We start from the raw sequence: 56,129 nt of genomic DNA on the forward strand, positions 1-56,129 counted from the left end.
TGCACGACCCGGATGCCGGCCTTCTTCGCGCCATCGACCAGGGCCTGCTGGCGGTCGACATAGGCGGCCACGTCCTGGTTTCGCCAGTACGGGCGGTGGCGGAAGGATTCCTGCGCATCGATGACGATCAGGGCGGTATCGACGTGGGACATGGCGGCGCGCTCCTCGGTGGGGACGGGCACAGTTTCCGCCCTTCAGGGAAGGTGCGACAGCCCCTGCCGGGACACGGACCGGACAATTCACGCCACCGTTGTAGGAGCCGCCATGACGGCGAGAGGCCTACGCGGCGATGAAGCGGCGAGGGTGATTCCCTCGCCGCTGTAGCGGCTCCTATAAGGCAGCCTCTTTACATCGCTAGTTGGTCCAGGTCGCCTTCAAGGTCACGCCCGAGAACGCCGCATACGCATTGAGCATCACGTAATACGTACCCGGCGTCGGAGCGCTGGCCGTGCAGCTTTCCGTGTTGCCCGTGACATACGGACGGCAATCGAACGTCGAAAGCGTGGGGGCGGCGCCGAGCCTCACGTAGAGGTCCGCGTCGCCACTGCCGCCCGAGATCGCGATCTTCAGGTTGTGCGCACCCGAAGGCACCACCACGGTGTAGTTGAGCTGCCCGTTATGCGGCGCCGAAAGTCCCGTCACGGCCACACCGTTCTGCAACACGTTGCCGCCACCGCCGCCGGAGCTCACCGTCACCGTCGAGGTCTTGGTGTTGGTGGCGCCACCGTTGTCGGTCACCGTCTCGCTCACGGCATAGCTACCCGAAGACGCATACGTGTGACTCGGATTCGTGGACGTCGACGTGCCGCCGTCGCCGAAACTCCAGGAATGCGAGACGATGCTGCCGTCGCCGTCCGTCGAGCTATCCGTGAAGCTGGCGGTGAGGCCGCTGGTGGTGGAACTGAAATTCGCCACCGGCGGTGTGTTGGTACCGCCACCGCCGCTCACCCAGTTCGCCTGCGCGAAGGTGTTCAGCGCGCCGATGTCGAAGCTGCCGAAACCGGTGGCTTCATCGAAACCGCTCGCCGCGGTATAGCCATGGTTCTGATAACCGTTATTGCCCGAAGTCACGTCATGCAGCAGCGACGCGTGGGTCGGGAAGTCCTGGAAGAACTTCGAGGCCGGGAAGCCGATGGCGTTGCCGGCCGCCGACTCGATGCGCGCGAAGGCGCCGACGAACAAGGGCGAGGCGAGGCTGGTGCCACCTACCTGGTAGTTCGAACCGTTCGCCCTGATGATCGCGCCCGAGGCCGATGCGGCATCGAACGAAATATCCGGACCCACGCGCTTGGTCGAACTGCTGACCGACGATTGCCACGACGGTGCGGTCTCGTACAGGCTGGTGCCGCCACCCGTCGCCCAGAGACGCTGGTTGTTGTAGGTGGGCGGCGAGACGGCCGCGAGGCCTTCGTTCCACACCGTCTCGCCGGTCCAGCTGCTGCCGCTGGTGGACAACGTGGTGCCGCCCACCTGGATCACATAGGGCGAACTGGCCGGTTCGCTGACCGAGTAGTGATTGAGGTCGATCTTCACGGTGCCCGCGGAGTTGGCGACATAACCCGGCGAACCGGTCTGCGGATCGGTCGACCACTGGTAGACGCCTGCATCGCCGGACGCCACCGAGAAGGTCTGGCCCTGCGCGACCGCCTGCTGGAAGATCGCATCGTCGGCCGCTTGCGTACCCGACTGCTCCGCCGCAGTCTCGTCTTCGCCGAGCGACACGTTGATCAGCTTCGCCTGGTTGTCGGTCACCGCGCGGTTGAACGTGGCGGTGATGCCCGCGTTGGTGATGCCGCCGGAGCTCGAATTGCCGTTGGCCGACGTGTAGAAGATCAGGTGCTGCACGCCGCCGGCGATACCCACGATGCTCTGGCTGTCCAGCGACCACTCGACGTTCGAATCGGGATCGTTGGCGAAGGTGCCGCTGCCGACCTTGGTGATCGTGCTGTTGACCGTGGGCAACCCGGCCCCGGCCGTCCAGCTGTTGAGGTCGGTCACGGTCTGCGTGATCGAGCCCCAGGTGATGACGGCGACGGTCGTGCCGGTCGCCGCCGTCACGCCGCTGCCGCCATAGATCGCGGCAAAGTCCTGCGGATTGTGCGAGGTGGTGGCGGCGGCCGCCTGCGTGGTCATGGACGAACCCGGTACCGTGACGTTCTCGGGCTTGTAGATGTGGTTCAGCGGACGCTTCACCGAAACGTTCTGCAGGCCGAGCACCGACTGCACGGCATCGCCAAGCTCAGCAGGCACGAGGGCTGGCGTGTCGTTGGCGAAGTACTCGCGGCCGTTCGCGTTGAAGCGCTTGATGGAGGTATGGAAGCCGTTGGTCGCGGCGCCGACGTTACCGTCCGCCGAGATCAGCAGGTTGTTGGGCGCCACTTCGATATTCGTGAAGCCCGCCTTCTGCAAGTGCGCCACCACCTTGTCGACCTGCGCCTGCGTCGGCGCGAAGCGTGCCTTGAACTGGTCCGGTGTGAGGAACTTCCCATGCAAGGGGTTTCCCGGCGTGGTGACGGCGGCAAGGAACGACTGCAGCTGGTCGGGATTGCGCAGCTTGAGGCTGACCGAAATGTGCAACGGCTGGTCGGCCGCCATCGCGGTGACGGCCGCGCCGTCGATATGCGGGGAGCCGGTCATGTTCAGCGCGTAACCCGACGCCACCGGCGTGCCGGTGGTGGACGCCGCGGCGAGTGTTTGCGTACCGGCGACGGGTAGCATCGCGGCCTGCGTGCGCGTGGACACCCAGGCGTCGTCCGCGTGCGCGGAAAGGGTGGACATCGCCAGCGCGATCGCCGCCGTCAGTACCGTCTTGCGAGAGATCCCAGAAGCAAAAGCATCGATCTTCATGATTGATCCTTCCATTAGCCCGTAGATGCTTCCGCCAAGGCGGAAGCCCTGACACCGCAGGCGTTCCGGATCGAACATCGCCTTCCCCACCGGCCGGTGGATGCACCGGCCGCTTCCTTGTCCGCAGAAAATTGCGCTGCCCCACCCTTCCCGCCACTTGCTCCCCCTGCCCTGCGAGCAATGGCGCCGCCGTCTTTCGCGGGGCTTTCAGGAAACCCGAACGGTCGAGGAAGACAGGGAAGTCCGTGATGCGTCGCGCAAAATAAGACGATGCAAAATCGGCAGCCCCGTTCCGAGATGCGCCACAGCCATCCGTCAGGATCGACGGGTTCGCAATTTACTGCGCCAGCGGGAGGTGGATGTCGGTAACCGTCTCGTGCTCCGGCACGTCCGGGAAGAAGGCGACCCGGCGCAGGAACAGGGGCGCATCGCCCGGCTCCTCGCCGCTTCCCGTCAACCATTCGCCGTAGAGGAAGCGGATGGCATCGCCCAGGAGGGCCTCCGAACCGGTATGGCGCAGCACCGCGCAACGGCCTCCCCACAGACGCGCGGCAACGACGCCCTCGTCGTTTGGCGGTACATCGGCGCAAGAGGCGCAGAGGTCGAGACGATAACGCTCGGGTGGCGTCGTTTCGGGATCGTCGTAGAGGATGTTCCAGGTGGCGCTCTTCGAAGGCGGCAGGCCGTTGGCACGCCGCCAGGCGATAAAGCGGCGAATGGTCTCGCCGATACGCTCGGGCGGCCCCACGTGCGAAAGGCATGCAACGGCCGTCTCGGGAAAGTCGACGATGCGCACATCGTCGACATGGTGTCCTGCGGGCATATGGAACCTCCTTACTTCGTCGAGCTCGCGCCATGCCGTGGCCCATACCCGCCAGTCCGGGGCGTCGCGGAACGCCGCCGGCGATTGGCCGAGCCGTTGCCGGAACGCGCGCGAGAAGGCTTCCGGGCTTTCATAGCCGGCGTCCAGGGCGACATCGGTCAACGAGACCATGGGCCGGAACGCCGCCTGCCACGCGGCCCGCTTGAACCGGGACAGCTGCACGTAGCGGTGCACCGGCAAGCCGGCGAGGGCCGAGAACCGGCGGTGAAAGTGGTATGGCGAGCAGGCCGCGACCTCCGCCAGGACATCGAGCGACAGATCGCCGTCCAGATGGCCGTCGATGTATGCGAGTACGCGGCGGAAGCGCAGGTGTGATGGGTCGGTCATGCGTGAAGCGTAACGGGCTCGCGATCGATCGCGCATGACGGATCTTGCGCGAATGCGCCCGCGATCGCTTGCGGTGGGACCGAAGCCCTCTGTACCTTCGGAAGCTTCCCAACGTGGAGGCTATCGTGACGCGCCTGAGCCTGCTCCTCTCGACCTGCATCGCCGCCTCGGCGGTTCTTTCCACTTCCGCCCTGGCCGCCACGCCCCCGCATTTCGCGGTGGAGAACGGGCACTTCCTCCTCGACGGCAAGCCTTATGTCATTCGCTCGGGCGAGATGCACTACCCTCGCATCCCCCGCGCCGACTGGCGCGACCGCATGCGCAAGGCCAAGGCGATGGGGCTCAACACCATCACCACCTACGCATTCTGGAATGCCAACGAGCCCGAGCCCGGCATCTTCGATTTCAGCGGAAACAACGATATCGCCGCCTTCGTGCGCACTGCGCAGGAAGAAGGCCTGAACGTCATCGTGCGTCCCGGCCCCTTCGTGTGCGCCGAGTGGGAGTTCGGTGGCATCCCGGCATGGTTGCTGCGTACGCCCGGTCTCCGCGTCCGCTCCTACGACCCGCGCTTCCTCGAGGCCACCGCCAGATGGTTCAAGCGTCTGGGCCAGGAGCTCGCTCCACTGATGAGTACGCGCGGCGGCCCCATCCTGATGGCGCAGGTGGAGAACGAATACGGTTACGTCGGTAACGATCGCGACTACATGGAAGCCATCCGCAAGCAGATGATAGACGGCGGCTTCGACCTGCCGCTCTTCATGTCGAACGGGCCCGGTCCGACCTGGATGAGCCGCGGCACCCTGCCCGGCCTGGTCTCGGTCATCAATTTCACGGGCGATGCCGCGAAGACCGAACGTGCCTTCCGGCGCTCCGCACCGATGATGGAAGGCATGCCGCGCATGGCCGGGGAATACTGGACCGGCTGGTACGACCGCTGGAGCGAGCCGCACAAGACCCGCTCGACCGACGAAGTGACAGGCGCCGTCGGCTGGATGCTCGACCACGACATTTCGTTCAACCTCTACATGTTCGACGGCGGTACGAACTTCGGTTGGATGAATGGCGCGAACAACGAGGCGGACCATTACCTGCCGGTGACGACGAGCTACGACTACGATTCGCCGGTCGACGAGGCGGGACGCATCACCCCGAAGTACATCGCCTTCCGCAAGGTCATCGGGGCCCATCTCCCGAAGGGCGAGAAGCTGCCGCCGGTGCCGGCCTCCTCGCCCACGGTCGCCCTTCCCCGCTTCCAGCTCGACGAGTCGGTCGGCCTGCTCGACGCACTGCCGGGCCTGTCCAAGCCGCAGACGACGCTGACACCGCATGGAATGGAAGCCTTCGGCCAGAACTACGGCCTCATCCTTTACCGGAAGACACTGGCAGAGGACGCCAAGGGCAAGCTCGACGTCGAAGACGTGCACGACTACGCCACCGTCCTCGCGGACGGCAAGCCGCTCGGCACGCTGGAACGCGGCAAGCACGAGCACGAGTTGCCGGTGGACCTGAAAGCCGGGACCACGCTGGACCTGCTGGTCGAGAACATGGGTCGCATCAACATCGATCCCGCCATGGCGGAAGAGAACAAGGGGATCACGAACTCGGTGCTCGTCGACGGCCTGGACCTCACCCACTGGTCCGTGTACCCCCTGCCGCTGGACGATCTCTCCGGTCTCGCCTTCCGGAAGGGCGGCCATCCGCAAGGCCCGGCGTTCTGGCACGGCTCGTTCGATCTGTCGAAGGTCGCCGGCGGTACCTTCCTCGACATGCGCGGCTGGAACAAGGGCAACGCCTGGATCAACGGACACCATCTTGGCCGCTTCTGGAGCGTCGGGCCGCAGCGAACGCTGTACGTGCCCGCCTCATGGCTGCGCAAGGGGCATAACGATGTGATCGTGCTGGAGATGCAGGGCGGTGGATCGCATGCGATCGCGGGCCTGAAGGACCCGGTGTTCTCGACCGGCGGGTGACCGGGTTCTCACTATCGACAGGGTTCCTCTGCGACACTCCATGGATTGTGTGAGCTGTTTTTTCCATTTAGACGTCTAATTAAACGTCTAAATAGTTCACGCAAGCAGTTTCCGTGCCGGATCACCGCCCACGGTCCGGTCGCACTGCCCCGGGGGAGCGCCCCCGTTCGTGGGTGTCCCAGAGGAGCACTTCAGATCGTGAAACCGAAGACGAAGTTTGCCGGACTACGCACACGCCTCCAGACCTTGCTGGCCGTGACCGCCCTGACCCTCGTCGCCGCGGCCTTTCCCGCGGCGGCGGCCGATCGAACCGACCCGCCCAGCCCGCACACGGACGGTCCCACGGCGGTCGCGCGCGCGCGCGTGGCGGCGGACGTGCTCATGGGATCCTACGACCCCGGGAAAGCCTGGTTCCCGTCCAGCTGGTGGAACTCGGCCGTGGCGCTGCAGACCATCGGCGATTACATGCAGCGCACCGGCGACCGCCGCTACCTCGGCCAGCTGGACAACACCTTCGAGAAAGACAAGGGCGTGTTTCCGGCCGGCGTATTGTCCGGCGACCCGTTGCTGGGCAACTTCACCAGCCGCGCCATCGACGATTCCGAATGGTGGGGCCTGACCTGGATCCAGGCCTATGACCTCACCCGCGATCCCAAGTACCTCGACATGGCGGTCACCATCGCCAACTACGTCTACGGCTATTGGGACAGCAGCACCTGTGGCGGTGGCGTCTGGTGGAATGCGGAGCGCACCTACAAGAACGCGATCACCAATGGTTTGTGGATCCGGCTCACCGCGGAACTGCACAACCGCATCCACGGCGACACGCTCTGGTTGAACCGTTCCCGCACCGCCTGGGCGTGGTTCCGCGATAGCGGCATGATCAATGCCGACGGCCTGGTCAACGACGGCCTCACCGATGCCTGCACCAACAACGGTCAGAACGTGTGGACCTACAACCAGGGCCTCGCGATCGGCGGCGGCCTCGAACTGTGGCGCGCCACGAAAGACCCGGCCATCCTCGCGACCGTGAAGCGCCTGGCCGATGCCGCCATCGGTCCGAACGGCCTGGTGGACGACGGCACGCTGACCGAAGCCTGCGACGCCACCGACCAGACCTGCGACGACAACGGCAAGCAGTTCAAGGGCATCTTCATGCGGTACTGGACCGACCTCGTCGACACCACCCATGACCGCCGATACGCCGACTTCCTGGGAACGCAGGCGGACATCGTCTGGAACAAGGATCGCGATGCCGCCGGTCGGTTAGGCACACGCTGGTCCGGCGCCACCAGCGACGATCATCCGAATGTCTTCGACTGGCGCACGCAGGCCAGCGCACTCAGCGCACTGGTAGGTGCCGTACCGACACCGGCGCCGTTGCTGTCGCTCGCCGCCACCCTGTCCCCGGCACAGCCCGTCGTCATGCCGTCCGCATCGGGCAGCACGACGATTCCCGTCGATCTGGGCACCTCCGCCACGGGGTTCTTCCCGCTGCTGGCGCTCGCCTCCGTCGACACGCCCAGCGGCTGGAGCGCTTCGCCGCGAGCCACTCTCGTGCGCCTTCATCCACATGGCAACGCGATGCCGGCCAGTCGCAGCGTGCCGCTGACGATCAGCGTGCCGAGTTCGGCGACGGACGGCCACCACCTGGTCACCGCCAACCTGATGGCCGCCGGCCTGCGCTTCGCCACCCAGGCCGACGTGCTGGTCGCGCACTCGATCGACTTCGACACCGGAACCGTCGCCGAAAACCCCTGGCTTTTCGATCCCGACCACTCGCAGAGCAACGGCGTGCAGAACCGCTTCGCCGATGGGAATGCGCACTTCACCTATCGCTTCCCGTTCCCGGCGGACACGACATCCGCCCGGGTCACCCTGACCATCGACGCCGAGTTCGTGGTGCAGGTCAGCGCCGACAACGAGAACTGGACCACGGTGCTCCAGGAAGACCGGCCGATCACCGACGGCTCGAACAAGGCCGACCGCAGCATCGATCTCACGCCGTACCTCGGTAACGGTGCCGACGGTTCCAAGCCGGTGTACGTGAAAGTCTCGGACAGCTTCCCCAACGATGGCTGGGGCGGGCGCGTGTACCACGTGACGGCGAATATCGTGCAGTAACCCCAAGCCTGCCTCCGTCTTCGCCCAAGCGAGGACGGAGGCAGCCAGCGAGCCGCCGGAAGCTTCCGGTGCCGGCCCCTCAGGCGGCGCCACGCATCCTTTGCACCGTGGCCTCGGCGTCGAACCGGCGGGACGCGGCGGCCACGTCGCAGCTGACGACGGTCTTGCCGATGGGCGCAAGCGCGATCCCGGCCAGCTTGAGGTGCTGGATGCCGAAGGGAATGCCGATGATCGTCACGCAGCAGGCGATGGCCGAGCACACGTGACCGATCGCGAGCCAGATGCCCGCAAAGACAAACCAGATGATGTTGCCCAGCGTACCGAACGCGCTGGTGCCGATATCGCCCCGGCCGGAAAGCTGCTCGCGGTCCACCGCCTCCTTGCCGAACGGGAAAAAGGCGAATGTGCCGATGACGAAGCAGGAGCGCGCCCAGGGAATGCCGACGATGGTGATCATCGCGACCAAACCCGCGAGCCACCAGCCGAGACCCATCACCAAGCCGCCAAAGACGAACCAGAGCAGGTTCATGATCGTTCGCATACCGCTACTCCCTGTGGACTCGAGGCGACCGTAATGCCATCCGCTCCCGGAGGTACAGTGCCGGTAGACCTACTTCAGTGGCCGCCGGCAGGCGCCTCGGCACCATCCCGGTGGTGCGTCCCCAAGCGGTCCACCAGGGTGGCGCTCGCGCCGTTGAGCCCAAGCACGTCCACGCGCTTTCCCGCCTTACGGAACTTGAAGACGACCTTCTCCAGCGCACCCACGGCCGTCAGGTCCCAGAAATGCGCGTCGCTCACGTCGATATGCACCGAGTCGATGCCTTCCTCATCGAAGTCGAAGAGCTCCGTGAACGCCTCGGACGAGGCGAAAAACACCTGACCGGCGACGGCATACGTCCTTATCGCTCCGTCCGGGCCGACCGAGCTGTCCACGTCCAGCGACTTGCCCACCTTTCTGGCAAAGAATACGGCGGAGAGAAGCACGCCCGTGATCACGCCCTTCGCCAGGTCGTGGGTCGCCACCGTGACCGTCACCGTGCCCAGCATCACCACGCTCGATACCGTCGGATGCGTGCGGAGGTTGCGAATGGAGCGCCAGTTAAAGGTACTCAGCGACACCATGATCATCACCGCGACCAGCGCCGCCATGGGAATCCGGCCGACCCACGGCGCACCGAAAACCACGAGAATCAGCAACACCGCACCGGCGATGAAGGTCGACAACCTTCCGCGGCCACCGGACTTAACGTTGATCACCGACTGGCCGATCATCGCGCACCCCGCCATGCCACCGATCAAGCCCGTGGCGATATTTGCCATGCCCTGCCCCATGCACTCGCGGTTCTTGTCCGCCCGGGTATCGGTCATGTCGTTGACGATCTGCAAGGTCATCATCGATTCCAGCAACCCCACCACGGACAGCGTGGCGGCCGTGGGAAGAACGATCTTCGCCGTTTCCCACGTCCAGGGCACGTCCGGAATCAGGAAATGCGGCAGCGAATCCGGCAAGGCACCCATGTCGCCGACACGATGGATGTCCAAATGGAAAACCATGGCCACGATGGTCAGGACGACGATCGCCACCAGCGGTGCCGGCACGGCACGCGTCACATAGGGAAACAGGTAGATGATCGCGAGCCCGGCGGCGGTCATCGGGTAGACCAGCCAGGAAACGCCGATCAGCTCCGGCAACTGCGCCATGAAGATAAGGATCGCCAGCGCGTTCACGAAGCCCGTCACCACCGAACGCGAGACGAAACGCATCAACGAGCCGAGCTTCAAGGCACCGATGACCAACTGAAATACACCCGTGACGATCGTCGTCAGGAACAGGTATTGCAGCCCGTGCTCCTTCACCAGGCCCACCATCAGCAAGGCCATGGCACCCGTCGCAGCCGAAATCATGGCCGGCCTGCCGCCGAAGAAAGCGATGGTGACCGCCATGGAGAACGAGGCGTATAGACCGACTTTCGGATCCACGCCGGCGATGATCGAAAACGCGATCGCCTCGGGAATCAAAGCAAGTGCGACGACGAGCCCGGAAAGGACGTCGCCACGGATGTTGCCGAACCATTCACGGCCCAGGCGTGTCGAAATGTTCAAGATGTTCTCCCCGGAGAGACGCGCGTCGTCTCCGTCATGCGGATACACGTTCACCCGCTCCCGCGAGGGAGCGCTTGCCATTGCGGCAGGCGAATTCAGGGTGGCGTGGTGTTTTGCATGGGCCTTCGGAAAGCGGGCAATCAGGACAAAGAAAAGGCGCAAACCAAGGTTTGCGCCTTTAAAAAACTGGTAGCGGGGGTAGGATTCGAACCTACGACCTTCGGGTTATGAGCCCGACGAGCTGCCAGACTGCTCCACCCCGCATCAGAGTCAGCAAGTATATGGAGGTGGCCGGATTCTTGCAACCACTTTTCTTACGGGCGTGTGAAAAAAAACTTCCGGTATCGCTCCACACAGCACACATCATCGCCCCTCCCACCGTCGCACCCGCGAAGGCGGTGCCCAGCGACTCGTTCCCCAAAAGAACGACAACGCAACATCGACCCCGCTCCTGCTCGCCCAACAACACACCGCACCGTCCCGAAGCCAGCAGCCGTCCCCCTCGCCGCGATGTCTGGAGTCGAGGGCGGGTGGGCGGAAAAGACCCGGCAGGGGCGCCGGCCAGGATGGCCGGCGGTCTTCGTCCAGGCACGGAGGCCTGGTCGAAGACTCCCGCCCGCACGCCCGGGTCCGCCGCGGCGCCAGCCATCGGACACCGAGCCGCGTTAGCGGCTCCTCCTTTCGCAAGGAACGACGCAAGCCTTCGCGGCGAGGGGGACGGCTGCTGGCTGTCCCAGCCACGGCGGAATCAGCCAGCGAACGCCCTCTGGCACCAGGCCAGCAGCGGTGCCCAGGTGAAACCCAGGACCAGCAGCGCGAGCGCGTTGATCGAGAGTACCCAGCGGGCCGGGGCATCGGCGCGAGCATGCACGTCCTTGCCCTCCACCGGCGTGTCGAAGTACATCACCTTCACCACGCGCAGGTAGTAGTACAGGCCGATGATGGCGAACACGGCGCCGACGATGGCCAGCCACAGCATGCCCGCGTCGATGGCGGCCTTCAGCACCAGCAGCTTGCCGAAGAAACCGAACAGCGGCGGCACGCCGGCCAGCGAGAACATCACCAGCAGCATCATGAAGGCGAACCACGGCGAACGCTGGTTCAGGCCGCGCAGGTCATCGATCTCCTCGCACTCGAAGCCCGAACGCGACAGCACCAGGATCATGCCGAAGGCCGCCGCGCTGGTGAGCGCGTAGCTCACCGCGTAGAACATCGAGGCCGAATACCCTTCCGGACCGGCGTTAACCAGGCCCACGAGCAGGTAGCCCATGTGCGAGATGGTCGAATAGGCCAGCAGGCGCTTCAGGTTCGACTGCACGATGGCCACGAGGTTGCCGATGGCGAGCGAGAGGACGGCCAGCACCGCCAGCATCATCTGCCACTGCGGGGCCAGGCCCGTTGCGCCGCCGGCGATGTCGCCCATGCCCGTGGACAGCAGGCGGTAGGCCATGCCGAAGGCAGCCAGCTTCTGCGCCGAACCGATGAACACGGTGACGGCGGTCGGCGAGCCCTGGTAGACGTCCGGAATCCACATGTGGAACGGCGCGGCGCCCAGCTTGAAGCCGATGCCGACGATCATGAAGACCAGGCCGAACAGCAGCAGCGTCTTCCATTCCGTGCCGACGATGGCGGCGTGGATGGTGTGCAGGTCGAGGCTGTGCGTGGCGCCGTAGATCATCGACATGCCGTACAGCAGCATGCCCGAGGCCAGCGCGCCGAGCACGAAGTACTTGATCGCCGCTTCCGAGGACAGCTGCGAATCGCGGTTCAGCGCGACCAGCGCGTACGAGGACAGCGTGAGCAGTTCGAGGCCCAGGTACACCGTGACCAGGTTGCCGGCGGCAACGAGGAACATGATGCCCACGGTGGCGAAGATCGACAGCGTGTAGAACTCGCCGAACGGAATCGCCCGTTCCTTAAGGTACGGACGCGCGTAGACGAAGATCACCGCCATGATCAGCAGCGAGAACAGCTTCAGCACCTCGGACACGCCATCGCGGACGAACATGCCGCTGAAGGCCGTGACCGGCGTGTCCGGCTGGCCGCTGACGACGAGGTAGGCGCCGACCAGCAGAACCACGATGGAAAGCCAGTGGACCGTGCCCTTCTGGGTCGGCTTCAGGTACGCATCCAGAAGGAGCAGCACACAAGCCGCCAGCACGAGGTAGACCTCGGGGAGCAGGATCAGGATGTCGTTGATACTCGGCATGGATAGTTCCCGCTCAGACTTTGGTGATGGCCAGCTGCTCGACGATACGAGCGACCGACGCATCCATCAGGTGGACCAGCGGCTCCGGCCAGATGCCGAGGACCAGCACGCCGGCCGCGAAGGCGCCCAGCACGAAGATCTCGCGGCCGTTGACGTCCTTCAGCTCCGCCACGTGCTTGTTCTTGATGTCGCCCCAGAGCACGCGCTTCACCATCCACAGCGTGTACGCGGCGCCGATGATCAGGGTGAAGGCGCCGAACAGCGCGATCCACGGGTTGGCACTGAACGAGGCCAGGATGACCATGAACTCGCCGACGAAGCCGCTGGTGCCCGGCAGGCCGCTGTTGGCCATGGCGAACAGCACATAGAACGGCGCGAAGATCGGCATGACGTTGATGACGCCGCCGTAATCCTTGATCTGGCGCGTGTGCATGCGGTCGTAGAGCACGCCGATGCAGGTAAACATCGCACCGGAAATGAAGCCGTGCGAGATCATCTGCACCATGGCGCCCTGCATGCCGAGACGCGCGGCATCCGGGTTGTTCGTTTCGCGGACCAGCAGGAAGCCGATGAAGATACCCATCGTCACGAAGCCCATGTGGGCGATCGACGAATAGGCCACCAGCTTCTTCATGTCCTGCTGCACCAGCGCGATGTAGCCGATGTAGCAGACCGCGATCAGGCTGAGCACGATGACCAGCCAGGCGAACTCGTGCGAGGCGTCCGGCGTGATCGGCAGGCTGAAGCGCAGGAAGCCGTAGCCGCCGATCTTCAGCATCACCGCCGCCAGCACCACCGAACCGCCGGTGGGCGCTTCCACGTGGGCATCCGGCAGCCAGGTGTGCACCGGCACCATCGGCACCTTGATCGCGAAACCCAGCAGGAAGGCGAAGAACAGCCACGCCTGCTCGGTCATCGTCAGGTGGACGCTGGCCATGTCGGCGATGGCGAAGCTGCCGCCGGTCTTGTGGTACAGGTAAATCAGGCCGATCAGCATGAAGATCGAGCCGAAGAACGTGTAGATGAAGAACTTCAGCGTGGCATAGACGCGGCGCGGACCGCCCCAGATACCGATGAGGATGAACATCGGGATCAGCATGGCCTCGAAGAACACGTAGAACAGCAACGCGTCCGTGGCGCAGAACACACCGATCATCATGCCTTCCAGCGCCAGCATCGCGGCCATGTACTGGTGCGGCTTGTTCTGGATGATCTCCCACGCGCCCACGATCACCAGGATCTGGACGAAGGTCGTGAGGATGATCAGGGCGATCGAGATGCCGTCGACGGCCAGCGAGTAGTTGATGCCTAGCGACGGGATCCAGCTCATCGATTCGGCGAGCTGGAGGGTACCCGTGCTGGCGTCGTACGCAGGCAGGAGGGCGAGGCTGGCGGCGAAGGTGGCGACCGCGACCAGCAGCGAGATCCATCGGGCGAGGCCGGGCCGGCCGGCGCCGGCGAGCAGCACCGGGACGGCGCCGACGACCGGGAGCCAGATCAGCAGGCTGAGCAAGTGATTCGACATAGAGCTCGTTTCCCTTATTGCCCGATCAGCCAGTACCCGCCGAGGAGCAGGATCAGACCGAGGATCATGGCGAACGCGTAGTGGAAGAGGAATCCGGATTGCAGGCGGCGGGTGCCGCTGGCGATGCGCTGCACGAGGTTGGCGGAACCGTTCACGACGGCGCCGTCGATGATGGCGGCGTCGCCCACCTTCGACAGGCCCTCGCCCAGCTTCACGCCACCCTTGGCGAACACAGCGAAGTAGAGTTCATCGATCCAGTACTTGTGGTCGAGCAGCGAGTACACCGGCTTCAGCGCGTTCTTCGCCTTGTCGGCGACGGACGGGTTGAACAGGTACACGTAGGTGGCCACGGCGAAGCCCGCGAAGGCCAGCCAGAACGGCGCGGCGGTGAAGCCGTGCAGGCCCATGGCCAGCGCACCGTGGAACTCGTGCGCCAGCTCGCCGAGGACGTTGTTGGCCTCCTCGACATGGATCGCCTTGCCGAACCAGTCGCCGAACAGCATCGGGCCGACGGTGAAGAAGCCGATGAGCACCGACGGGATCGCAAGGAGGACCAGCGGCACCGTCACCACCCAGGGCGACTCGTGCGGCGCGTGCTCGAGCACGCCCGGCTCGTGGTGGGGGTCTTCCTTATGGGTATCGCCGTGCGCGTCGTCGTGCGCCGCGTGCGCGTCGTGGTGACCATGGCCGTGGGTCACCGTGAAACGCTCCTTCCCGTGGAAGGTCATGTAGAGCAGGCGGAAGCTGTACAGCGAGGTGACGAACACGCCCGCCAGCACGCAGAAGTACGCATAACCGGCGCCCCAGCGATGCGACTCGCCGACAGCCTCGATGATGGCGTCCTTCGAATAGAAGCCCGCGAAGAACGGCGTACCGGCAAGGGCCAGCGAACCGATCCACATCGTGATCCAGGTGACCGGCATGTACTTGCGCAGGCCGCCCATGTAGCGCATGTCCTGCTCGTGGTGCATGCCGATGATGACCGAGCCCGCGCCGAGGAACAGGAGCGCCTTGAAGAAGGCGTGGGTCATCAGGTGGAACACGGCGCCGCTATAAGCGGACACGCCGAGCGCGACGGTCATGTAGCCGAGCTGCGACAGCGTCGAGTACGCGATGACGCGCTTGATGTCGTTCTGCACGATGCCGATCAGGCCGGTGAACAGCGCCGTGGTGGAGCCGATCACGAGGATGAACGACAGCGCGGCGTCGGTCAGTTCGAACAGCGGCGACATGCGGGCGACCATGAAGATGCCCGCGGTCACCATCGTGGCCGCGTGGATCAGCGCCGAGATGGGGGTCGGGCCTTCCATCGAGTCGGGCAGCCACACGTGCAGCGGCACCTGGGCCGACTTGCCCATGGCACCGATGAACAGCAGCACGCCGATCACCGTGGCGGCATCCCACGCATGGTTCTGGGTGATCTGCAGGGTCTTGCCGATCAGCTCCGGGGCGTGGTCGAAGGCGGTTTGGTAGTCCAGCGTGCCCAGGAAGTACAGGATCGCCGAGATGCCGAGCAGGAAGCCGAAGTCGCCGACGCGGTTGACCAGGAAGGCCTTGAGGTTGGCGAAGATCGCCGTCGGGCGCTTGTACCAGAAGCCGATCAGCAGGTACGACACCAGGCCCACCGCTTCCCAGCCGAAGAACAGCTGCATGAAGTTGTTGCTCATGACGAGCATCAACATCGAGAAGGTGAACAGCGAGATGTAGCTGAAGAAGCGCTGGTAGCCCGGATCGTCCGCCATGTAGCCGATGGTGTACAGGTGCACCAGCAGCGACACGAAGGTGACCACCACCATCATCATGGCGGTGAGGCGGTCGACCATGAAGCCGACCGAGGCATGGAAGCGGCCGATCTCGAACCAGGTGTAGACGTCCTGGTTGAAGTTCTGCGCCCCGCCCCAGACCAGCTGGTAGAGCACGTAGAACGACAGGCCGCAGGAGATCGCCACGCCGAGGATGGTCGCGGTGTGCGCCCCTGCCCGGCCGATCGCCTTGCCGAACAGGCCGGCCAGGATCGAACCCACCAGCGGCGCGAGGGCGATCGTCAGCAGGATTGAAAGCGAGAGACTCATCGGATCAACCCTTCATGCTGTCGATTTCGGCGACGTTGATCGTGCTGCGGTTACGGAACAGCAGGACCAGGATCGCCAGGCCGATGGCGGATTCCGCCGCGGCCACGGTGAGGATGAAGAACACGAACACCTGGCCGCCCACGTCGCCGAAGAAGCGCGAGAAGGCCACGAAGTTGGTGTTCACCGCCAGGAGCATCAGCTCGATCGCCATGAGCAGCACGATCACGTTCTTGCGGTTGATGAACAGGCCGGCGACGGCGATGCAGAACAGGATCGCGCCGAGGACGATGTAGTGGGAAAGCGTGATCACGGGGCGTTCTCCTGCGGGGGCACGACGACCGGGGCCGGCTTCACCGATGCCGGCTGCTCGACGGCGACCTTCACGACGCGGACGCGGTCGGTGGCCTTCACGGCAACCTGTTCCGCCGCGGACTGGTGACGCACGCCCAGGCGCTGGCGCAGGGTCAGGGCCACGGCGGCCACGATGCCCACGGTGAGGATCAGCGCGGCGATCTCGAACGGCAGCAGGAACTCGGTGTAGAGCGCCTGGCCCAGCCACGCGACGTTGGAGTCGCCGGCGGGATTGGGACCGAGCGTGTGCGCGTGCATGGCCTTCACGCCGATCATCGCCAGCATTTCGGCCAGCATGACCAGGGCGACGATGATGCCCACCGGCAGGTAGCGGATGAAGCCCTCGCGGACCGCCTCCTGCTTGATGTCGAGCATCATCACCACGAAGAGGAAGAGCACCATCACCGCGCCCACGTAGACGACCACGAGGGCGATGGCGAGGAACTCGGCTTCGGCCAGCAGCCAGACGCAGGCCATGCTGAAGAAGGTCAGCACCAGCGAGAGCACGGCGTGGACCGAGTTCTTCACGGAGATGACCATCAGGCCGCCGAGGACGGCCACGGCGCCGAAGAAGTAGAAACAGATGAGTTGGAGCAGGTCGGTATTCATCGCATGGGTCTCTTAGGCGCTCAGCGGTACGCCGCGTCCTGAGCGCGGGCGGCAGCGATGTCCTGCTCGAAGCGGTCGCCGATGGCCAGCAACTGGGCCTTCGTCACCACGTTCTCGCCACGATGTTCGAAGTGGTACTCGTGCACGTGCGTCTCCACGATCGAATCGACCGGGCAGCTTTCTTCGCAGAAACCGCAGAAGATGCACTTGAACAGGTCGATGTCGTAGCGCGTGGTGCGGCGCTGGCCGTCCTCGGCGCGCGGGGCCGAGTCGATCGTGATCGCCAGCGCCGGGCACACCGCCTCGCACAGCTTGCACGCGATGCAGCGCTCCTCGCCGTTGGCGTAACGACGCAGGGCGTGCAGGCCGCGGAAGCGGTTGGACTTGGGGATGTGCTCCATCGGGTAGCGCATCGTGTACTTCGGCTTGAACATGTAGCGCATGGTCAGCGCCATGCCCTGGAACAGCTCGATGAGCAGCAGGCTCTTGAAGTAATGGGTAACGCGGGTCATGGCTTTCAGGCTCCCGTGCCGAGGTGGACCCAGCCGAAATACTTCATGCAGCCGGCGACGAGGACCCAGACGATGGTGATGGGGATGAAGACCTTCCAGCCGAGGCGCATGATCTGGTCGTAGCGATAGCGCGGGAAGCTGGCGCGGAACCACAGGAACAGGAAGGCGAAGAGGAAGGCCTTGATGAACAGCCAGTGGAAGCCGCCGTGGCCGATGAGGCCCCAGGATTCCGGGAACGGCGACAGCCAGCCGCCCATGAACAGGATCGAGGCGAGGAAGCTCACCAGGATCATGTTGGCGTACTCGGCCAGGAAGAAGATGGCGAACGCGGAACCGGAGTACTCCACGTGGAAGCCGGCAACGATTTCCGACTCGCCTTCCGCCACGTCGAACGGCGCGCGGTTGGTTTCGGCCACGCCCGAGACGAAGTAGATGACGAACACCGGCAGCAGCGGCAGCCAGAACCAGTCGAAGAAGTTGCCGCTCTGCGCGTTGACGATGGCCGTGAGGTTGAGGCTGCCGGTCAGCACCAGCACGCACACGATCGACATGCCCATCGCCAGCTCGTACGAGATGACCTGGGCCGCCGCGCGCATGGCGCCGAGCATCGCGTAGCGCGAGTTCGACGACCAGCCGGCGAGGATGATGCCGTACACGCCCATCGAGGTCATCGCGAGCAGGTAGAGCACGCCGGCGTTGACGTCGGCGAGCACGGTCTCCGGACCGAAGGGCACCACCGCCCAGGCCGCCATGGCGGGCACGAGGGCCAGCATCGGCGCGAGGTAGTAGAGGAACTTGTTCGCGTTGGTCGGAAGGATCACTTCCTTCAGCAGCAGCTTCACCACGTCGGCGAAGGCCTGGAGCATGCCGAGGGGACCGATCTTGTTCGGCCCCATGCGCACGTGCATCCAGCCGATGACCTTGCGTTCCCAGTACACGAACATGGCCACCGAGATGATCAACGGCAGCATGATCGCCACGATGAACAGCACGGGGATCAACAGGTGATGGATGAGTTGATCGGCCATGGTCATGCCTTGCTCAGGGTGATGGCCGCGCCGTAAGGGGGCAGCATGGCGGTTTCGGGATGCGCGGCTTCGATCCACACGGCGCCGGCGGGCACCGTGGCGTCGATCGCCACCGGCAGGACGGCATCGCCGATGCGGGCGTTGCCGCCTTCGGCGAGGCCGAGCGCACCGGCGACGTCCGCGTTGATGCGGACGGCGGCCGGCCGGTTCAGCGGGTGCGCGTTCAGCGCGCCGGCACGGCGGAGCACCGCGTCGCCGCGATAGATCGGCGTCGTGGCGAGACGCGAGAGCGTCGCACCCGTGCCGCGCTGTGCGAGCTGCTGCCGGGTCTCCGGGTTGCGGACGGTCAGCCCGTCGCGCAGGCCGGCAAGGTCGTCGAACTCGAAGCCGGGCAGGCCCAGTTCGCCGCCGAGGGCACGCAGTACCTTCCAGCCCGGACGCGCGTCGCCCGGCGCCTTGGCACCGGCGAGGACGGTCTGGGCGTTGCCTTCGACGTTGACGAGCGTGGCGTCGATCTCCGGTGTGAGACCGATCGGCAGGATCACGTCCGCCGAGTCCTTCAGCGCCTCGCCCGCGAAGGCCGCGAAAGCCACGACGGTCTGCGCCGAGTGCATAGCCTGCAGCGCGAGCGCGCCATCGGCGAAATCGTGCGGCGGTTCCACGTTGTAAAGCACGTAGCCCTTGCGCGGCTGCGCCAGCATGGCGCGCGCGTCGAGGCCGCCCGCACCCGGCAGCACACCGATCGAGGACAGGCCCAGCGCGTTCGCGCCGACCGGGATCTCGTTGAAGGCGGCACCCGAGGCCTGGGCGATGAAGCGGGCGATGGCGCGCAACCACGACGCTTCCGGATGCGTGGCGGCGGCGTGACCGAGGATCACCACCGCGCCTTCGGTCGACAGCGCCTTGAAGGCGTCGCGATGGGCGTCGGTGGTTTCCACGCCCTGCAGCGCGGTGGCGAGCGACTCCGGCACGGCCGTGCCGTTCTCGCCGGCGGCCTTGGCCAGCACCAGGAGTTCGTTCACCAGCGCATGCGGAGCGGCGACCGACTCGCCGGCCAGCGGATAGTTGAAGTTGAAGTGCGCCGGGTTGACGGCATAGACCTTCGCGCCCTTCTTCACCGCCTGGCGCACGCGATGGTTGAGGAGCGGCACTTCCTGACGCAGGTCGGAACCGACCAGCAGCGCCGCCTTGACCTTGTCGAGCGACGCGACGGTCGAGGCGAACGGCTTCGCGAACGCGTTGTCGGCGAAATCGAGCTGGCGCAGGCGGTGGTCGATATGGGCGCTGCCCAGGCCACGGGCGAGGCGGACGAGCAGCTCGCCCTCCTCGTTCGAGGTGGCACCGTGCACCAGCATGCCGATGTCGGAACCGGCGACGCTCTTCAGCGCCTCGCGGGCGACCGACAGCGCGTCGTCCCAGGTGGTGGCCGACCACTGGCCGTTACGCTTCACCATCGGCGACTTCACGCGGTCCGCGGCGTACAGGCCCTGGTGGCTGTAGCGGTCGCGGTCCGAGAGCCAGCATTCGTTGATGGTTTCGTTGTCGCGCGGCACGTTGCGTAGCACTTCGCCGCGGCGCGTGTGCATCCACAGGTTCGAGCCCAGCGCGTCGTGGTAGCCGATGGACGGGCGCGCGATCAGTTCCCAGGCGCGGGCCTGGAACTGGAACGGCTTGTTGGTCAGCGCGCCGACCGGGCAGACGTCGATGATGTTGCCCGACAGTTCGCTCTCGATCGTCTTGCCGATATAGGTGCCGATCTCCAGGTTCTCGCCACGGCTCATGCCGCCGAGCTCGTACGTGCCGGCGATCTCGCTGGTGAAGCGGACGCAGCGCGTGCACTGGATGCAGCGGGTCATCTCGGTGGCGATCAGCGGGCCGAGGTTCTCGTCGGCGACGGTGCGCTTGCGCTCGTTGAAGCGCGACACCGAACGGCCGTAGCCGAGCGAAACGTCCTGCAGTTCGCACTCGCCGCCCTGGTCGCAGATCGGGCAGTCGAGCGGATGGTTGATGAGGAGGAACTCCATCACGTTGCGCTGCGACTTGAGCGCCTTGTCCGAACGCGTGAAGACCTTCATGCCCTCGCCCACCGGCGTGGCGCAGGCCGGCGCGGGTTTCGGCATCTTCTCGATTTCCACCAGGCACATGCGGCAGTTGGCGGCGATCGGGAGCTTGCGGTGGTAGCAGAAGCGCGGGATGGGAATACCGACGGCATCGGCCGCCTGGATGATCATCGACCCCTTGGCTACCTGCACCGGCACGCCGTCGATCTCGATGTTGACGAGGTCCGGCGCGGCATTGGCTACGGGCTGCGCACTCATGCAGCGACTCCAGTGGTGACCGTGTCAGCCGGGCCGTCCACCATCGAACGGCCGTGCTTCACGAAGTATTCGAATTCGTGCCAGAAGTGGTACAGGAAACCCTGCACCGGCCACGCGGCCGCTTCGCCGAAGGCGCAGATGGTGTGGCCCTCGATCTGGCCCGCGACCGCCTTCAGGCGATGCAGGTCGTCCTCGGTGCCCTTGCCTTCGACGATGCGCGACAGCACGCGATACATCCAGCCGGTGCCTTCGCGGCACGGGGTGCACTGGCCGCACGACTCCGCCATGTAGAAGCGGGCGATGCGATGGCAGGCGCTGACCATGCAGGTGGTCTCGTCCATCACGATCACGGCGCCCGAACCCAGACCCGACCCCGCCTTCTGAAGCGAGTCGTAGTCCATCGTGCATTCCATGATCTTTTCCGCCGGCAGCACCTTCATCGAGGAGCCGCCCGGGATGACCGCCTTCAGCTTGTTGCCCTTGCGCACGCCGCCGGCCATCTGGAGCAGGTCGGCGAACGAGGTGCCCAGCTTGATCTCGAAGTTGCCCGGGTTGTTGACGTGACCCGACACCGAGAAGATCTTCGGGCCGCCGTTGTTCGGCTTGCCGATGTTGAGGAACCACTCCGCGCCGTTACGCAGGATCGCGGGCACCGAGGCATACGTCTCGGTGTTGTTGATCGTGGTCGGGCGGCCATAGAGACCGAAGCCGGCCGGGAACGGCGGCTTGAAGCGCGGCTGGCCCTTCTTGCCTTCCAGCGATTCCATCAGCGCGGTTTCCTCGCCGCAGATGTACGCGCCGGCGCCGAGGGCGTTGTAGATGTCCACGTCGATGCCCGAACCGCCGATGTCCTTGCCGAGCAGGCCGGCCGCATAGGCTTCCTTCAGGGCTTCCTCGATGTGCTCGAACGGCTCGTGGTGGAACTCGCCGCGCAGGTAGTTGTAGGCGACGGTCGAGCCGGTGCAGTAGCAGGCGATCGCCAGGCCTTCGATGACCGAGTGCGGGTTGAAGCGCAGGATGTCGCGGTCCTTGCAGGTGCCCGGCTCGGATTCGTCCGAGTTGCACAGGATGTACTTCTGGCCCGGCGCGGTGCGCGGCATGAACGACCACTTCAGGCCCGTGGGGAAGCCGGCGCCGCCGCGGCCGCGCAGCGCGCTCTTCTTGATCTCTTCGATCAGCGCGGCGGGATCGGGCTTTTCGGCGAGGATCTTGCGCCAGGCCTTGTAGCCGTCGACCTTCTCGTAGCTCTCGAGGGCCCAGGGCTTTTCGAAATGCAGGGTCGTGTAGACGACCTGGTGTTCCTGCGGTGCGGGTCCGACAGGACCGGTGGTGCTAGCCATTGCCCTTACCTCACTTGAGACCGTCGAGGATCGCGTCGACCGATTCGGTCGTCAGCTTCTCGTGGTAGTGACCGTTGACGACCATCATCGGCGCGCCGGCGCATGCGGCCAGGCACTCCTCTTCCTGCTTGAGATAGATGCGGCCGTCGGCGGTGCTCTCGCCGGTCTTGATGCCGAGCTTCTTCTCGCAGTGGCGGACGAGCCCTTCGGCGCCGTTGAGCCAGCAGGAAATGTTGGTGCAGATGGCGACGTTGTTGCGACCGACGGGCGAGGTCTCGAACATCGAGTAGAAGCTCGCGATCTCGTAGGCCCAGATCGCCGGCAGGTCGAGGTACTTCGCGACCGCGGTGATCAGTTCGTCGTTAAGGTAACCCTGGTTCTGTTCCTGCGCGCCCATCAGGCCCTGGATCAGCGCCGAGCGCTTGCGGTCCGGCGGGAACTTGGACACCCAGTGATCGATGTGGGCACGCGTGTGATCGTTGAGCACGACGAGGGGATCGACGTCCTTGACCTGCTCGAAATGACCGGTGGCTTTCATGATTTAAGTTCACTCCGTCTTTCTTAGCGGTCGACTTCGCCGAAGACGAGATCGTAGGTGCCGATCATCGCAACGACGTCGGCCAGCATGTGGCCCCTCACGACAGCGTCGATCGAGGACAGGTGCGCGAAGCCGGGCGCGCGCAGGTGCACGCGGAAAGGCTTGTTCGCGCCGTCTGACACGAGGTAGCAGCCGAACTCGCCCTTGGGCGCCTCGACCGCGGCATAGGTCTCGCCCGCGGGCACGCCGTAGCCTTCGGTGAAGAGCTTGAAGTGGTGGATCAGCGCTTCCATGTCGTTTTTCATTTCTTCACGACTGGGCGGCGCGACCTTGTAGTTCTGCACCATCACCGGACCCGGGTTGGCCTTCAGCCATGCCACGCACTGCTGGATGATGCGGTTCGACTGGCGCATTTCCTCGACGCGCACGAGGTAGCGGTCGTAGCAATCGCCGTTGACGCCCACCGGGATGTCGAAGTCCATGTCCGCGTAGGCGGCGTACGGCTGCTTCTTGCGCAGGTCCCAGGCGATGCCCGAGCCGCGCAGCATGGCGCCGGTCATGCCCCAGGCCTGCGCCTGTTCGGGCGAGATCACGCCGATGCCGACCGTGCGCTGTTTCCAGATGCGGTTGTTGGTGAGCAGCGCTTCGTATTCGTCGACGCGTGCCGGGAAGTCGTTGGTGAACTCCGTCAGGTAGTCCAGCATCGAGCCTTCGCGCCAGGCGTTCAGGCGCTTCAGGTCGCCGCCCTTGTGCCACGGCGACTCGCGGTACTTCGACATCTGCTCCGGCAGGTCGCGGTACACGCCGCCCGGACGGTAGTACGTGGCGTGCATGCGCGCGCCCGACACCGCCTCGTACACGTCCATCAGTTCCTCGCGCTCACGGAACGCATAGAGGAAGACGGCCATGGCGCCGAGGTCGAGCGCGTTCGAGCCCACCCACATGAGGTGGTTGAGGATGCGGGTGATCTCGTCGAACATCGTGCGGATGTACTGCGCACGGAGCGGCGCCTCGATGCCGAGCAGGTTCTCGATGGCGCGCACGTAGGCGTGCTCGTTGCACATCATCGACACGTAGTCGAGACGGTCCATGTAACCGATGGACTGGTTGAACGGCTTGGACTCGGCGAGCTTTTCGGTGCCACGGTGCAGCAGGCCGATGTGCGGATCGGCGCGGACGATCGTCTCGCCGTCCATCTCCAGCACGAGGCGCAGCACGCCGTGCGCAGCGGGATGCTGCGGGCCGAAGTTCATCGTGTAATTGCGGATTTCTTCCACGGCTTAATTCTCCCGCCAGTGGTCGGCGGATTCCGCCCTGGCCTGATCGAGGTCGGCGTCGTTGCGGATCGTGCGCGGCACCAGCACGCGCGGCTCGATCGAAACCGGTTCGTACACCACGCGCTTCTGCTCGGGGTCGTAGCGGACCTCGACGTTGCCGATCAGCGGGAAGTCCTTGCGGAACGGATGACCGACGAAGCCGTAATCGGTAAGGATGCGGCGAAGGTCGGGATGACCGTCGAAGATGATGCCGTAGAGGTCGAACGTCTCGCGCTCGAACCAGTCGGCGCCCGGCCAGATCGGCGTGATCGACGGCACCACCGGGAACGCGTCGTCCTCGCAGGACGCGCGCAGGCGGATGCGCTGGTTGTGTTCGATCGACAGCAGGTGGATCACCGCGGCGAAGCGGCGCTGCTGCTCGACCCGCGGGCGTTCGGCCCAGGTGAAGCGGCCCGTGGCCTGCCCTTCCACGCCGCGCGAGAAGCTCTCGCCCTGCGCGGTGTCCGTGTCCCACTCCGTCTTGCCGTAACCGAAGTAGTCGACGCCGCAAACGTCGATGATGGTGCCGAAGCGGAAGCCGGCTTCGTCGCGCAACGCGGTGGCGACGGAGATGAGGTCGCGCGGAGCCACCTCGGCGGTGACTTCGTTGCGCTCCACCTTCACGCTCAGCATGTCGCCGAAGCGCGCGGCGAGCCGTTCGACCAGCGAGGTCTCGTTAGTAACGCTCATGATGCCCTGGCCCTGTTAGCGCGCGATCGTGTGGGTGCGGCGGATCTTCTTCTGCAGCTGCAGGATGCCGTGGATCAGCGCTTCGGCCGTCGGCGGGCAACCCGGCACGTAGATGTCGACCGGAACGATGCGATCGCAGCCACGCACGACCGAATAGGAATAGTGGTAATAGCCGCCGCCGTTGGCGCACGAGCCCATCGAGATGACCCACTTCGGGTCGGGCATCTGGTCGTAGACCTTGCGCAGCGCGGGGGCCATCTTGTTGACCAGCGTGCCGGCCACGATCATCACGTCGGACTGGCGCGGGCTGGGACGGAAGATCACGCCATAGCGGTCCAGGTCGAGGCGCGCGGCACCCGCGTGCATCATCTCGACGGCGCAGCAGGCGAGGCCGAAGGTCATCGGCCACATGGAACCGGTGCGGGCCCAGTTCATCAGGGCGTCGATGCTCGTGACGCCGAAGCCGCGGTTCACCGCCGGCGCGTCGCCGTTGGGACGCAGGATGTCGTCGACGAGGTTGAGCGGCTCCGGGTTGTGCATCACCCGGTCGATGCTGGTCATCACTCCCATTCGAGCGCTCCCTTCTTCCAGACGTAAGCGAAACCGACCACGAGCAGCGCGAGGAACAGCGCCATTTCGACGAGCGCGATCACGCCGATCTTGTCGAAGACCACCGCCCACGGGAAAAGGAAGGCGATTTCGAGGTCGAAGATGATGAAGAGGATGGCGATGAGGTAATAGCGCACGTCGAACTTCATGCGCGCATCCTCGAAGGCCTCGAAGCCGCACTCGTACGGCGCGAGCTTCTCCGCATCCGGACGCTTCGGACCGGCGAGCATGCCGATCACCAGGAGGGCGATGCCAAGGCCGACTGCTGCGGCGATGAACAACAGGACGGGCCAGTATTGGGCAAGCACGATGCTGCGTACCTCCGCGCCTCGCTGGGCGCATCAGTGACCGTCGACGGGGACGAGCGGTCCGGCTAGTGTCGCCGGAGCTTTTATCGAATCGATCCAAACGGTCCGATCCGAGCCGGCGCAACGAGCGCGCCAACGACTCCGGATATCCACAATCTCACGTTGGGGAACCGATCTATTGTACCAGTGCGTGCAGGTATGCCGACAAGTCTTAATGAAGGGAAACTGCCTTGCGAAAGTGGATTCGCAGGGTTTTCGCCCGGGACGGACGGACGCGAGGCGCAGGACGGCGCCTGGGGGTCACATGGTCTGGGTCGGACGTTCCGAGGCGAGGGTGCCCGCCAGCAGGCCCTCGATCCGCTGCCGGGCGGCCTCGCTTTCCGGCGACTCGTTGAACTGGACCCCTACCCCCGCCGTCCGGTTGCCCTGGGCGCCCACAGGCGTGATCCAGACCACCTTGCCGGCCACGGAGATGCGCTCGTTCTCGTCGATCAGGGTCACCAGGAGGGCTACCTCGTCGCCCAGGCTGTAGCGCTGGGCGGTGGGCGCGAACAGGCCGCCCGTCTTCAGGTACGGCATGTACGAGATGTACAGCGAGTTCACGTCCTTGATCTTCAGCGAAAGGATGCCCTGTCGCGGAGACGAGCTGGTGGCGTTCATGGACATAGGATTCCCTTGATTGACGCCATGCTAGCTACCCCACCGGCCGGGCGACAAGCCCGACCGGCTCCGGGTCCTGCCCGGCCCAGCCATAGCGGTCGTAGATCCATGGGGTGGACAGGTCGGCGGTGAGCTTCACGAACGCCGGGCCGGGGGTATCGCGGAGGGGAAGTATCCAGTCCCCGCCCGCCCGCTCCAGCGGTGCCTTGCGCCAGGGCCAGACGGCCACGCCCTGCCCGTCCGCGAGGACCACCCGCAGCCTGGCCCGGGCGAGCGGGCCCGGCCGCCACGGCAGGCGCAACGCCCCCGTACCCGGCGCCGGCGGGGGCCGGTCGAAGCGCTCCGGCCGCGACGCGATGCGGAGCATCCGCTTCCGGCTGAGGGCCATCTGCGTCGCATGCTCCAGCACGGCGCCGATCTTGGTCGCCTGGCGCTCCGGGTCCAGGTCCGGCACGAGCAGGTCTTCCGGCGCGGACCGCTCCGTGCCGTGGACCATGTAGGTCAGCACCTCGGCCATGGACCCGGTGGCGGCGAGCGCCAGGCGTACCAGCACGTGGGCCGAGCCATGGTCGGGATGACTGTCGCCCAGGTCGGGAATGACGACGAGGTTCGGCCGCGCACGCTCCAGCACCCGGCGGATGGCGCCGAGGGCCTGGCCGTGGCGCAGGCGCAGCTCGCTGGTCACCTGCATGTCGTGCCAGCCAAGGGCGTGCAGGTGGTCGGTGCCCAGGCCGAGCCGGCCCAGCGCTGCCGCGACCTCGCCGCGCCGCCGTGCGCCCCAGCGCGCCCGCGCCTCGGCACCCACCACGAGGCGCCGCTCGAGCCAGCGCTGCGGCCAGGGATTGTCGTCGCCGTCGGTCAGGAGGAGCACGTCGGCACGCCCGCCCGCGGCGAGCGTGCGCTGGATCAGCATGCCGGCGGCCAGCGATTCGTCGTCGGGATGCGGCGCGACGACAAGGAGGCGGGTGCTGCCGTCGATGACCGGATGGCGTGGCAAGGAGAACTCCGAGGATCGAAACGTCGGCTCGATTAAGACCGAAGCCGCGATAAAAGCGCGTCAACGGCTCTCGCAGGAAAACCGGCTCTCAACGCCAGGCGGCCAGCACCTCGAGCAGGACGAGGTCGGCCCGCAGCGGCCCCCGCAAGGCATCGCGCGCGCGGTTCGCCTTCGTGTACCAGCCGTCGAGCGCCTCGTCGTCGAGCTGGCTCTCCAGCGGCGGCGGCGTTCCGGATGCCCGGGCGCGCAATTCGTCGGTGACGGCCTGCGCGGCGAACCACAGGTAGCGCGACGGATCGGCAGCCTGCCAGCGCTTCACGACCTCCATCGCGTCGCCGCGTCCCGCGGCAAGCGCCTTGAGGTCGTGGCGAACCTCGCCGCGTTGCTTGAGCGCGCCATCGGCGGCCCACGTGCGCGCCATGCCCGGATTGCCTCCGGCGGCATCCAGCGCGGCGGCCGCATCGGCCACGCCCTGGGCGCGCAGCCAGTCGAGCGCGGTCTCGCGCGGCGGCACCAGGAAATCGATGCGCTGGCAGCGGCTGCGGATCGTCGCCGGCAGTCGCGCCGGCTCGTCGGCGACCAACGCCAGGAGGGTCGAGGGCGTCGGCTCCTCGAGCGTCTTGAGCAACGCGTTCGCCGCCGCGGCGTTCATCGCGTCCGCCGGGTCGATCGTCACCACCTGCCAGCCGCCGAACTGGCTGGCCATCGACAGCCTTTGGGAAAGATCGCGGATCTGGTCCACGACGATCTCGCTGCGCGTGGCGCCGTCCTTGCGCAGCCCGAACGACAGCGCGACCAGGTCGGGATGCGTGCCGGCAGCCACCAGCTGGCAGGCGCGGCAGGTGCCGCAGGCCATGCCTTGCACCGGGTGCTGGCAGAGCAGGCCTTTCACGAAGGCGGCGAGGAAGTCGCGCTTGCCCAGGCCGGCCGGCCCGGCAAGCAGCAACGCATGCGGGAGCGCGCCGCGCTCGCGCCGCGCCTGCAGGCGCGACCACGCCTCGTCGTGCCAGGGCCACAGGCTCACGACGGTGCCCCCGCGAGCAGCGCCTCGACGCCGGCGATCGCCTGGGCGAGCACGTCGTCCTTCGATGCCGTGGCATCGAGCAGGCGGAAGCGCGCGGGTTCCGCCGCGGCGCGGGCGCGATAGGTGTCGCGCACACGCTCGAAGAATGCGTCGCCTTCCACTTCGATGCGGTCGATCTCGCCGCGGCCCGCCGCGCGCGCGCGGCCGTCGCCGACCGGCAGGTCGAGCAGGAGCGTCACGTCGGGCTTCAGGCCCTCGGCGGCCCAGCGCTCCAGCTCGGCGATGCGCTCCATGGGCTGGCCGCGACCACCGCCCTGGTAGGCATAGCTGGCATCGGTGAAGCGGTCGCAGAGCACCCAGCGGCCCGCGGCGAGCGCGGGCTCGATCACCTGGCGGACGAGTTGCGCGCGGGAGGCGAACATGAGCAGCAGCTCGGATTCGGCACAGAGTTCGTTGTTCGCGGCGTCCAGCACGAGGGCGCGGACGGCCTCGCCCACGGCGGTGCCGCCCGGTTCGCGCGTCACGACGAGGTCCACGCCATGCCCGCGCAGGTGCGCTTCCAGGCCACGCAGCAAGGTGCTCTTGCCGGCGCCTTCGCCGCCTTCGAGGGTGATGAGCCGGCCGCGTTGGGAGATCGTCACTGGCATCGTTTCAACTGGTAGCAGGCCACGGCCCGGTTGTGTTGTTCCAGGGTCGACGAGAAGACGTGGCTGCCGTCGCCCCGGGCGACGAAATACAGCTCATTGCCTTCCGCCGGATGCAGCGCCGCCTGGATCGCCGCACGCCCGGGAAGGGCGATCGGCGTCGGCGGCAGGCCGACCCGCATGTACGTATTGTAGGGACTGTCGGCGGTGAGGTCGCTGCGGCGGATGTTCCCGGCGTAAGCCGCGCCCATGCCGTAAATGACGGTCGGGTCCGTCTGCAGGAGCATGCGCAGCTGCAGGCGGCGCACGAAGACCCCGGCGATGCGCGGACGCTCGTCCGCCCTGCCCGTTTCCTTCTCCACGATGGACGCGAGGATCAATGCCTCGTAGGGCGAGGCGAGCGGCAGGTCCGGCGCGCGCCCGGCCCAGGCCACATCCAGCGTCTTCGTCATCGCCGCATACGCGCGCTTCAGGATGCTGGAGTCGGTATCGCCCTTCACGTACGCATAGGTTTCCGGAAGGAAGCGCCCTTCCGGGTTCTCACCCTCGGCACCCAGGCGCTTCATCAGCCCAGCGTCGTCGACCCCCGCCGTGTCGTGCGCGAGCGTGTCCACCGAAGCCAGCGCGCGGCGCAGGTCGGCGAACGTCCAGCCGTCGACGATGGTGAAGTTGCGCTGCTTGACCTTACCGGCCGCCATGTCGGCGATCAGTTCGCGCGGCGTCATCGCCGGGCGCAGTGCGTATTCGCCCGCGTGCAGGCGGCCCGAAGCGCGCATCTCCATCGCCAGCAGGCGCCAGTAGAGCGGCGAGGCCCGCGTGACCTTGCGCGCGCGCAGGTCGCGCACGATGTCCTTGAACGAGGCGCCCCGCGCGACGTCGATGCTCTGCCCCGCCACGGGAATGTCCAGCGGCGCGCGGGCGAACCGCGCCCAGTCGAACCACAGCCACGCACCCGCGGCGATCGCCGCGACCAGCACCGTCATCAGGAGGGCTCGCCAAAGGGCGAGGCCGCGAATCTTCATCGGTGGAAATCCTTGGGACCTTCAAGCGACGGCAGGCCGATGTCGCGCCAGTGCGCCTGCAGGGCGCGGGTGACGGGACCGGGCTGCCACGAGCGGGCTCCGAAGACCCGAACCGGGAGAATGCCGCGAACGGCCGATGTGAGGAAGACCTCGTCGGCCCGTTCCAGTCGAACCGGGTTCAGCCGTGTCTCCGCCACCTCGCGTACCGCCATCACTTCCGCGCGCGCGACGCCCGCCACCCCGCAGCGATCGACCGGCGGCGTCTCCAGCCGCCCACCGAACACCGCGAAGAGATTCGCGGCCGTGGCGCAGACGAGGTCGCCGGCGGTATCGAGCATCAGGCCCTCGGCGATGCCGGGGTCGTCCCACTCGCCACGCGCCATGACCTGCTCGAGGCGGTTGAGGTGCTTCATCCCGGCGAGCAGCGGCTGGATCGCAAGGCGGGTCGCGCACAGGCGGACGGCGATGCCGGCGAGGGCCGCCGGGGCGTCCAGCGCCAGCGGCGAGACCGCGACCGCCAGGACCGGTCGCGGCGCGGCCGGCGGCGCATAGCCGCGCGTTCCCGGACCGCGGGTGAGCGTGACGCGGGCCACGGCATCGTCGAGGCCGTCGGCGAGACGAAGCGCTTCGTTCAACACGGCCCCCATGTCGGGCGGGGGGATCCGCAGGCGCTCGCAACCCGCGCGCAGGCGTGCCGCGTGACGTGGCCACAACGGTGCCCGTCCGCGCACGATGCGCAAGGTCTCGAACAGGCCGTCGCCGTAGGTGAAACCGCGATCCGACACGGACACACGGTCCGTGTCGAGGAAATCGACGGAGACCCGCGCCGTCATGCCAGCCCGAACACGCGGAGCAGGCCGCGCGCCTTCGCGCGGGTTTCCTCCAGCTCGCGCTCGGGCACCGAGTCCGTGACGATGCCCGCACCCGCGCGCAGCGAGACCGAGGTGCCTTCCACGGACAGCGTGCGGATGAGGATGTTGAGATCCATGTCGCCGTTGTCGTCGAGGTAGCCGAGTGCGCCGGTGTAGGCGCCGCGGGGTTCCCGCTCGAGCGCGCCGATGATTTCCATGCAGCGCACCTTCGGGCAGCCGGTGATGGTCCCGCCCGGGAACGTCGCCGCGATCGCCTGTCCTGGCGTCACGCCCTCGCGTGCGCGGCCGCGCACGTTGGACACGATGTGGTGCACGTGCGCATAGCTCTCCACCACCATGAACTCGTCGACCGACACGCTGCCGGGCACGCATACGCGGCCGAGGTCGTTGCGCTCGAGATCGATCAGCATCACGTGCTCGGCACGCTCCTTCGGATGGGTGACGAGTTCGCGCACCCGCGCCGCATCGTCGTCGCCGGCGACACGTGGCCGCGTGCCGGCAATCGGCCGCGTCTGCAGCACACCGTCGCGCGCCTCCACCAGGCGCTCGGGCGACGAACTGACGACGGCCCAGCCGGGACGTTGCAGCAGGCCCGCGAAGGGTGCCGGATTCGCCGCGCGCAGCGCGCGCATGAGGCTCGCCGGCGATGGCGCATCGGCGAAGCGCGCCGTCCACCGGCGCGAAAGGTTCACCTGGAACACGTCGCCCGCATGCAGGTGCTCCTGCACGCGGCGCACACCCTCGAGGAAACGCGACGGTTCGTCCTCGTCGACCGCGACCGGCATCGGCAACGCCTCGTCGGCATCGGCGGTATCGAGGTCGGCGGCGAGGATATCGAGCCACGCCTCGGCGCCCTCTTCCGCCACGAGCACGGTGCGCCCTTCGACATGGTCGACGATGGCGGCGGCCGGTGCGCGCAGGGCCAGGGCGACAGGTGTCGCGCCGACCGACGCGGGCAACCGCAGGCTCGGCTCGATCTGCCCGACGAGTTCGTAAGCGAGATAGACCACCCAGCCGCCGTGGAACGGCAGGCCGTCCTCCACGCGCGGGCGGCGGTACGCGGCCCAGGCGGCATCGAGGGCGTCGAGGAAGCCGCCGGGCCGGGCCTTCCCGCCTTCGTCGCGGGTGATGCCATCGGCCGAGAGCGTCAGCGATTCGTTGCCCACGGCGAAGAGGATGTCGAAGCGCGCCTGCGGCGTGCCGGTGACGGCGCTGGCGAGCAGCGCCGCGTAGCGCTCCGGATACGACGCGGCCGGCGCGAGGAGATCGCGCCGGCCGGCCAGGGTTCGCGTGACGAAGGCCAACGCGTCAGACGCGACGGAAGACGAGCGTGCCGTTAGTGCCGCCGAAGCCGAACGAGTTCGACATGACGACCTGGATGTCGGCCTTCTCCGCCTTGTTCGGCACGAGGTCCATGCCGAGCGCCTCGACCTCGGGATCGACGTTCTCGAGGTTCATGGTCGGCGGGATGATGCCGTCGCGCAGTGCCAGGATCGAGAAGATCGCCTCCACGCCGCCGGCCGCGCCGAGCAGGTGGCCGGTGACCGACTTGGTGGAGCTGACGGCGAACTTGCCCTTCTGCGTGGCATGCTCGCCGAACACGTTGCGGATGGCCTTGGCCTCGCCCAGGTCGCCCACGGGCGTGGACGTGCCATGCGCGTTCACGTACTGGACGTCTTCCGCCTTCAGGCCGGCGTCGTGCAGCGCGTTGCGCATGGCCAGTTCCGCGCCGTCGCCGCTGGGCGCGGTGATGTGGTACGCGTCGCCGCTCATGCCGAAGCCGATCAGCTCGGCGAGGATGGTGGCGCCGCGCGCCTTGGCGAACTCGTATTCCTCGAGCATGAGCATGCCCGCGCCGTTGGACAGCAGGAAGCCGTCGCGGCCGGTATCCCACGGACGGCTGGCGTGCGTCGGATCGTCGTTGCGGGTGGACATGGCCTTGGCCGAGCAGAAGCCCGCCATCGCCGTCGGCGTGGTGGCGAACTCGGCGCCGCCGGCCAGCATCGCGTCGGCATCGCCGTACTGGATGAGGCGCATGGCCATGCCGATGTTGTGCGCGGCCGTGGTGCAGGCCGACACCAGCGCGATGTTCGGCCCCTTCATGCCGTGGTAGATCGACAGGTTGCCGGCCACCATGTTGATGATGGAGCTGGGCACGAAGAACGGCGACACCTTGCGCGGCCCCTTGTCGCGAAGTTCGATCGCGGTGGCCTCGATGGTGTGCAGGCCACCGATGCCGGCGCCCGCGGCGATGCCGATGCGGCCCGCGTTCTCGTCGGTGACCTTCAGGCCCGACTGGCGGAACGCATGCGTGCCCGCGACGATGCCGTAGTGGATGAACGGATCCATCCGCTTGAAGTCCTTCGCGATGCCGCGCTTCTCGTCGTCACTGGCATCGGTACCGACGAAATAGGCTTCCACGGGATCGAAGTCGCGGACTTCGCCCGCGATCTTCGTCGCGTAGGCCGTGGCGTCGAAATCGCTGACGGGGCCGATGCCGCTGTTGCCTTCGACGACATTCTTCCACGCGGTGGCGAGGTCGTTGCCGACCGGAGAGACGATGCCCATGCCGGTCACTACCACACGTCGCTTACTCATGCGTTCTCATCCTTCACTTGTTTCGCGCGAACCATACGCGGGCGCAGGTTGCCTTACACGCAAACGAAAACTGCGCCATGACGGCGCAGCTTCCGTGTCGCTCGGAGATCGACGGGAGGCGGCGCCTCCGATCGACAACCAGTCGCTCGATCAGGCCTTGACGTGGGCCTTGACGTAATCGACCGCCTGCTGGACCGTGGTGATCTTCTCGGCTTCCTCGTCCGGGATCTCGCACTCGAACTCTTCTTCGAGGGCCATCACGAGCTCGACCGTATCCAGGGAATCGGCGCCCAGATCGTCAACGAACGATGCGTTGGCGGTGACCTCATCTTCCTTGACGCCCAGCTGCTCGACGACGATCTTCTTGACGCGTTCTTCGATGGTGCTCATGTTGCCTTTACCTCCCGAGGGAAAATCCGGCGGCATTGTAGTGGCTAAGGACCGGGCCCGCCAGCATGCCGCCATCACGTTGATGACGCCCCACCGGGGACAGCGGGGCGCGAAATAGCGATTGTCTCTCAAATCCGGGCCGGTGGCGACTGCCGCCTCCAGGCCGGTTTATCACGGCATGTACATGCCGCCGTTGACGTGCAGCGTCTCGCCCGTGATGTAGCGGGCGGCCGGCGAGGCCAGGAAGGCCACCGCCTCGGCGATGTCGCTGGCCTCACCCAGGTGGCCCAGGGCGATACCGGACAGCAGCGCGGCGCGCTGCTCTTCCGGCAGGGCGCGGGTCATGTCGGTGTCGATGAAGCCCGGCGCCACCACGTTCACGGTGATGCCGCGCGAGCCGATCTCACGGGCCAGCGATTTCGAGAAGGCGATGATGCCCGCCTTCGCCGCCGCGTAGTTGGCCTGGCCGGGATTGCCGGTGACGCCGACGACCGACGCGATGCTGACGATGCGGCCCTTGCGCGCCTTCATCATGCCGCGCATCACGGCCTTCGACGTGCGGAACACCGACGTCAGGTTGGTTTCCATGATGGCGCTCCAGTCCTCCTCCTTCATGCGCATGAGGAGCTGGTCGCGCGTGATGCCCGCATTGTTCACGAGGATGGAGACCGCACCGGTTTCCTTCGCGATGGCATCGACGAGGCCTTCGATCGCCGCGGCATCGGTCACGTCGAGCACGCGGCCGTGGCCACCATGCGGAGCGAGGCGCTCGCCGATGGCCTTGGCGCCGCTTTCGCTGGTGGCCGTGCCGTAGACAGTGGCGCCGAGCGACGCGAGGCGGTCGGCGATGGCGGCACCGATGCCGCGACTGGCGCCGGTGACGAGAGCGATTTCACCCTTCAGGGATGAGGTCATGGGATGTCCTGTACTGCTTGGTGGAAGTCAGGCGGCAGCCGGAGCCAGGGCCGCTTCGAGCTCGTCCGGCGTACCGATGGCCTTGCCGTCGACCGACTTGTCGATGCGCTTGATGAGGCCGGTGAGCACCTTGCCGGGACCGCACTCCAGTGTCTGGACGATTCCTGCCGCGGCGAGCGCCTTGACGCATTCGGTCCAGCGCACAGGCAGATAGAGCTGGCGCATCAGTGCGCCGCGAATGTCGTCGACGGAAGCGTGCACCTTCGCATCGGCGTTCTGCACCACCGGAATCGAGGGCATCGACCAGGCGAGGGATGCCATGCGCTCGCCCAGACGGTCCGCGGCGTCGCGCATCAACATGCAGTGCGAAGGCACGGAAACGGCAAGCTTCACGGCCTTCTTCACGCCGAGTTCCGCCAGGCGCGCCAGCGCGCGGTCGACGGCCTCGGCGTGACCGGCGATCACCAGCTGGCCGGGCGAGTTGTAGTTGGCCGGCGACACCACCTGACCTTGCGCCACGTCCTCGCACGCCTGGGCGATCTGCGCGTCGTCGCCGCCGAGGATGGCGGCCATGGCGCCGACGCCCGCGGGCACGGCGGCCTGCATCAGGCGCCCGCGTTCGGCCACGAGGCCGGCGGCGTCCTTGAGGGAAATGGCGGAAGCGGCCACCAGGGCGCTGTATTCGCCGAGGCTGTGGCCCGACAGCAGGGCCGGCATGCGGCCACCGCGCTTCACCCATACGCGCCATACGGCGACGCTGGCGGCCAGCAGCGCGGGCTGGGTGTTCTCGGTGCTGTTGAGGGTCTCCTCCGGCCCGTCCTGACTGATCGACCAGAGATCGACGCCCGCGCCTTCCGAGGCCTCGTCGAAGGTGGCGCGGACTTCGGGATGGATCGCGGCCAGCTCGGCGAGCATGCCGACGGATTGCGATCCCTGACCGGGGAAAACGAAGGCGAGCGAGGCGCTGGATGAGGTCATGCGAGACGGTTCCGGAACTTCAAACCGCGAATGGTGCCAGCAAGGGGACGCCATTCGCCAGAGTCTGGACTACCTGGACTGTAGGAGCCGCTATAGCGGCGAGGGAAACCTGCCTCACGGCTTCATCGCTCTGTTGGCTTCTCGCCGCTATAGCGGCTCCCACATTTTTTTAATAGCGCAACAGCGCCGAGGCCCACGTGAAGCCGCCGCCGAAGGCTTCCAGCAGCAGGTTCTGGCCGCGCTGCACCTTGCCCGAACGCACGGCGTAATCGAGCGCCAGCGGGACCGAACCGGACGAGGTGTTGGCGTGCTTGTCGACGGTGACGATGACGCGGTCCATCGACATGTTCAGGCGCTTGGCCGTCGCCTCGATGATGCGCAGGTTCGCCTGGTGCGGAATGAGCCAGTCGATCTCGTCTTCCTTCATGCCGGCATCTTCGAGCGTCTCGCCCACGAGGGAATCGAGCGTCTTGACCGCCACCTTGAAGACTTCGCGGCCGAGCATGTTGATGCGCACGCCGTGATTGGCCTCGTCCTTGAACCCGGCGGACACGCCGACCGGATTGAACAGCAGATGCTTGAAGCCGCCGTCCGCACGGATGCGCGTCGTGAAGATACCCGGCTCGTCCGAGGCTTCGAGCACCACGGCACCGGCACCGTCGCCGAACAGCACGCAGGTCTCGCGCTCATTCCAGTCGACCATGCGGGTCAGCGTTTCGGCACCGATCACCAGGGCTTTCTTCGACTGGCCCGTGCGGACGAAGGCGTTGGCGACGCCCAGCGCGTAGACGAAGCCCGAACAGGCGGCGTTGACGTCGAACGCGGCGCAACCGTTCGCGCCCAGGCGATGCTGGACGAGGCAGGCGGTCGAAGGAAAGATGATGTCGGGCGTGGTCGTGCCGAGCACGATGAGGTCGATCTCCGACGCCTTGACGCCGGCCGCCTCGAGCGCGCGCTGCGCGGCGAGGAAGGCGAGGTCGCCGGTGGTTTCGCCTTCCGCGGCGACATGGCGCTGGGTAATGCCCGTGCGCGTGCGGATCCACTCGTCGCTCGTATCGACGATCTTTTCGAGGTCGGCATTGGTCAGCACTTTCTCGGGAAGCGCGCTGCCGGTACCGATGATGCGGGCGTATTTCAGAACCGTATCCCCAGTGGTGATTGCCACAAACGCAAAACGGCGCGTTGCCGCGCCGCCTGCGTTTTGATCGTCCCTATGGAAGGGGGATCAATCCTCGACTTCGACCGCGCCGCGGGTGTCGATGACCTTCTTGCCACGGTAGAAGCCGTCCTTGGTCACGTGGTGACGCAGGTGCACTTCGCCGCTGGTCGGATCGGTCGACAGCTGCACGGACTTCAGCGCATCGTGCGAACGACGCATGCCGCGGGTGGACGGGGTCTTGCGGCTCTTGGCAACGGCCATGACAAATCTCCAGCGAAATTACTTTATGAGTCCGCGGAGTGCCGCGAACGGGTTTTCAGATTTTTCCGTCGAGGGCATGTCGTCCTCGTCGGGTCCCAATACGTCGTCGGGCAGCTCGTAGTCCGGATTCACCGGCACCAGGGGCAGCGCCAACAGCAGTTCGTCCTCGATCGTCGCGACCGGATCGAGCTTACCGTCTTCCTCGACCAGCAGTGCCTCGTAACCGGGAGGGAGCGAAGCCTCTTCGCTTTCCTCGACGATCAGTCCGAGACGCGCATCCACTTCCACCGGTAGCTGGAAAGGCTCCAGCGAACGCTGACAGATGACGGTCAATACAGCCTTCGCGCGTACGGCCACGTAGGCAGTGCCGAATTCGTCGCGACCGAAATCCAGCGCATAGGTTACGTCACCTTCGGTGGACGCGACCACCTCGCCCAGGCGCGAGAACGCCGATACGGGGAGTTGACCCTGGAACGAACGCCGCGCACGAACTTCGCGCCAAGCGTCCACGGACGATGGCAATGTCACGGACATAATCGGGAAATGGTAGGCATCAACATCCCTGAAGTCAACCGGTTAGGGAGCAGGACAGGGCTGCGCCGCACTTTTGCGCGGCGCGGCGACTTTCGGGCAGACTCCTCGCCACCGGGGCAGTTTGCCGCCACGCGCCCACGAAGGGGAAGAGTCCGCGTGTTTTCCTTTGCCTATTATGCACTTGCCGCGACGATCGCGATCGCCGTCGGTCTGTGCGCGTGGCTGCTCCGCCACCAGCGCTCGCGCCGGCGGCATGGCGCCCTACAAGACCTGATGGACAATGCCGACCGGCTCGAGGCCGATCTCAAGGACTGCCGCGACCGGCTCCAGCGTGCTCACGCCGTCATGTCGGTCAGCCCGGACATCCCCGCCTACGGCGAGGTGGAAGCCCAGCAGGCCGTCGATTCGGGGCTTCGCGCCCTGCTCCGGCAGCGCCTGTGGATCCGCGACCGCGCATCGGACGCCAGCCAGCGCGAGCTGGACGAGGCCGTGGACGCGCTGGTCAGGGCCCGTCACCAGCTCGAGCCGCGCCTGCGGGCGCTGGACGACGCCCAGGCCGCTCTGGACACCGCCGTCCGCGAACACATCCACAAGGAGTTCTGAGTGTCTCCGCAGCCCACCGTCGTCCTCGCCTCGACCTCCCGCTATCGGGCTGGGCTATTGCGCCGTCTCCTCGACCATTTCGAACAGGCCGCGCCCGGGACGAACGAGGCGCCCCTCGAAGGCGAGCGCCCCGCCGCGCGGGCGGCTCGCCTGGCCGAGGCCAAGGCGAGGGACGTGGCCGCCGGCTTCCCCGGCGCGGTCGTCATCGGTTCCGACCAGGTGGCCGACCTCGAGGGCCGGGTGCTCGACAAGCCGGGTACCGTGCAGGGCGCGCATGCCCAGCTGGCGGCGAGTTCCGGCCGCGACGTGGTCTTCCACACGGCCGTCTGCGTGATCGACCTCCGCGGCGATGCGACCACGCATGTCGACGAGACCCGGGTCCGCTTCCGCGAGCTCTCGGCCGACGACATCGCGCGTTACGTGGAACGCGAACGGCCCCTGGATTGCGCGGGGAGCTTCAAATGCGAAGGCCTCGGCATCGCGTTGTTTGAGCGGATCGACAACGAGGACCCGACGGCGTTGGTGGGCCTGCCATTGATCGCGACCTCACGCCTGCTGCGGGCCGCGGGCGTCGTTCTTCCCTGAGATAGCTTCTGAAGGAACGGCTATAGCGACGAGGGAATGTGCCTCACCGCTTCATCGCTTCGTTGGCTTCTCGCCGCTATAGCGGCTCCTACAGACTTCCGGCCTTATATGCGGACATCCACACGACGCAATCGTCCGGATTGCCGGCCTGACCGCGAGACGGGCGCGCCCTGCCCTCGTACAACGCGAAGCTGCGCCGCTTATCGAACGCTTCCACGCGTCCGGCCGGCCGCACGATATCCACGCGCGCGCAGATCGACCCGAGCCAACGGCGTGCCTCCACGTCGTGCAACTTCGATTCGTCGACCGCGAGCAGGATCCTGCTTCCCGCGTGCGTCGCAAGACCCGCCTCGTCGAGCCCCCATGCCGCAAGCTGCGGCGCGCGGCCATGCTTCACGTTCAGTGGGCTGTCCAGCGAATACACCGTATGCGCCGCGCCAAGTTCGAAGCGCAGCTCCGCGGCGAGCATGAAATTGTCGGCGACGACGATCGCGTCCGGCGCCGCATCGAGTTCGCGCTTCACCGCCGCCGCGCTTTCGCGCCAGCCGGTGAAGTTGGTGGGAAACGCCTTCATGCCGGCGAGCACGGTCGCGCCGTGCGTGGATGCGGCGAGGCCGAGGTAACCGAGCCCCGCGGCCAGCCCGAGCCCGGCCAGCGCGAATCCCGCGTAGACGGTGCGCCGCCACGCCGTCCCCGCCTCGCGCAGGAAAAACGGCAGCGCGATGCACGCCACGAGGTAGCCAGGCAGCGGCCAGTGCGCGCGGAAGCGCAGGTCGTCGGCGAACAGGCCGAGGACGAAGTACGCCACGACGAAGGTTCCGGCGACGACGGCGATGGCATCGAACGGCGCTTCCGCGCGCCGGCGCCAGGCACGCCAGATGGCCCAGAGCATCGCCGCCCAGGCCAGGGGCGTACAGGCCACCGCTTGCTCGAGCGGTTGCGCCAGCGCATCCGCGTGGAATTGCCAGGGGTTCCGGTCCAGCAGCTGGAAAGCCAAGCCCGCGCCGTGCGCAGCGAGGTTGTAGAGCACGATGGGCAGCAGGCCGAGCGCGGCCACGCCCATCGCCATCCAGAAGCCCGGACGCCGCCACTGCCTCCGGCCGCGCGGTGTGAGCAGCAGGAACAACAGGCCACCCAGCATCGGCATGGCCGCCCGGTAGTGTGTCATCCACGCGATGGCGAGGCCGCCGCCGAGGAGGAGCCAGTCGCGGATGCGGTTCCGCTCCAGCGCGGCGAGGAGGCCCTGCAACGCGAGCAAGGTGGCGAACGTCAGCGGGACATCGGGCAACGCGAGCACGCCGAGGCTGCCCACCAGCGGAAGCAGCGTCACGAACGTGGCCGCCTGCCAGCGCGCCGCCTCGTCCCCGTCACGCGCGGCCATCGCCCCCACCTGCCAGGGCAGGAGCGCGCCGAGGATCAGAAACGGCAGGCGCATGGGCAACAGTCCATGGCCGAACAGTCCTTCGGAAAGCGCGATCAGCCAGGCAGTCAGCGGCGGAAGGTCGCTGTAGCCCCAGGCGGGCGCGAGGCTCTCCTGCCAATAAAAGGCCTCGTCACCGAAAGGCGACAAGCTGCACGCTATCACCAGCTTCACGACACACGCCACCACGAACACGGCGAGAAAGATGCCTCGCCAGGATCGCGCGTGCGCGGCTACACTCGAACGCTCACCCATCGACATGGCCAGGCCGGGGGGCACACGCATCGATCATGTCCGCGACGAATCCACACCACGACGAAATGCTCAGGCACCGGCTGGACGCCGCCCTCGCCCAGGTCAACGGCGTACTGCTGGGCAAGCCGCGCCAGGTGAAGCTGGCCTTCACCTGCCTGATCGCCGGCGGCCACCTGCTGCTCGAAGATGTGCCGGGCGTGGGCAAGACCACGCTGGCGCATGCGCTAGCGGCGACGTTCGACCTCGAATTCCAGCGCATCCAGTTCACCAGCGACTTGTTGCCCTCGGACATTATCGGCGTGAGCGTGTACGAGCGCGAGACGGGCGAGTTCCGCTTCCACCCAGGCCCCATCTTCACCAGCCTGCTGCTCGCCGACGAGATCAACCGTGCGACGCCGAAATCGCAGAGCGCGCTGCTCGAGGCGATGGCCGAGGGCCAGACGACGGTGGACGGCGTGACCCGCGAACTGCCGAAGCCGTTCTTCGTCGTCGCGACGCAGAATCCGCTGGATCTCGCCGGCACGTTCCCCCTGCCCGATTCGCAGCTCGACCGCTTCATGCTCCGCCTGAGCCTCGATTATCCCGACCCGGCCGCGGAACGGGCGCTCCTCACCGGCGAGGACCGGCGCGACATGATGGCCTCGCTCGCGCCGCGTCTCGACGTGGCGGCCATCGGCCAGCTGCATGCGGCGGCCCTCGCGATCAAGGTCAGCGGAACGCTGCTCGATTACCTGCAGGCCCTGCTCAGTGCCAGCCGCAAGCACAATGAGGTGCGCGTGGGGCTGTCGCCTCGCGCGGGCCTCGCCTTGCTGGCGGCGGCGCGCGCCTGGGCGTTGATCAGCGGACGCGATTACGTCATTCCGGAAGACCTGCAGACGGTGTTCGTGCCCGCGGCCGCCCATCGCCTCGTGCCCGCGCGCGGCAGCCTTCGCGAAGCCATCGCGCGCGCCATCCTTGCCGAGACGCCGGTGCCCTGATGCCGCCTCGGGCCCAGCGGCTTGTCGCCTGGGCGGAACGCCGCCTGCCTTCGCTGACCCGGTTCCGCCGGCCGGAGCCTTTGCCGATCCAGCTCCACCGCCGGCGCATCTACATCGTGCCCACGGGTTTCGGCATCGGCTTCTCCGTGCTGCTCGCGGTGATGCTGGTCGGCGCGTTGAACTACGCGAACAACGCCGCGCTGATGCTCACCTGCCTGCTCGGCGCCGCCGCCGTGGGCAGCATGCTGGTCGCCTTCCGCGTCCTCAACGGTCTTACCATCGGTGGCGTGCGCGCGGGCACGGCGCGTGCCGGCGAAACCATCCACGTCTCGCTCGACGTCGGCGCCAGCCAGCGCGAACGCATGGCGGTGCGGCTCGACGTCGGCCTTCGCGAATTCGTGTTCGTCGTGCCGGCTGGTGGCGCGACCACCGTGGAGTTCGAGTTGCCCACCGAGTTTCGCGGCTGGCTGGCCCTGCCGCGTATGCGCGTGCACAGCCGCTGGCCGCTGGGCCTGTTCCGCGTGTGGAGCTGGCTGCATCCCGACCGGCCGGTGCTCGTCTATCCGCGTCCCGAGGCCCTCGGCCCGAAACCGTTCGAGCCGCGCGGCGACACCGACCGCGGACGCCCGCGTCCCGGCGACGAGCCGGCCGCGCTGCGCGAATACCGCCCGGGCGATCCGCGCCGGCAGATCGCCTGGAAACTCAGCGCGCGCCACCACGGCCTGCTGGTGAAAGACCTCGAACAACCCGCGCCGCAGGAAGACTGGCGGCTGGACTGGGACGGCATGCACGGCCTGGACGACGAGTCGCGCATCGCCCGGCTCGCGCGCTGGATCGACGAGGCGAGGGAATCCGGACGGCGCTGGAGCCTGCGCCTTCCGGACGGCTATTTCGACGTCGCCCAGGGCGACGAGCACTACCACCGCTGCATGACCGCCCTGGCGTTGCGCCCATGACCGGCTTCCGCCCCTCCCTCCGGCGAAAGCCGTCGAGCGAGCCGATACTGGACAGGCGGCCGTTCGACCTGCTCTGCCTCACCATGGGTTTCGTGCTGCTGGTGCACGCGGCGCACCTGCCATGGTGGCTCACGACGGTGCTGGCGATCGTCCTCGTCGCGCGCTGGCAGCAGCGCCGCAGCGGCGGCCGGAACGCGCCGATCTGGATCAAGTTGCCGCTCATCGGCCTGCTGCTGGGCACCGTGATCGTGCAGAACGGCACCCTCTTCGGGCGCGAACCCGGCAGCGCGTTCGCCGTCGGCCTGCTCGTCCTCAAGCTGCTCGAGAGCGAACATCGCCGCGATGCGCGCGTCGGCATCGCCTTCGCCTGCTTTGCGCTCATGAGCGCCCTGCTCTTCGACCAGGGCCTGGTCGCGAGTTTCTTCGTCTGCCTGGGTATCGTCCCCGCGCTTGCGACACTGCGCTCGCTGGAAGAAGTCGAGCCACAGGCCACGCCCTGGGCGCGCGAATTCACGCCGGTGCTGCTCGCCCTGCTCGCCGCCGTCCCGTTGTCGCTGTTCGCCTTCCTCTTCGTGCCGCGCCTCAGTTCGCCGCTGTGGGGCACGCCGCAAAGCGGCCAGGCCGTCACGGGGCTTTCGAACCGGCTGGCTCCCGGCGACATGCTCGACCTGATGACCGACGACACGCCGGCGCTGCGGGTGACCTTCACCGGCGCGCCGCCGCCGAACGCCGCACGCTATTTCCGCGCCTATACGATGCAATCGTTCGACGGCAAGGGCTGGAGCCCCGGTTACCGCAACTCGCGCCGCCCGCCATCGAGGGCCGACTACGGTAGTCAGTTCGCGTACCAGTTCTCCATGGAACCCACGCACGACCGGGTGCTGCCGATGCTCGACCTTCCCACCGCGGCACCGGCCGACGCGATCATGCGGGCCGACCATACCGTGCTGGCGAAGCGGCGCGTCGACGAGGTCACATCGTTCACCGGCTACGCCGCCAGCACCTATCGGCTCGAACCGTCGCTCGACGACGAGGTGCGCCGCGAAAACCTGCAACTCCCCGCCGGGGTGGGCCCTCAGGCGCGCGCACTCGCGGCGTCCTGGGTCGAGCGCTACGGCGAAGACCGCGCGGCGATCGCCCGCGCCGCGCTCGCGATGTTTCACACGAATTTCTCTTACACGCTCGCCCCGGAACCGCTCGGACGCGATCGCATCGACGACTTCCTGTTCGCGACCCGCGAGGGCTATTGCGAGCACTACGCTTCCGCCTTCACGTTCCTCATGCGCGCCGCGGGCATTCCGGCGCGTGTCGTCACGGGATACCAGGGCGGCTACTGGAACGGCACGGCCCGCTACCTCCTGGTCCGCCGGTCGGACGCGCATGCCTGGTCGGAGGTATGGCTGGAAGGCCGCGGGTGGGTCCGCTTCGATCCCACCGCGGCGGTACGTCCGGAACGCGTGCAGCTGGGTGCCGCCGCGGCGAACGCGGGACACGGCGGCGACGAAGGCCTGCTCGACTTCCCCTGGCTGCGCGACCTCCGCGACCGCTGGGACGTCGTCAACCAATGGTGGAACCGGGGCGTTATCGGTTTCGACGCGCTGCGTCAGCAGGGACTGCTGCAGCCGTTCGGCATCGCCCGCGCCGAGGTGTCGGACCTGGCTATGATCTTCGCCGTCGGTTGTGCCGTGCTGGTCGCCGTCGCGCTGGGTTGGGCCTTGTTCCAGCGCCGCGAGGGCGATGCCCTCGACGCGTCGATGCGCCGGCTCCAGCGGAAGCTCGCCAGGGCGGGCGTGTCGCGAAGGACCGGTGAAGGACCGAGGCATTTCCTTGCACGCGCCGCACGCGCGTTGCCCGGGCAAAGAAATGCGTTGGAAAGGTTGAGCGAGCTTTACTTGCGGTCGCGCTACGGGCATGACGAACCGCCGCCTGAATCGGTCACCCGGTTCCGGCGCGAGGTGAAGGAATTAAAGACGCGCCGCGTGGTCAAATAGGGGCATGGTATCGGCCGTGCCCCGGTATTCCAGGAGACGTGACATGTCCATGTACAAACCGCTGGCCATCGCCGCGGCGACTCTCGCACTCGGCGCCTGCGCCACGGTGCCCCAGCCGCTACAGGGCCAGTTCAACAACGTATCCACGGCCGGTGCCCAGCAGGGCGGCGCGCCGGGCGCCAAGGTGCGTTGGGGCGGCGAGATCATCAAGACCGAGCCGGGTCCGCAGCAGACCTGCTTCTTCGTCCTGTCCGAGCCGCTGGACGACCAGGCGCGGCCCACCGCGGGCAAGAGCGAAAGCCAGGGCCGCTTCGTCGCCTGCCGCGACGGCTTCTACGATCCGGAAGTGTTCACCCGCGGCCGCGAGATCACGGTCACCGGCACGCTGCATGGCGCGGTCACGCAAAAAGTCGGCGAATTCGATTACGCCTACCCGCGCGTCGAGGCCGACGTGGTTTATCTGTGGCCGAAGCGCGTTCCGGTCACCCGCTACCCGCCAGGTTTCTACGACCCGTTCTGGGGACCGGGCTGGGGTCCGTACGGTTACGGCCCGTGGGGCGATCCGTTCTGGTACCGCCCGCGCACGATCATCGTGCCGCGTCCGGTCTACCACCACCCGCCCCCGCCTCGTAAATGAGGCAACAAGAAAAGCCGGCGCAAGCCGGCTTTTTTGTTTTCCGGCATGCCTTCGACCGGATCCACGCTCCTACCATCAAGCGTCGTCGGCATTGCCCGGGGAAGGGGGCGTGAGTCCTGCCGATTCGCGGCCATATAGACCAAATTGGCTATATGCGGGGCTCTCAGCTCATCTAGAGTGACGGCCAAGAGCTGTGATGCTCTGCCCCATCCCGGAGCAATAAACACATGGACGTCGTCATTTACCGCCTGTACCGGGTCGTCGGTGTCGCTCTTTTCGCCGTGCTCACCGCCTGCGCGACACAGACCCCCGTCTCCCATCGGACCGATGCCGGGTCCGTCGCCTCAACCGCTTACGCGGCGCACCCAGCCAGCACGGCCACCTTGGGGGCCACGGGTTCCGCCCCGCAACAGGTGCAACCCGACGGGCCGACCGTCGCGAGGCACCTGACCGAGCGCTACACGGATGTCTCGGCAAACTGCGGCTCCGCCCAGCGCCCGTCGTTCCTCTGCTCCGGCGTTCTCTTCAGGGCTACCGTTCCCGGACCCTACCATTCATGGAATCCGAATCCCTCGAACCCCAAGGGGACCGTATCGTTTTCATGGCTGCGCAAGGACGCGAAGTTCCGCACTATCTATACACCCCGGTATTCGAACGGCTTCATCTTCCTTCCCAACGTGTATGCCGACGATTACGGTTTCCACGAGACGGAAGTGGTGTGCGTGTATCCCATCGATGCGCATACAGACTCACGCTCCGATCTCGGTTGCGGTCCGCTTCCGAACAACCCATCCGCCAGCGCCACCTGCAGCAAACTGGGCATCACGACAGGCGCGGCGTGGGTCGCACATTATCGGAAGGGCAACGTTCCTGAGTACATGTGCAGTTTTTACGTCTCCATCGGCACCGCCAATTCCGCGGTAACGTTCTCGAGGATGGGCGAAGCCATGCGCAGCCTCCCCGAAACCTTCTATGCGATCACTCCCGGCCGTAGCTACACGAACGAACTATTGGTTCGCGCATGGCCGCAAAATATCCATGCCACCGTACCGATCGAGGCGTTTTTTTATCAGATGGGCGCCATCAACGGCCTGGCGAATGCGCAAGCCGATCAGCGCGATTTCTTTACGACGTCCCGACGCTGGGTGCCCGTCATACGCATGACCATGCCTCAAGCCGCCTCACAGGACGCGACCTTCCAATACCTGCCCAACGAGCAGGCGGTGGCCAGGCCGTAATGCCTGGACGCGACCGCCCGGACAGGCCTGACACCTGACAGGTCAGCCCGGGGGCCAGGTCATGTGCCGGCCCGCGAGCAGGTGCACATGGATGTGGAAGACGGTCTGGCCGCCGTGGGTGTTGGTGTTGACCACGGTACGGTAACCGTCCTGCGCGAAGCCCTGTGCCTTCGCATAAGCCGCCGCCGCCAGCAGCAACTTGCCCAGGAGTTCGGCGTCACCCGCGGTCGCATCGTTCAACGTGGCGATGGCGCGCTTCGGAATGAACAACACGTGCACCGGGGCCTGCGGGTTGAGGTCGCGGAAGGCCAGTACCTCGTCGTCTTCGTAGACGATGTCGGCGGGGATCTCGCGGCGGACGATCTTGGCGAAAATGGTGTCGGTCATCGGAAGTCCCTGTGCTATCAGCCGAGCGATTGCCGGCTGCCGAAGGCGTGGGCCAGCGTGCCGCGGTCGACGAACTCGAGTTCGCCGCCCAGCGGTACGCCATGGGCGAGGCGCGTGGCGCGGATGCCGGCGGCTTTCGCCAGCTGGCCGATGTAATGGGCGGTGGCTTCGCCTTCCACGGTCGGGTTGGTTGCGATGATCATTTCCTCGACATCGCCCTCACCCAGACGTTCCGCCAGCAGCGGCAGGCCCAGTTCGTCCGGGCCGAGACCGTCGAGCGGCGACAGCCGGCCCAGCAGCACGAAGTAGTGGCCGCGGTAGCCGGTGGCCTGCTCGATCGCGGCAAGGTCGGAAGGCGACTCGACCACGCACAGCACCTGCCGGTCGCGGCTGGCGTTCGCGCACAGCGAACAGACCGGCGTTTCGCTGAAGTTGCGGCAGCGCGTGCAGTTGCCCACGTCGCGCATGGCGGACTCCAGCGCGGAGGCAAGGCGCAGCCCCCCCTGGCGCTCGCGCTCCAGCAGGTGGAAAGCCATGCGCTGCGCGCTCTTGGCACCGACGCCGGGAAGGCAGCGCAAAGCGTCGATCAGTTCGCCGAGGAGGCGGGAGCCGTTGCTCATCGTAGGTGGCGCTCAGACCGTCAGAACGGCATCTTGAAGCCGGGCGGCAGGTTGAGGCCGGCGGTGACGCCGCCCAGACGGCTGCGGCTCAGTTCGGCGATCTTGTTCACCGCGTCGTTGATCGCGGCGGCGACCAGGTCCTCGGCCATCTCCGGATCGTCGGCGAAGGCCTGACGATCGATATGCACCGCGCGCACCTCGTGGCCACCGCTCATCGTGACGGTGACGAGACCACCGCCGGCGCTGCCGGTGATTTCCGTCTTGGCGAGTTCGTCCTGCGCACGCTTCATCTCGTCCTGCATGCGCTGGGCCTGCTGCATCAGCTGACCGATTTGACCTTTCACGTTCCTGGCTCCACGGGTTTGATCGATTGCGGGATGACGCGCGCGTCGAATTCACGCTTGAGCGTCTGTACGAGCGGATCGGCTTCCATCGAAGCCTCCGCGTTGGCCTGCGCGTCGCTGGCTGCCTGCGCCTTGCGTTCCGCCGGCGTACCCAGGTTCCCCCGGTCGGCCACGAAGCGGAAGCGGACGCGGCGGCCGAGGGCCTGCGAGACCTTTTCTTCCATCTGGCTGGTCAAGGGCTCCACCGCCAGGTGCATGTGCGACGGCGTGAGCGCCAGCACCATGCCCTCGCCATCGATCTCGCGCAGCGAGCAGTTCTGCGCCAGCTGGCCAATGGGACCGCGCAGGTTCGCGCGCTCCACGATGTCGTGCCAGTCCGGCAGGCCATTGGCACCGACCGCGATGGGACGCGGCGGGGCCGCCGGAGCGGGCGCGGGCGCCGTGGGGGCGGCCTGGGCAGGCGCCGACGGACGCGAGGTGACCGCCGCAGCGACCGGCTCGCGTCCTGCCTCGGCGGCCTGTGGGAGCCGCTTCAGCGGCGATCCGGCGGCAGCGGGTCCGCTCGCCGCGGCGGCAGCCGCCAGCGGACGCGGCCCCGACGCCCCCTGCCCCGCCTCCGCCGGCCGGAACGCGTGCATGCGCAACAGCACCATCTCGAAGCCGATGCGTGCATCGGGCGCCATGGGCAGCTCGCGGCGGCCGTTGGTCGCGATCTGGTAGTAAAGCTGGACGTCTTCGGGGGCGAGGCGCGCGGCCAGGTCGGCAAGACCGGCGTCGCTCTCCTCGCCACGATAGCCCGGCACCAGCTGGATCAGCTGCACGCGGTGCAGCACGGTGGCGAGGTCGTCGAGCACGCCGCCGAAATCCGGCGAGAACGAAGCGATGCGGTCGGACTCGGCCATGAGCGCCGCACCGTCGCCGGCCGCCAGCGCCTCGAGCACGCCCAGCACCTGGCCGCGCTCCACGCTGCCTAGCATGGCGCGCACGTCGGCCGCGCGCAGCGAACCGCCGCCGTAGGCGATGGCCTGGTCGAGCAGCGAGAGGCCGTCGCGCAGCGAGCCGTCGGCGCCATGCGCGAGTTCGACGATCGCCTCGTCTTCGTAATCGATGGCCTCGGCACCGAGGATATGGCGCATCTGCCCGGAGATCTGCTCGGGCAGCAGGCGCTTCAGGTTGAACTTGAGGCAGCGCGACAGCACGGTGACCGGCAGCTTCTGCGGGTCGGTGGTGGCGAGCAGGAACTTGACGTGCGGCGGGGGCTCTTCCAGCGTCTTCAGCAGAGCGTTGAAGGCCGGCTTCGAGAGCATGTGCACCTCGTCGACCAGGTACACCTTGAAGCGCCCGCGCGACGGTGCGTATTGCGCGTTCTCGATCACCTCGCGCACGTCGTCCACGCCGGTGTTGCTGGCCGCGTCGATCTCGAGGAGGTCGACGAAGCGGCCGGCGTCCACCGCCGTGCAGACGGCGCACTCGCCGCAGGGATCGGCCGATTCACCGCGCTCGCAGTTGAGCGACTTGGCGAAGATGCGCGCGATGGTGGTCTTGCCGACACCGCGGGTGCCGGTGAACAGGTAGGCGTGATGCATGCGCCCGGAGTCGAGCGCGTTGGTGAGCGCGCGGACCACGTGCTCCTGGCCCACCAGTTCGGCGAACTTGCGGGGGCGCCACTTGCGTGCGAGGACCTGATAGGACATGCGTAGTACCTTGGGACGACACTGGATTGTGCCAAGGACCGGGGGGTCGGGAAAGCTCGCCCCGAAAAGGCGATGACCCTGCCAGCCACACCCCGGCACCCGAATCGTCCGCTACCGTTGCTTCCTTCCGGACCTGGCGGGGTTTACGGGCTATCGTCGCGGGGGGACCGACAGGGCCACCATAAAGACTTGTGTTGTGGCGGAGAGGGCGGGATTCGAACCCGCGATACGCTATTAACGTATACACACTTTCCAGGCGTGCTCCTTAAACCACTCGGACACCTCTCCGCACTGGTACAACCTCTTCCCCGGCGTCCTGTCCGGCAAAGAAGCGGAAGGATAACCGGGTCGAGGCTGGCGAGACAAGAGTCGGCTCCGTTGCAGGAGCCGCTACAGCGGCGAGAGGCCAACGAAGCGACGAAACTGTGAGGTAAGCCCCCTCGCCGCTATAGCGGCTCCTACAGAGCGGCGGCGCTACCCGGCGGCGGGGCGCGGCGGGGGTGGCTCGGGCAGGGCCAGGCGTTCGCCCGGACGGGCGATGCGGTAGCCGCGCGAGACCAGCGTCTCGCCGTCGGCGACGCTGCCGTAGTGATAGAGCGCCATCCGCAACCTGAACTCCTCCTCGTACTCGCGCTCCAGGTCGTCCACGCCAGTGTGCGACGGATTGCCGACCACGCCGCAATCGTGCGCGATGAGTTCGCCGGTCACCCCGTGGATGGACAGGACCTCGGGAATGGGCCGCGTGTCGCCGGTGAAGACGAAGCTGCCGCGCAGGGCCAGGCCGTATGACGTGCCATGCACGTGGTGGCGGGTCGGGAACAGGTCGAACCACTGCTCCGCATGCCAGAACCCGCGCGTGCACGGCACCAGGTGGAATGCGTCCCAGTAGTTCACGCCACCTTCGGCCAGCGCGCCGGGGTAATCCGCCACCCTCGCCTGCAACCACGGCAGCAGCCCGGCGTGCATGAACACCTTCATGCGTCCCCGCCGCGCTTCGTCGAACCACGAGCGCAGGAACAGGCCTTCCATGCCGGCCACGTGGTCCATGTGCGCATGCGTGACGTACAGCGCGGGAGGCAGGCTGCCGTAGGCCGCCACGTAACGGTGGAGCGTGTCCGGCCCGCAATCCACCAGCAGCACCGGCTGGCCGTCGCGCTCCAGCACGACGGAAGAGGAACCCAGTGCGATGGCGTGCGACGAGCCCGCGCCGAGGAAGTGCATGTGCCAGCTCATCCGCGCAGGTTCCGCTCGTAGTGTTCGACCAGGGCCGGCCACCATTCGGCATCGAAGGTGTCGCCCGCCGCGTCGCGCGCGCCGAGCTTCACCAGCGAGCGCTTCAGCCGCGCGAGGTTGGCCCTGCGCCAGCCCGCCGACGGCCGGCGCAGGCGGCCACGGTCGAAGTCGATGAGGTAAATGCCGTCGCCGTTCACCAGGATGTTGTGCGCGTTGAGGTCGGCATGCCACGCGCCGGCGCGGTGGAATCGCGCGATCGTCGCGCCGACGCGGCCGGCCAGGGTGGCATTGAAGGCGCCGTCGGCGAGGCGTTCGGCGAGCGTGGCTGCGTCCGGGATGAAAGCGGTGATGAGGTCAGCCGTATAGCGCAACCCCTGGCGCACGTAACGCGAGGCGATCGGCGCCGGCACCGGGAGGCCACGCCGCTCGAGCTCGGCCAGGAGATGGAATTCGCGGGTACTCCGGGTGCGCCGGCCGCCCGTGAAGAGGTACCGGTCGCCGAGCAGGCGCGCCACCATCCCGCCTCGGCGATAATGGCGAAGCACCACTTCGCCCGCCGGGCTCTCGATGATCGCAACGCCGCCGCGCCCGCCGGGCTGGGAGCGCAATGCACCGCGCTCGCGCCAGCGATGGGGCGAGAACCAGTCGGCGTCGACTTGAGGTGCACGGGCCGCGTCGAACAGAATCGTACCGCCCGCGCCCTCCTCCACTCGTTGCTCAGTCATTTGCCGGCCGCCTTCCGCGGCCTAACCCATCCGGTAACCCTTTCGTGCCGCCAAGTCTACCAAGCCGCCCACTCCCGCCGGGAGAGTCCAGCCTCTGCATCCTGCGCACCTCGGCCATCGGCGACGTGACCCATGTCGTGCCCCTGGTCCGGACCTTACAGGCGACAGTGCCGGAAACACGCCTTACTTGGCTGGTGGGCAAGCTCGAGCGGCGCCTCGTCGGGGACCTCCCCGGCGTCGAGTTCATCACCTTCGACAAGGGTGCCGGCCGGGCCGGCATGAAGGCCGTGCGCCAGGCCCTCGCCGGACGCCGTTTCGACGCCCTCCTGCACATGCAGGTGGCCCTCCGCTCGAACCTCCTCAGCCTCGCGGTGAAGGCGGATCGGCGGATCGGCTACGACCGGGCCCGCTCGAAGGACTTGCACGGCCTGTTCGTCAACGAACGGATTCCGGCGCGGACCGGCGACCACGTCCTGGACGCCATGGCGAGCTTCATCGAGCCGTTGGGACTGAAGCAGACCCAGGTGCGCTGGGATATCCCGGTGCCCGACGAGGCCCATGCCTGGGCGGCGGAACAGCTGCCCGGCGACGCCCCCACCCTGCTGGTCAGCCCCATGTCCAGCCATACCCTGCGCAACTGGCGGGTGGAGCGCTATGCGGCCCTGGTCGACCACGCCATGGCGCGCGGCATGCGCGTGGCGCTGGTCGGCGGGCCTTCCGCGGCCGAGCGCGGTCTTGCCGATGCCATCCTCGCGGCGGTACGGCAGGCGCCGCTGGACCTGACCGGCAAGGACACGCTGAAGCGCTTCATGGCCCTGCTATCCCGCAGCGCGATGATCCTCACGCCGGACTCGGGCCCCATGCACATGGCCAACGCCGCCGGCGTGAAGGTGCTGGGCCTGCACGCGGCCAGCAATCCCCATCGTTCGGGTCCCTACTCGGACCGCCGCTGGTGCGTGGACAAGTACGACGAGGCGTCGCGCAAGTACCTCGGCAAGCCCGCGGCGGAGATTCCCTGGGGCACGAAGATCGAAAAGCCCGGGGTCATGGACCTCGTACGGGTCGACGAAATGATCGACCGCTTCGAAGCCTGCGCGGCACATCTGGGCCTGTCTCTCGTGTAGGAGCCGCTATAGCGGCGAGGAAACCTCGCGACTCGGTCGCAGGATTGCTCTCGCCGCCATAGCGGCTCCTACAGGTCGGGCGCCTAGGCCTGCGGCGTGCGGTAATCCTGGTACGACTTCTCTTCCACCAGCGTGGAGCCCAGCTTCAGGTTGATCTCGCGCTTGATCGCCGCGCGCTCGTCGTTCTCGAAGTACACGGAACGCGCCAGCTCGATGAACTCCTGGTCGAAGGCCTGGGCGCGCTCCTTCATGCGGATGTCGTCCTCGATCTTCCACAGGCGCTGGTTCACGGCCAGGAGGCGCGCCGTTTCGTCGGCGATATCGGTTTCCGACGCCTTGTCGTTCTTCCAGGTGGCTTCCAGCAGCTCCAGCTCGTTGCGCACGTTGGCCAGCTTCGCGTCGTCCCGGATTTCCTGAAGCTTGATCTGCAGGATCGTGATCTTGTCGATCAGCTCGCCGTAGGAAACGGGGGTCTGGATAAGGCTCATGGACATCTCCGGTCGGTCAGGCGCAGGAGGTTAGCATTTTGGTCCCTAGAGCGAGACGACCCCGAACACGTCCAGCAGGAGCACCACGTTGAGGCCCAGCACCACCATGGCGGCGGCGACCGCGGCCACCGTCACCGGCACGCGGTTGCGGAAGGCGCCCATGAGGTCGCTCCGGCTGGTGAACCAGACCAGCGCGATCATGGGAAACGGCAACGCGATGCTCAGCGCCACCTGGCTCATCACCAGCGCGCGCGTGGCATCCACGCCGGCGATGACCACGGCGAAGCTCGGCAGCATCGTGATCGCGCGACGCAGCCACAGCGGGATATGGAAGGCGACGAAGCCCTGCATGATCATCTGTCCGGCCATCGTGCCGACCACGGAGCTGGAAAACCCCGACGCGATCAGCGATACGAGGAAAATCGTCGCCGCCGCCCCGCCCAGCAGCGGCACCAGGGTCTGGTAGGCGGTTTCGATCTTCGCCACGTCCGGATGACTGCCGTGGAACGCACCGGCCGCCATCACCACCATGGCGAGGTTGATAAGTCCCGCCACGGACAGCGCCAGCACCACTTCCAGGTTCGACAGGCGGATGATCCGGCGGCGCTCGTCGCCCGTCTTCGGACGCGCGCGGCGCTCGGTCAGCCCGGAATGCAGGAACAGGGCGTGCGGCATCACCGTCGCGCCGATGATGCCCACCGCGATGGCGATCGCCATGCTGTCGGGCAGATGGGGAACGAAGATCTGCTCCGCCAGCGACGTCCAGCCGACCGGCGCGATGAACAGCTCCGCGAGATACGACAGGCCGACCACGCCGACCATCGCGCCGATGGCGAGTTCGAGGCGGCGGTAGCCCTTGCCCTCCAGCAGCAGGAGTCCATAGGTGACGATCGCGGTGATGCCCATGCCCACCAGCAGCGGCAGGTGGAAAAGCAAGGCAAGGCCGATGGCTCCGCCGAGAAACTCGGCCAGGTCCGTCGCCATGGCGGCCAGTTCGCTCACCACCCACATCAGGTAGACGAGCGGCCTCGGCAAGTGCTCGCGACAGAGTTGGGCGAGGTTGCGCCCGGTGACGATGCCCAGCCGCGCCGAAAGGCTCTGAAACAGCATCGCCACGAGATTGGCGAGCACCACCACCCACAGCAGGCCATAGCCGTACCGCGCGCCGGCCTGGATGTTCGTCGCGAAATTGCCCGGGTCGATATAAGCCACCGAGACCACGATGGCGGGCCCCGCGAAAGGCAAAAGGCCAGCAAGGCCCCGCCGGCGCCCGTCGAGCACCTCGCGCATGGCCGGTTCTTCGTGCCGCTCCGGGGACACCTTCTGGAGCATGCTCACGGTCCCGAGGCGGCTACGGCGCCGCCGCTTGCGGTCACCATACTACAGCCGCCCCACGGGCCTGGCGGGCGCCTCGTCCGGCAGTTCCGCGGGCGCCGGCTCGATGCGTACCGCGTGATCGCTGGGCCGGATCGGCTTGCCGCGCGCATCCGCCACGCCGCGGGTAAGCTCTGCGCCCATGAGCACGATGATCGACGAGTAATAGGTCCACGTAAGCAGCACGATGAAGGCACCTGCGGGACCGTAGGCGCCGCCGACGTCCGCGTATTGGATGTACAGACCTATGGCGAACTTGCCCGCCAGGAAGAGCACCGTGGTCAGCACGGCACCGATGAGTGCCTCGCTCCAGTCGATCAGCGCATCGGGCAACACCTTGTACATGGCGCCGAAGGCACTTACGAAGACCAACACGGAGATCGCGTACTCCAGCACCTTCCAGACGACGCCGTCGCCGCGCACCAGGGCCTGGATGAGCGCGCTGACGATGAACGAAATGATGAGCATGAAGGTGATGCCGCCGAGCAGGGCGAAGGCCCGCGCCCTCGCCCGCAACCACGCGCCGACCGCTTCGCCCGGCTTGGCCTTCACCCGCCATACGCGATCAAGCGTGCCTTGCAGCTGCGCGAACACGGCGGACGCGCCGAACAAGGTCACGCCGATGCCGATGATGCCGGCCAGGTCACCCAGCTTCGGATGCGACTTCGCGCTGTCGATCACGACGTTGAGCGCCTCGGCTGCACGCTCGCCAACCACGCCCGCCAGCGCGACGGACAACTCTCCCCGCCATGCCGGGTGCAGCATGGACACGAGCCACACCAGCAGGAGCAGCAAGGGGGCAAACGACAGCGCGGCATAGAACGATAGCGCCGCCGCCCGCGTGATGAGCTCGTCGTCGCTGAATCCCTCCACCGCCGACATGACGGTTCGCTTGATGCCGCGCAGGACCCTCATCATTGACGTTCCTCGCATTCGCGGCAGCCGGGGTCAGCGGAGTTCATGGGTGAGTCCCGTGTGCATAAGCGTCGCACTGGAGGGGCTAGCGTCGCCCGCACCGATTCGGCGTACCGTCGCGTCCGCGTCACGGCCACGATCACATCTCAAGTTCTTTCGAGCGCTGCCGATGATCCGAACAGTTGCCCAGCGGCGATCGCCCATGCCCATCCAGACCGCCCGTCACATCAACCTGCGTTCCGTCCTGCGCCAGCTGGAGCGGGAAGGCATCGTCGGCTACGAGGAACAGGCCCAGCACCTCGGCAATGTCACGATGCAACGCCTCGCCGCGATGGACCACGGCGCCCCCATCGACGTGCTCTTCGCCGAGCACGTGGAATGGGCGCTGCACCGTCGGCGCGGGTGGATGGACGAGTTGCACGACCACGACCCCCTCGACGCGTGAGCGCCCCCGCCGCCCCCATCGACACGACGACCACGCTCGCTGCACGCGCCATCGCTTAGGGCGCGATGCGACGCTGAACGTCCCCTCACGATTTGCAAGGCACGTTTTCGGCATCTTCACCTGCAACGTCCATCATTCGACGCTGGGAAGGCAACGAATGGATCTGTATGGACGCCTCGGCGGAATGGGTGATGGCCTGGATGGATCTGATCCTCGATTCGACGGCCATGGGCGAAGCGGTCGACCAGGGCGACCTGGCCGAGGTGCGGTTCCGTGCGTGTTCGATCGCCATTCGGGCCAGACGGCACGGCTTCGACAGGCTCGCGCATCTGGCGGCGGGACTGCTGGAACGGCTTGGCTTCAACGATGACGTGTCGCCATC

55 protein-coding genes, 2 tRNA genes and 1 other RNA gene (2 of these 58 cut by a window edge) are annotated in these 56,129 nt (G+C 66.9%); 12 read left to right on the forward strand and 46 right to left on the reverse strand.

The features are described 5' to 3' along the window. From HBF32_RS06340 to HBF32_RS06350, 3 genes are all read right to left on the reverse strand, one after another. A protein-coding gene (locus HBF32_RS06340) for an isochorismatase family protein (RefSeq protein ID WP_166698864.1) crosses the window boundary here: on the reverse strand, positions 1-152 show its start. It extends 412 nt beyond the left edge of the window; the window shows 152 of its 564 coding nt (coding positions 1-152); its start codon is at positions 150-152; the stop codon falls past the left edge of the window. A gap of 202 nt (positions 153-354) precedes the next feature. Next, positions 355-2,847: a protease pro-enzyme activation domain-containing protein gene (locus HBF32_RS19470; RefSeq protein WP_275690413.1), complete on the reverse strand. Its 2,493-nt coding sequence runs from the start codon at positions 2,845-2,847 to the stop codon at positions 355-357. 337 nt (positions 2,848-3,184) lie between these two features. Next, entirely contained in the window at positions 3,185-4,057 is an 873-nt protein-coding gene (locus HBF32_RS06350) for an AraC family transcriptional regulator (RefSeq protein ID WP_166698865.1), read from the reverse strand. Between the two features lie 125 nt (positions 4,058-4,182). Here HBF32_RS06350 and HBF32_RS06355 point away from each other — a divergent pair, with 125 nt between their 5' ends. Together HBF32_RS06355 and HBF32_RS06360 are read left to right on the forward strand one after the other, a co-directional pair. Further along, positions 4,183-6,030, forward strand: coding sequence for a beta-galactosidase (locus HBF32_RS06355; protein ID WP_166698866.1), 1,848 nt, complete (start codon positions 4,183-4,185; stop codon positions 6,028-6,030). Between the two features lie 198 nt (positions 6,031-6,228). Then, a complete protein-coding gene (locus HBF32_RS06360; protein ID WP_166698867.1) occupies positions 6,229-8,154 on the forward strand; it encodes a glycoside hydrolase family 76 protein in 1,926 nt (641 codons plus the stop codon). Positions 8,155-8,233: 79 nt separating this feature from the next. On the opposite strand, the gene HBF32_RS06365 is transcribed toward HBF32_RS06360, so the two are convergent. The 31 genes from HBF32_RS06365 to HBF32_RS06515 all read right to left on the reverse strand — a co-directional run bounded on the left by HBF32_RS06365 (position 8,234) and on the right by HBF32_RS06515 (position 37,736). Next, a complete protein-coding gene (locus HBF32_RS06365) occupies positions 8,234-8,695 on the reverse strand; it encodes a YccF domain-containing protein (RefSeq protein ID WP_166698868.1) in 462 nt (153 codons plus the stop codon). Between the two features lie 74 nt (positions 8,696-8,769). Further along, positions 8,770-10,257 carry a SulP family inorganic anion transporter gene (locus tag HBF32_RS06370; protein ID WP_425482181.1) on the reverse strand — a complete coding sequence of 496 codons (1,488 nt, stop codon included), beginning with the start codon at positions 10,255-10,257 and terminating at the stop codon, positions 8,770-8,772. Positions 10,258-10,444: 187 nt separating this feature from the next. Next, positions 10,445-10,521, reverse strand: a tRNA-Met gene (locus HBF32_RS06375). A gap of 484 nt (positions 10,522-11,005) precedes the next feature. Next, on the reverse strand, positions 11,006-12,466 hold the full coding sequence (nuoN, locus tag HBF32_RS06380) for an NADH-quinone oxidoreductase subunit NuoN (RefSeq protein WP_166698870.1): 1,461 nt from the start codon (positions 12,464-12,466) through the stop codon (positions 11,006-11,008). 13 nt (positions 12,467-12,479) lie between these two features. Further along, complete coding sequence (locus HBF32_RS06385; protein WP_166698871.1) at positions 12,480-13,991, reverse strand: NADH-quinone oxidoreductase subunit M; 1,512 nt, start codon at positions 13,989-13,991, stop codon at positions 12,480-12,482. 14 nt (positions 13,992-14,005) lie between these two features. Beyond that, the gene (gene nuoL / locus HBF32_RS06390; RefSeq protein ID WP_166698872.1) at positions 14,006-16,063 is read right to left on the reverse strand and encodes an NADH-quinone oxidoreductase subunit L; all 2,058 of its coding nucleotides are present in this window, start codon (positions 16,061-16,063) and stop codon (positions 14,006-14,008) included. 4 nt (positions 16,064-16,067) lie between these two features. Further along, positions 16,068-16,373: an NADH-quinone oxidoreductase subunit NuoK gene (nuoK, locus tag HBF32_RS06395; protein ID WP_036112219.1), complete on the reverse strand. Its 306-nt coding sequence runs from the start codon at positions 16,371-16,373 to the stop codon at positions 16,068-16,070. Then, positions 16,370-17,023, reverse strand: a complete 654-nt coding sequence (locus HBF32_RS06400) for an NADH-quinone oxidoreductase subunit J (protein WP_166698873.1) — start codon at positions 17,021-17,023, stop codon at positions 16,370-16,372. The genes nuoK and HBF32_RS06400 overlap by 4 nt, the downstream gene beginning before the upstream one ends. A gap of 20 nt (positions 17,024-17,043) precedes the next feature. Beyond that, positions 17,044-17,535 (reverse strand): NADH-quinone oxidoreductase subunit NuoI, encoded by a 492-nt coding sequence (gene nuoI / locus HBF32_RS06405; RefSeq protein ID WP_166698874.1) that lies wholly within the window; start codon positions 17,533-17,535, stop codon positions 17,044-17,046. 5 nt (positions 17,536-17,540) lie between these two features. Next, positions 17,541-18,563 carry an NADH-quinone oxidoreductase subunit NuoH gene (gene nuoH / locus HBF32_RS06410; RefSeq protein ID WP_166698875.1) on the reverse strand — a complete coding sequence of 341 codons (1,023 nt, stop codon included), beginning with the start codon at positions 18,561-18,563 and terminating at the stop codon, positions 17,541-17,543. Between the two features lie 2 nt (positions 18,564-18,565). Continuing rightward, positions 18,566-20,881: an NADH-quinone oxidoreductase subunit NuoG gene (nuoG, locus tag HBF32_RS06415; RefSeq protein WP_166698876.1), complete on the reverse strand. Its 2,316-nt coding sequence runs from the start codon at positions 20,879-20,881 to the stop codon at positions 18,566-18,568. Next, positions 20,878-22,221: an NADH-quinone oxidoreductase subunit NuoF gene (gene nuoF, locus HBF32_RS06420; protein ID WP_166698877.1), complete on the reverse strand. Its 1,344-nt coding sequence runs from the start codon at positions 22,219-22,221 to the stop codon at positions 20,878-20,880. The genes nuoG and nuoF overlap by 4 nt, the downstream gene beginning before the upstream one ends. A 10-nt stretch (positions 22,222-22,231) precedes the next feature. Further along, positions 22,232-22,759 (reverse strand): NADH-quinone oxidoreductase subunit NuoE, encoded by a 528-nt coding sequence (gene nuoE, locus HBF32_RS06425; RefSeq protein WP_166698878.1) that lies wholly within the window; start codon positions 22,757-22,759, stop codon positions 22,232-22,234. A gap of 23 nt (positions 22,760-22,782) precedes the next feature. Then, entirely contained in the window at positions 22,783-24,012 is a 1,230-nt protein-coding gene (locus tag HBF32_RS06430) for an NADH-quinone oxidoreductase subunit D (RefSeq protein ID WP_193570431.1), read from the reverse strand. Positions 24,013-24,039: 27 nt separating this feature from the next. Further along, positions 24,040-24,765 carry an NADH-quinone oxidoreductase subunit C gene (locus HBF32_RS06435; RefSeq protein WP_166698880.1) on the reverse strand — a complete coding sequence of 242 codons (726 nt, stop codon included), beginning with the start codon at positions 24,763-24,765 and terminating at the stop codon, positions 24,040-24,042. 15 nt (positions 24,766-24,780) lie between these two features. Beyond that, positions 24,781-25,335 carry a NuoB/complex I 20 kDa subunit family protein gene (locus HBF32_RS06440; protein ID WP_166698881.1) on the reverse strand — a complete coding sequence of 185 codons (555 nt, stop codon included), beginning with the start codon at positions 25,333-25,335 and terminating at the stop codon, positions 24,781-24,783. Continuing rightward, positions 25,326-25,682 (reverse strand): NADH-quinone oxidoreductase subunit A, encoded by a 357-nt coding sequence (locus tag HBF32_RS06445; protein ID WP_166698882.1) that lies wholly within the window; start codon positions 25,680-25,682, stop codon positions 25,326-25,328. Before HBF32_RS06445 ends, HBF32_RS06440 begins: the two co-directional genes overlap by 10 nt. Positions 25,683-25,982: 300 nt before the next feature. Continuing rightward, positions 25,983-26,342: a PilZ domain-containing protein gene (locus HBF32_RS06450; protein ID WP_166698883.1), complete on the reverse strand. Its 360-nt coding sequence runs from the start codon at positions 26,340-26,342 to the stop codon at positions 25,983-25,985. A 34-nt stretch (positions 26,343-26,376) separates the two neighbouring features. Beyond that, positions 26,377-27,339: a PIG-L deacetylase family protein gene (locus tag HBF32_RS06455; protein WP_166698884.1), complete on the reverse strand. Its 963-nt coding sequence runs from the start codon at positions 27,337-27,339 to the stop codon at positions 26,377-26,379. 88 nt (positions 27,340-27,427) lie between these two features. After that, positions 27,428-28,363: a DNA polymerase III subunit delta' gene (gene holB / locus HBF32_RS06460; RefSeq protein ID WP_166698885.1), complete on the reverse strand. Its 936-nt coding sequence runs from the start codon at positions 28,361-28,363 to the stop codon at positions 27,428-27,430. Then, positions 28,360-29,010 carry a dTMP kinase gene (gene tmk / locus HBF32_RS06465; RefSeq protein WP_166698886.1) on the reverse strand — a complete coding sequence of 217 codons (651 nt, stop codon included), beginning with the start codon at positions 29,008-29,010 and terminating at the stop codon, positions 28,360-28,362. The genes holB and tmk overlap by 4 nt, the downstream gene beginning before the upstream one ends. After that, on the reverse strand, positions 29,001-30,029 hold the full coding sequence (gene mltG / locus HBF32_RS06470) for an endolytic transglycosylase MltG (RefSeq protein WP_166698887.1): 1,029 nt from the start codon (positions 30,027-30,029) through the stop codon (positions 29,001-29,003). Before mltG ends, tmk begins: the two co-directional genes overlap by 10 nt. After that, on the reverse strand, positions 30,026-30,862 hold the full coding sequence (gene pabC / locus HBF32_RS06475) for an aminodeoxychorismate lyase (protein ID WP_166698888.1): 837 nt from the start codon (positions 30,860-30,862) through the stop codon (positions 30,026-30,028). The genes mltG and pabC overlap by 4 nt, the downstream gene beginning before the upstream one ends. Beyond that, positions 30,859-32,205: an aminodeoxychorismate synthase component I gene (locus tag HBF32_RS06480; RefSeq protein ID WP_425482184.1), complete on the reverse strand. Its 1,347-nt coding sequence runs from the start codon at positions 32,203-32,205 to the stop codon at positions 30,859-30,861. The genes pabC and HBF32_RS06480 overlap by 4 nt, the downstream gene beginning before the upstream one ends. 4 nt (positions 32,206-32,209) lie before the next feature. Next, positions 32,210-33,499, reverse strand: coding sequence for a beta-ketoacyl-ACP synthase II (gene fabF, locus HBF32_RS06485; protein WP_166698889.1), 1,290 nt, complete (start codon positions 33,497-33,499; stop codon positions 32,210-32,212). Positions 33,500-33,649: 150 nt separating this feature from the next. After that, a complete protein-coding gene (gene acpP / locus HBF32_RS06490; RefSeq protein WP_166698890.1) occupies positions 33,650-33,889 on the reverse strand; it encodes an acyl carrier protein in 240 nt (79 codons plus the stop codon). A 171-nt stretch (positions 33,890-34,060) separates the two neighbouring features. Then, on the reverse strand, positions 34,061-34,804 hold the full coding sequence (fabG, locus tag HBF32_RS06495) for a 3-oxoacyl-ACP reductase FabG (RefSeq protein ID WP_166698891.1): 744 nt from the start codon (positions 34,802-34,804) through the stop codon (positions 34,061-34,063). 27 nt (positions 34,805-34,831) lie between these two features. Next, complete coding sequence (fabD, locus tag HBF32_RS06500; RefSeq protein WP_166698892.1) at positions 34,832-35,782, reverse strand: ACP S-malonyltransferase; 951 nt, start codon at positions 35,780-35,782, stop codon at positions 34,832-34,834. A gap of 169 nt (positions 35,783-35,951) precedes the next feature. Next, entirely contained in the window at positions 35,952-36,920 is a 969-nt protein-coding gene (locus tag HBF32_RS06505) for a beta-ketoacyl-ACP synthase III (RefSeq protein WP_166700451.1), read from the reverse strand. A gap of 87 nt (positions 36,921-37,007) precedes the next feature. Continuing rightward, positions 37,008-37,202: a 50S ribosomal protein L32 gene (gene rpmF / locus HBF32_RS06510; protein WP_090054210.1), complete on the reverse strand. Its 195-nt coding sequence runs from the start codon at positions 37,200-37,202 to the stop codon at positions 37,008-37,010. 18 nt (positions 37,203-37,220) lie between these two features. Next, on the reverse strand, positions 37,221-37,736 hold the full coding sequence (locus HBF32_RS06515; RefSeq protein WP_166698893.1) for a YceD family protein: 516 nt from the start codon (positions 37,734-37,736) through the stop codon (positions 37,221-37,223). Positions 37,737-37,892: 156 nt separating this feature from the next. Between HBF32_RS06515 and HBF32_RS06520 the strand changes: the two genes are divergently transcribed. Together HBF32_RS06520 and HBF32_RS06525 are read left to right on the forward strand one after the other, a co-directional pair. Continuing rightward, positions 37,893-38,339 carry a hypothetical protein gene (locus HBF32_RS06520; protein ID WP_166698894.1) on the forward strand — a complete coding sequence of 149 codons (447 nt, stop codon included), beginning with the start codon at positions 37,893-37,895 and terminating at the stop codon, positions 38,337-38,339. Next, positions 38,340-38,924, forward strand: a complete 585-nt coding sequence (locus HBF32_RS06525) for a Maf family nucleotide pyrophosphatase (protein WP_166698895.1) — start codon at positions 38,340-38,342, stop codon at positions 38,922-38,924. 88 nt (positions 38,925-39,012) lie between these two features. On the opposite strand, the gene HBF32_RS06530 is transcribed toward HBF32_RS06525, so the two are convergent. Beyond that, a complete protein-coding gene (locus HBF32_RS06530; RefSeq protein WP_166698896.1) occupies positions 39,013-40,629 on the reverse strand; it encodes an ArnT family glycosyltransferase in 1,617 nt (538 codons plus the stop codon). Positions 40,630-40,634: 5 nt separating this feature from the next. On the opposite strand from HBF32_RS06530, the gene HBF32_RS06535 reads away from it, so the two are divergent. The 5 genes from HBF32_RS06535 to HBF32_RS06555 all read left to right on the forward strand — a co-directional run bounded on the left by HBF32_RS06535 (position 40,635) and on the right by HBF32_RS06555 (position 46,398). Beyond that, on the forward strand, positions 40,635-41,576 hold the full coding sequence (locus HBF32_RS06535) for an AAA family ATPase (RefSeq protein WP_166698897.1): 942 nt from the start codon (positions 40,635-40,637) through the stop codon (positions 41,574-41,576). Continuing rightward, positions 41,576-42,532 (forward strand): DUF58 domain-containing protein, encoded by a 957-nt coding sequence (locus tag HBF32_RS06540; protein WP_166698898.1) that lies wholly within the window; start codon positions 41,576-41,578, stop codon positions 42,530-42,532. Before HBF32_RS06535 ends, HBF32_RS06540 begins: the two co-directional genes overlap by 1 nt. Next, on the forward strand, positions 42,529-44,523 hold the full coding sequence (locus tag HBF32_RS06545) for a transglutaminase TgpA family protein (protein WP_166698899.1): 1,995 nt from the start codon (positions 42,529-42,531) through the stop codon (positions 44,521-44,523). Before HBF32_RS06540 ends, HBF32_RS06545 begins: the two co-directional genes overlap by 4 nt. A gap of 43 nt (positions 44,524-44,566) precedes the next feature. After that, on the forward strand, positions 44,567-45,160 hold the full coding sequence (locus tag HBF32_RS06550; RefSeq protein WP_166698900.1) for a Slp family lipoprotein: 594 nt from the start codon (positions 44,567-44,569) through the stop codon (positions 45,158-45,160). A gap of 227 nt (positions 45,161-45,387) precedes the next feature. Next, positions 45,388-46,398 (forward strand): N-acyl homoserine lactonase, encoded by a 1,011-nt coding sequence (locus HBF32_RS06555; protein ID WP_166698901.1) that lies wholly within the window; start codon positions 45,388-45,390, stop codon positions 46,396-46,398. A gap of 42 nt (positions 46,399-46,440) precedes the next feature. Here HBF32_RS06555 and HBF32_RS06560 read toward each other — a convergent pair whose 3' ends face one another. From HBF32_RS06560 to HBF32_RS06595, 8 genes are all read right to left on the reverse strand, one after another. Further along, complete coding sequence (locus tag HBF32_RS06560) at positions 46,441-46,785, reverse strand: histidine triad nucleotide-binding protein (protein ID WP_166698902.1); 345 nt, start codon at positions 46,783-46,785, stop codon at positions 46,441-46,443. Positions 46,786-46,802: 17 nt separating this feature from the next. After that, positions 46,803-47,405: a recombination mediator RecR gene (gene recR / locus HBF32_RS06565; protein WP_166698903.1), complete on the reverse strand. Its 603-nt coding sequence runs from the start codon at positions 47,403-47,405 to the stop codon at positions 46,803-46,805. A 20-nt stretch (positions 47,406-47,425) separates the two neighbouring features. Further along, complete coding sequence (locus tag HBF32_RS06570; protein WP_166698904.1) at positions 47,426-47,749, reverse strand: YbaB/EbfC family nucleoid-associated protein; 324 nt, start codon at positions 47,747-47,749, stop codon at positions 47,426-47,428. Continuing rightward, positions 47,746-49,443, reverse strand: a complete 1,698-nt coding sequence (gene dnaX, locus HBF32_RS06575; protein ID WP_166698905.1) for a DNA polymerase III subunit gamma/tau — start codon at positions 49,441-49,443, stop codon at positions 47,746-47,748. Before dnaX ends, HBF32_RS06570 begins: the two co-directional genes overlap by 4 nt. 76 nt (positions 49,444-49,519) lie before the next feature. Continuing rightward, positions 49,520-49,616: signal recognition particle sRNA small type (gene ffs, locus HBF32_RS06580), an RNA gene on the reverse strand. A gap of 24 nt (positions 49,617-49,640) precedes the next feature. After that, a tRNA-Ser gene (locus HBF32_RS06585) sits at positions 49,641-49,731 on the reverse strand. 186 nt (positions 49,732-49,917) lie between these two features. Beyond that, complete coding sequence (locus HBF32_RS06590; RefSeq protein WP_166698906.1) at positions 49,918-50,676, reverse strand: MBL fold metallo-hydrolase; 759 nt, start codon at positions 50,674-50,676, stop codon at positions 49,918-49,920. Then, a complete protein-coding gene (locus HBF32_RS06595) occupies positions 50,673-51,401 on the reverse strand; it encodes a 3-deoxy-D-manno-octulosonic acid kinase (RefSeq protein ID WP_166698907.1) in 729 nt (242 codons plus the stop codon). Before HBF32_RS06595 ends, HBF32_RS06590 begins: the two co-directional genes overlap by 4 nt. A gap of 44 nt (positions 51,402-51,445) precedes the next feature. On the opposite strand from HBF32_RS06595, the gene HBF32_RS06600 reads away from it, so the two are divergent. Beyond that, positions 51,446-52,525, forward strand: a complete 1,080-nt coding sequence (locus HBF32_RS06600) for a glycosyltransferase family 9 protein (protein ID WP_338039742.1) — start codon at positions 51,446-51,448, stop codon at positions 52,523-52,525. An 83-nt stretch (positions 52,526-52,608) separates the two neighbouring features. Here HBF32_RS06600 and HBF32_RS06605 read toward each other — a convergent pair whose 3' ends face one another. Genes HBF32_RS06605 through HBF32_RS06615 form a run of 3 tightly spaced genes read right to left on the reverse strand, consistent with a single transcriptional unit; the run spans position 52,609 to position 55,305 of the window. Beyond that, positions 52,609-53,013, reverse strand: coding sequence for a DUF6165 family protein (locus tag HBF32_RS06605; RefSeq protein ID WP_166698908.1), 405 nt, complete (start codon positions 53,011-53,013; stop codon positions 52,609-52,611). A gap of 45 nt (positions 53,014-53,058) precedes the next feature. Next, positions 53,059-54,345 (reverse strand): Nramp family divalent metal transporter, encoded by a 1,287-nt coding sequence (locus HBF32_RS06610; RefSeq protein WP_166698909.1) that lies wholly within the window; start codon positions 54,343-54,345, stop codon positions 53,059-53,061. Between the two features lie 48 nt (positions 54,346-54,393). After that, positions 54,394-55,305: a YihY/virulence factor BrkB family protein gene (locus tag HBF32_RS06615; RefSeq protein WP_240147797.1), complete on the reverse strand. Its 912-nt coding sequence runs from the start codon at positions 55,303-55,305 to the stop codon at positions 54,394-54,396. 199 nt (positions 55,306-55,504) lie between these two features. Here HBF32_RS06615 and HBF32_RS06620 point away from each other — a divergent pair, with 199 nt between their 5' ends. Further along, the gene (locus tag HBF32_RS06620; RefSeq protein ID WP_166698911.1) at positions 55,505-55,747 is read left to right on the forward strand and encodes a hypothetical protein; all 243 of its coding nucleotides are present in this window, start codon (positions 55,505-55,507) and stop codon (positions 55,745-55,747) included. Positions 55,748-55,914: 167 nt separating this feature from the next. After that, positions 55,915-56,129, forward strand: partial view of a hypothetical protein gene (locus tag HBF32_RS06625; RefSeq protein WP_166698912.1) — the 5' portion only. It continues 70 nt past the right edge of the window; the window shows 215 of its 285 coding nt (coding positions 1-215); its start codon is at positions 55,915-55,917; its stop codon lies off the right edge, out of view.

It is taken from the genome of Luteibacter yeojuensis (assembly GCF_011742875.1).
Lineage (GTDB): Bacteria > Pseudomonadota > Gammaproteobacteria > Xanthomonadales > Rhodanobacteraceae > Luteibacter > Luteibacter yeojuensis.

Bases quoted from the DNA above. Each gene is read 5' to 3' on its own strand.
- dnaX (WP_166698905.1), bottom strand. From the start codon at position 49,443: ATGTCCTATCAGGTCCTCGCACGCAAGTGGCGCCCCCGCAAGTTCGCC.
- acpP (WP_166698890.1), bottom strand. From the start codon at position 33,889: ATGAGCACCATCGAAGAACGCGTCAAGAAGATCGTCGTCGAGCAGCTG.
- pabC (WP_166698888.1), bottom strand. From the start codon at position 30,862: ATGACGGCGCGGGTCTCCGTCGATTTCCTCGACACGGACCGTGTGTCC.
- nuoG (WP_166698876.1), bottom strand. From the start codon at position 20,881: ATGAGTGCGCAGCCCGTAGCCAATGCCGCGCCGGACCTCGTCAACATC.
- nuoE (WP_166698878.1), bottom strand. From the start codon at position 22,759: ATGAAAGCCACCGGTCATTTCGAGCAGGTCAAGGACGTCGATCCCCTC.
- fabD (WP_166698892.1), bottom strand. From the start codon at position 35,782: ATGACCTCATCCAGCGCCTCGCTCGCCTTCGTTTTCCCCGGTCAGGGA.
- HBF32_RS06595 (WP_166698907.1), bottom strand. From the start codon at position 51,401: ATGACTGAGCAACGAGTGGAGGAGGGCGCGGGCGGTACGATTCTGTTC.
- nuoN (WP_166698870.1), bottom strand. From the start codon at position 12,466: ATGCCGAGTATCAACGACATCCTGATCCTGCTCCCCGAGGTCTACCTC.
- mltG (WP_166698887.1), bottom strand. From the start codon at position 30,029: ATGAAGATTCGCGGCCTCGCCCTTTGGCGAGCCCTCCTGATGACGGTG.
- HBF32_RS06605 (WP_166698908.1), bottom strand. From the start codon at position 53,013: ATGAGCCTTATCCAGACCCCCGTTTCCTACGGCGAGCTGATCGACAAG.
- nuoL (WP_166698872.1), bottom strand. From the start codon at position 16,063: ATGAGTCTCTCGCTTTCAATCCTGCTGACGATCGCCCTCGCGCCGCTG.
- nuoH (WP_166698875.1), bottom strand. From the start codon at position 18,563: ATGGCCGATCAACTCATCCATCACCTGTTGATCCCCGTGCTGTTCATC.
- nuoF (WP_166698877.1), bottom strand. From the start codon at position 22,221: ATGGCTAGCACCACCGGTCCTGTCGGACCCGCACCGCAGGAACACCAG.
- fabG (WP_166698891.1), bottom strand. From the start codon at position 34,804: ATGACCTCATCCCTGAAGGGTGAAATCGCTCTCGTCACCGGCGCCAGT.
- fabF (WP_166698889.1), bottom strand. From the start codon at position 33,499: ATGAGTAAGCGACGTGTGGTAGTGACCGGCATGGGCATCGTCTCTCCG.
- HBF32_RS06590 (WP_166698906.1), bottom strand. From the start codon at position 50,676: ATGAGCTGGCACATGCACTTCCTCGGCGCGGGCTCGTCGCACGCCATC.
- HBF32_RS06555 (WP_166698901.1), top strand. From the start codon at position 45,388: ATGGACGTCGTCATTTACCGCCTGTACCGGGTCGTCGGTGTCGCTCTT.
- HBF32_RS06550 (WP_166698900.1), top strand. From the start codon at position 44,567: ATGTCCATGTACAAACCGCTGGCCATCGCCGCGGCGACTCTCGCACTC.
- HBF32_RS19470 (WP_275690413.1), bottom strand. From the start codon at position 2,847: ATGAAGATCGATGCTTTTGCTTCTGGGATCTCTCGCAAGACGGTACTG.
- HBF32_RS06435 (WP_166698880.1), bottom strand. From the start codon at position 24,765: ATGAGCGTTACTAACGAGACCTCGCTGGTCGAACGGCTCGCCGCGCGC.
- HBF32_RS06450 (WP_166698883.1), bottom strand. From the start codon at position 26,342: ATGAACGCCACCAGCTCGTCTCCGCGACAGGGCATCCTTTCGCTGAAG.
- recR (WP_166698903.1), bottom strand. From the start codon at position 47,405: ATGAGCAACGGCTCCCGCCTCCTCGGCGAACTGATCGACGCTTTGCGC.
- HBF32_RS06430 (WP_193570431.1), bottom strand. From the start codon at position 24,012: ATGAACTTCGGCCCGCAGCATCCCGCTGCGCACGGCGTGCTGCGCCTC.
- HBF32_RS06350 (WP_166698865.1), bottom strand. From the start codon at position 4,057: ATGACCGACCCATCACACCTGCGCTTCCGCCGCGTACTCGCATACATC.
- HBF32_RS06535 (WP_166698897.1), top strand. From the start codon at position 40,635: ATGTCCGCGACGAATCCACACCACGACGAAATGCTCAGGCACCGGCTG.
- rpmF (WP_090054210.1), bottom strand. From the start codon at position 37,202: ATGGCCGTTGCCAAGAGCCGCAAGACCCCGTCCACCCGCGGCATGCGT.
- HBF32_RS06540 (WP_166698898.1), top strand. From the start codon at position 41,576: ATGCCGCCTCGGGCCCAGCGGCTTGTCGCCTGGGCGGAACGCCGCCTG.
- HBF32_RS06620 (WP_166698911.1), top strand. From the start codon at position 55,505: ATGCCCATCCAGACCGCCCGTCACATCAACCTGCGTTCCGTCCTGCGC.
- HBF32_RS06365 (WP_166698868.1), bottom strand. From the start codon at position 8,695: ATGCGAACGATCATGAACCTGCTCTGGTTCGTCTTTGGCGGCTTGGTG.
- HBF32_RS06530 (WP_166698896.1), bottom strand. From the start codon at position 40,629: ATGCGTGTGCCCCCCGGCCTGGCCATGTCGATGGGTGAGCGTTCGAGT.
- HBF32_RS06560 (WP_166698902.1), bottom strand. From the start codon at position 46,785: ATGACCGACACCATTTTCGCCAAGATCGTCCGCCGCGAGATCCCCGCC.
- tmk (WP_166698886.1), bottom strand. From the start codon at position 29,010: ATGCCAGTGACGATCTCCCAACGCGGCCGGCTCATCACCCTCGAAGGC.
- HBF32_RS06385 (WP_166698871.1), bottom strand. From the start codon at position 13,991: ATGTCGAATCACTTGCTCAGCCTGCTGATCTGGCTCCCGGTCGTCGGC.
- HBF32_RS06610 (WP_166698909.1), bottom strand. From the start codon at position 54,345: ATGCTCCAGAAGGTGTCCCCGGAGCGGCACGAAGAACCGGCCATGCGC.
- HBF32_RS06400 (WP_166698873.1), bottom strand. From the start codon at position 17,023: ATGAATACCGACCTGCTCCAACTCATCTGTTTCTACTTCTTCGGCGCC.
- nuoI (WP_166698874.1), bottom strand. From the start codon at position 17,535: ATGACCCGCGTTACCCATTACTTCAAGAGCCTGCTGCTCATCGAGCTG.
- HBF32_RS06515 (WP_166698893.1), bottom strand. From the start codon at position 37,736: ATGTCCGTGACATTGCCATCGTCCGTGGACGCTTGGCGCGAAGTTCGT.
- HBF32_RS06440 (WP_166698881.1), bottom strand. From the start codon at position 25,335: ATGGGAGTGATGACCAGCATCGACCGGGTGATGCACAACCCGGAGCCG.
- HBF32_RS06615 (WP_240147797.1), bottom strand. From the start codon at position 55,305: ATGATGAGGGTCCTGCGCGGCATCAAGCGAACCGTCATGTCGGCGGTG.
- HBF32_RS06545 (WP_166698899.1), top strand. From the start codon at position 42,529: ATGACCGGCTTCCGCCCCTCCCTCCGGCGAAAGCCGTCGAGCGAGCCG.